General features: G+C 48.2%; 43 protein-coding genes and 6 pseudogenes (2 of these 49 running past the window's edge). 37 read left to right on the forward strand and 12 right to left on the reverse strand.

Annotated elements, in window-relative coordinates; genetic code table 11:
• The 10 genes from PUR_RS07590 to PUR_RS07635 form a co-directional block, all read left to right on the forward strand.
• On the forward strand, positions 1–261 hold the final stretch of the coding sequence (locus PUR_RS07590) for a DUF5050 domain-containing protein (RefSeq protein WP_179034716.1). The gene continues 1665 nt to the left of window position 1, outside the view; only the last 261 of its 1926 coding nucleotides appear in the window; its start codon lies beyond the left edge, outside the window; its stop codon occupies positions 259–261.
• 84 nt (positions 262–345) lie between these two features.
• Positions 346–1380 carry an IS630 family transposase gene (locus PUR_RS07595; protein WP_179034717.1) on the forward strand — a complete coding sequence of 345 codons (1035 nt, stop codon included), beginning with the start codon at positions 346–348 and terminating at the stop codon, positions 1378–1380.
• 436 nt (positions 1381–1816) lie between these two features.
• Positions 1817–3184, forward strand: coding sequence for an FAD-dependent oxidoreductase (locus tag PUR_RS07600; RefSeq protein ID WP_179034718.1), 1368 nt, complete (start codon positions 1817–1819; stop codon positions 3182–3184).
• Positions 3174–4121, forward strand: coding sequence for a carbohydrate ABC transporter permease (locus PUR_RS07605; protein WP_179034719.1), 948 nt, complete (start codon positions 3174–3176; stop codon positions 4119–4121). Before PUR_RS07600 ends, PUR_RS07605 begins: the two co-directional genes overlap by 11 nt.
• Before the next feature lie 52 nt (positions 4122–4173).
• The gene (locus tag PUR_RS07610; RefSeq protein WP_179034720.1) at positions 4174–5010 is read left to right on the forward strand and encodes a carbohydrate ABC transporter permease; all 837 of its coding nucleotides are present in this window, start codon (positions 4174–4176) and stop codon (positions 5008–5010) included.
• Between the two features lie 141 nt (positions 5011–5151).
• Positions 5152–6507, forward strand: coding sequence for an ABC transporter substrate-binding protein (locus tag PUR_RS07615; protein WP_179034721.1), 1356 nt, complete (start codon positions 5152–5154; stop codon positions 6505–6507).
• 176 nt (positions 6508–6683) lie between these two features.
• The gene (locus PUR_RS07620; RefSeq protein WP_179034722.1) at positions 6684–8432 is read left to right on the forward strand and encodes a sensor histidine kinase; all 1749 of its coding nucleotides are present in this window, start codon (positions 6684–6686) and stop codon (positions 8430–8432) included.
• The gene (locus PUR_RS07625; RefSeq protein WP_179034723.1) at positions 8407–9984 is read left to right on the forward strand and encodes a response regulator transcription factor; all 1578 of its coding nucleotides are present in this window, start codon (positions 8407–8409) and stop codon (positions 9982–9984) included. The genes PUR_RS07620 and PUR_RS07625 overlap by 26 nt, the downstream gene beginning before the upstream one ends.
• A 34-nt stretch (positions 9985–10018) precedes the next feature.
• Positions 10019–12112: a 3-keto-disaccharide hydrolase gene (locus tag PUR_RS07630; protein WP_179034724.1), complete on the forward strand. Its 2094-nt coding sequence runs from the start codon at positions 10019–10021 to the stop codon at positions 12110–12112.
• A 173-nt stretch (positions 12113–12285) separates the two neighbouring features.
• A complete protein-coding gene (locus PUR_RS07635) occupies positions 12286–13044 on the forward strand; it encodes a hypothetical protein (protein WP_179034725.1) in 759 nt (252 codons plus the stop codon).
• 549 nt (positions 13045–13593) lie between these two features.
• Here the strand turns inward: PUR_RS07635 and PUR_RS07640 are convergent.
• Positions 13594–14388: an oxidoreductase gene (locus PUR_RS07640; protein WP_179034726.1), complete on the reverse strand. Its 795-nt coding sequence runs from the start codon at positions 14386–14388 to the stop codon at positions 13594–13596.
• A gap of 41 nt (positions 14389–14429) precedes the next feature.
• Positions 14430–15860, reverse strand: a complete 1431-nt coding sequence (locus tag PUR_RS07645) for an aldehyde dehydrogenase family protein (protein WP_179034727.1) — start codon at positions 15858–15860, stop codon at positions 14430–14432.
• 245 nt (positions 15861–16105) lie between these two features.
• Between PUR_RS07645 and PUR_RS07650 the strand changes: the two genes are divergently transcribed.
• Positions 16106–16762, forward strand: coding sequence for a TetR/AcrR family transcriptional regulator (locus PUR_RS07650; RefSeq protein WP_232101756.1), 657 nt, complete (start codon positions 16106–16108; stop codon positions 16760–16762).
• A gap of 173 nt (positions 16763–16935) precedes the next feature.
• Here PUR_RS07650 and PUR_RS07655 read toward each other — a convergent pair whose 3' ends face one another.
• Complete coding sequence (locus tag PUR_RS07655) at positions 16936–17202, reverse strand: Rossmann-fold NAD(P)-binding domain-containing protein (protein WP_232101757.1); 267 nt, start codon at positions 17200–17202, stop codon at positions 16936–16938.
• Positions 17203–17368: 166 nt separating this feature from the next.
• The gene (locus PUR_RS07660; protein WP_179037801.1) at positions 17369–18169 is read right to left on the reverse strand and encodes an SDR family NAD(P)-dependent oxidoreductase; all 801 of its coding nucleotides are present in this window, start codon (positions 18167–18169) and stop codon (positions 17369–17371) included.
• Between the two features lie 250 nt (positions 18170–18419).
• Between PUR_RS07660 and PUR_RS07665 the strand changes: the two are divergent.
• The 4 genes and pseudogenes from PUR_RS07665 to PUR_RS07680 form a co-directional block, all read left to right on the forward strand.
• Positions 18420–18579, forward strand: a pseudogene (locus tag PUR_RS07665) (23S rRNA (adenine(2503)-C(8))-methyltransferase ClbB); the annotation flags it as partial.
• Positions 18580–18721: 142 nt separating this feature from the next.
• Positions 18722–19834, forward strand: a complete 1113-nt coding sequence (tnpB, locus tag PUR_RS07670; RefSeq protein WP_179034730.1) for an IS200/IS605 family element RNA-guided endonuclease TnpB — start codon at positions 18722–18724, stop codon at positions 19832–19834.
• 318 nt (positions 19835–20152) lie between these two features.
• Positions 20153–20854, forward strand: a complete 702-nt coding sequence (gene sigK, locus PUR_RS07675; protein WP_124696917.1) for an RNA polymerase sporulation sigma factor SigK — start codon at positions 20153–20155, stop codon at positions 20852–20854.
• Positions 20855–21264: 410 nt separating this feature from the next.
• Positions 21265–22110, forward strand: a complete 846-nt coding sequence (locus tag PUR_RS07680; protein ID WP_179034731.1) for an AraC family transcriptional regulator — start codon at positions 21265–21267, stop codon at positions 22108–22110.
• A gap of 408 nt (positions 22111–22518) precedes the next feature.
• On the opposite strand, the gene PUR_RS07685 is transcribed toward PUR_RS07680, so the two are convergent.
• From PUR_RS07685 to PUR_RS07700, 5 genes and pseudogenes are all read right to left on the reverse strand, one after another.
• A complete protein-coding gene (locus tag PUR_RS07685; protein WP_179034732.1) occupies positions 22519–24804 on the reverse strand; it encodes a glycoside hydrolase family 127 protein in 2286 nt (761 codons plus the stop codon).
• A gap of 200 nt (positions 24805–25004) precedes the next feature.
• Positions 25005–25271 (reverse strand): hypothetical protein, encoded by a 267-nt coding sequence (locus PUR_RS07690; protein WP_179037802.1) that lies wholly within the window; start codon positions 25269–25271, stop codon positions 25005–25007.
• Between the two features lie 5 nt (positions 25272–25276).
• A pseudogene (locus PUR_RS25985) lies at positions 25277–25408 on the reverse strand (alpha-galactosidase); the annotation flags it as partial.
• A 105-nt stretch (positions 25409–25513) separates the two neighbouring features.
• Positions 25514–25843, reverse strand: a complete 330-nt coding sequence (locus PUR_RS07695; RefSeq protein WP_179034733.1) for a cupin domain-containing protein — start codon at positions 25841–25843, stop codon at positions 25514–25516.
• A gap of 43 nt (positions 25844–25886) precedes the next feature.
• Positions 25887–26810 carry an ArsR/SmtB family transcription factor gene (locus PUR_RS07700; protein ID WP_179034734.1) on the reverse strand — a complete coding sequence of 308 codons (924 nt, stop codon included), beginning with the start codon at positions 26808–26810 and terminating at the stop codon, positions 25887–25889.
• A 186-nt stretch (positions 26811–26996) separates the two neighbouring features.
• Between PUR_RS07700 and PUR_RS07705 the strand changes: the two genes are divergently transcribed.
• The 13 genes and pseudogenes from PUR_RS07705 (at position 26997) to darG (ending at position 39583) form a co-directional block, all read left to right on the forward strand.
• Positions 26997–28499 (forward strand): alpha-N-arabinofuranosidase, encoded by a 1503-nt coding sequence (locus tag PUR_RS07705; RefSeq protein ID WP_179034735.1) that lies wholly within the window; start codon positions 26997–26999, stop codon positions 28497–28499.
• A gap of 5 nt (positions 28500–28504) precedes the next feature.
• Positions 28505–28786, forward strand: coding sequence for a DUF6171 family protein (locus PUR_RS07710; protein WP_179034736.1), 282 nt, complete (start codon positions 28505–28507; stop codon positions 28784–28786).
• A gap of 271 nt (positions 28787–29057) precedes the next feature.
• A complete protein-coding gene (locus tag PUR_RS07715; RefSeq protein WP_179034737.1) occupies positions 29058–30167 on the forward strand; it encodes a GntR family transcriptional regulator in 1110 nt (369 codons plus the stop codon).
• A gap of 280 nt (positions 30168–30447) precedes the next feature.
• Positions 30448–31137 carry an L-ribulose-5-phosphate 4-epimerase gene (gene araD / locus PUR_RS07720; RefSeq protein ID WP_179034738.1) on the forward strand — a complete coding sequence of 230 codons (690 nt, stop codon included), beginning with the start codon at positions 30448–30450 and terminating at the stop codon, positions 31135–31137.
• Positions 31138–31164: 27 nt separating this feature from the next.
• Positions 31165–32832: a ribulokinase gene (locus PUR_RS07725; RefSeq protein ID WP_179034739.1), complete on the forward strand. Its 1668-nt coding sequence runs from the start codon at positions 31165–31167 to the stop codon at positions 32830–32832.
• Positions 32833–32877: 45 nt separating this feature from the next.
• Positions 32878–34368: an L-arabinose isomerase gene (gene araA / locus PUR_RS07730; RefSeq protein ID WP_179034740.1), complete on the forward strand. Its 1491-nt coding sequence runs from the start codon at positions 32878–32880 to the stop codon at positions 34366–34368.
• A gap of 29 nt (positions 34369–34397) precedes the next feature.
• A complete protein-coding gene (locus PUR_RS07735; protein WP_179034741.1) occupies positions 34398–35564 on the forward strand; it encodes a sn-glycerol-1-phosphate dehydrogenase in 1167 nt (388 codons plus the stop codon).
• Positions 35521–35772: pseudogene (locus PUR_RS07740) on the forward strand (DUF2264 C-terminal domain-containing protein); the annotation flags it as partial. The gene PUR_RS07735 and the pseudogene PUR_RS07740, both read left to right, overlap by 44 nt.
• Before the next feature lie 13 nt (positions 35773–35785).
• Positions 35786–35899, forward strand: a pseudogene (locus PUR_RS07745) (sigma factor-like helix-turn-helix DNA-binding protein); the annotation flags it as partial.
• Between the two features lie 275 nt (positions 35900–36174).
• On the forward strand, positions 36175–36882 hold the full coding sequence (locus tag PUR_RS07750; RefSeq protein WP_179034742.1) for a DNA alkylation repair protein: 708 nt from the start codon (positions 36175–36177) through the stop codon (positions 36880–36882).
• Positions 36883–37065: 183 nt separating this feature from the next.
• Positions 37066–37293, forward strand: a pseudogene (locus tag PUR_RS07755) (sigma factor); the annotation flags it as partial.
• 607 nt (positions 37294–37900) lie between these two features.
• Positions 37901–38536, forward strand: a complete 636-nt coding sequence (gene darT, locus PUR_RS07760; RefSeq protein ID WP_179034743.1) for a type II toxin-antitoxin system toxin DNA ADP-ribosyl transferase DarT — start codon at positions 37901–37903, stop codon at positions 38534–38536.
• Positions 38537–38548: 12 nt separating this feature from the next.
• Positions 38549–39583, forward strand: coding sequence for a type II toxin-antitoxin system antitoxin DNA ADP-ribosyl glycohydrolase DarG (darG, locus tag PUR_RS07765; RefSeq protein WP_179034744.1), 1035 nt, complete (start codon positions 38549–38551; stop codon positions 39581–39583).
• 55 nt (positions 39584–39638) lie between these two features.
• Here darG and PUR_RS07770 read toward each other — a convergent pair whose 3' ends face one another.
• The 3 genes from PUR_RS07770 to PUR_RS07780 are packed head-to-tail and all read right to left on the reverse strand — an operon-like array spanning position 39639 to position 43198.
• Positions 39639–40562: a tyrosine-type recombinase/integrase gene (locus PUR_RS07770; protein ID WP_179034745.1), complete on the reverse strand. Its 924-nt coding sequence runs from the start codon at positions 40560–40562 to the stop codon at positions 39639–39641.
• A gap of 13 nt (positions 40563–40575) precedes the next feature.
• The gene (locus PUR_RS07775; protein ID WP_179034746.1) at positions 40576–41670 is read right to left on the reverse strand and encodes a tyrosine-type recombinase/integrase; all 1095 of its coding nucleotides are present in this window, start codon (positions 41668–41670) and stop codon (positions 40576–40578) included.
• A gap of 4 nt (positions 41671–41674) precedes the next feature.
• Complete coding sequence (locus PUR_RS07780) at positions 41675–43198, reverse strand: tyrosine-type recombinase/integrase (protein WP_179034747.1); 1524 nt, start codon at positions 43196–43198, stop codon at positions 41675–41677.
• Positions 43199–43871: 673 nt separating this feature from the next.
• Between PUR_RS07780 and PUR_RS25990 the strand changes: the two are divergent.
• The 9 genes and pseudogenes from PUR_RS25990 to PUR_RS07820 all read left to right on the forward strand — a co-directional run.
• Positions 43872–44052 (forward strand): annotated as a pseudogene (locus tag PUR_RS25990) (hypothetical protein).
• Positions 44045–44623 carry an ATPase gene (locus tag PUR_RS07785; RefSeq protein WP_179034748.1) on the forward strand — a complete coding sequence of 193 codons (579 nt, stop codon included), beginning with the start codon at positions 44045–44047 and terminating at the stop codon, positions 44621–44623. Before PUR_RS25990 ends, PUR_RS07785 begins: the two are co-directional and overlap by 8 nt.
• 232 nt (positions 44624–44855) lie before the next feature.
• Positions 44856–45806, forward strand: coding sequence for a helix-turn-helix transcriptional regulator (locus PUR_RS07790; protein WP_179034749.1), 951 nt, complete (start codon positions 44856–44858; stop codon positions 45804–45806).
• 60 nt (positions 45807–45866) lie between these two features.
• Positions 45867–48776: a PD-(D/E)XK nuclease family protein gene (locus tag PUR_RS07795; protein WP_179034750.1), complete on the forward strand. Its 2910-nt coding sequence runs from the start codon at positions 45867–45869 to the stop codon at positions 48774–48776.
• Positions 48769–52017, forward strand: coding sequence for a UvrD-helicase domain-containing protein (locus PUR_RS07800; RefSeq protein WP_179034751.1), 3249 nt, complete (start codon positions 48769–48771; stop codon positions 52015–52017). Before PUR_RS07795 ends, PUR_RS07800 begins: the two co-directional genes overlap by 8 nt.
• A 72-nt stretch (positions 52018–52089) precedes the next feature.
• Entirely contained in the window at positions 52090–52782 is a 693-nt protein-coding gene (locus tag PUR_RS07805) for a hypothetical protein (protein ID WP_179034752.1), read from the forward strand.
• Positions 52783–52837: 55 nt separating this feature from the next.
• Complete coding sequence (locus PUR_RS07810) at positions 52838–53362, forward strand: hypothetical protein (protein ID WP_179034753.1); 525 nt, start codon at positions 52838–52840, stop codon at positions 53360–53362.
• Positions 53363–54275: 913 nt separating this feature from the next.
• Positions 54276–57344: an anti-phage-associated DUF499 domain-containing protein gene (locus PUR_RS07815; RefSeq protein ID WP_179034754.1), complete on the forward strand. Its 3069-nt coding sequence runs from the start codon at positions 54276–54278 to the stop codon at positions 57342–57344.
• A protein-coding gene (locus tag PUR_RS07820; RefSeq protein WP_179034755.1) for an anti-phage-associated DUF3780 domain-containing protein crosses the window boundary here: on the forward strand, positions 57341–57671 show its 5' portion. 257 nt of this gene lie beyond the right edge of the window; only the first 331 of its 588 coding nucleotides appear in the window; its start codon is at positions 57341–57343; its stop codon lies off the right edge, out of view. The genes PUR_RS07815 and PUR_RS07820 overlap by 4 nt, the downstream gene beginning before the upstream one ends.

The raw sequence follows: 57671 nt of genomic DNA on the forward strand, positions 1-57671 counted from the left end.
TTAACGATGAAAATGCTACTTGATTTGGTCAATGTGGAGAACTATTACATAACAGGAACGACCAATGAGGGTGCCGGTCATGCTTGGAATATCGTTGTGGTAGATGGTGCCTACTATCACTTGGATGCAACATGGGATGACCCTGTCCCTGACGAACCGGGCTATATAGGATATGATTATTTTCTGCTCACGGATGAGCAGATGGCTCAGAATCATGTGTGGGATAGAGAAACGGTCAAAGGCTTTTTTACAAAAGAATAAATCTATATAAATTGAACTCGTAATATTAAGGACCGCCAGAATCGGGTAAAAGGTAAGAAAGAACCTGAAAAGGCGGAGATTTAAATGACTACAGAACAAGAGATCGGAAAACTGACAGAAGCCATGAAGGAAACGGAAAGTACCCGGATGTATGAAAGATATTTGGCGATAAGGCTGCATCTAGAGGGCCGGACCCTCACCGAAATTGCCGATATTTTGGGCAGATCCTTTCCGGCCATCAGCGGATACTGGAAGAACTACCGTAAGAACGGACTGCAAGGTCTTGAATTGGGTGAATATCCGGGTGGTTCCAAGCGACTTTCGAATGAGCAAGAGGAACGGCTGAAGCAAGTCATCGCTGAGAAACGCCCTGTCGATGTTGGCTTTGAAGCGAAGTATACCTGGACGTTAAAACTCATTCGTGCCTGGATTCTTCGGGAGTATAGCGAAGACTACACGCTCAAAGGCGTCTCCAAAATGCTGAACCGCCTTGGCTTCAGCTACACGAAGGCCACCTATACTTTGGCAAAGGCCAATCCAGAGGAGCAAGAGCAGTTTCGCCAAGTCACGCTACCTGAGCTCAAAGACCAGTTAGATCAAGGAAAAGTGGATCATCTGCTGTTTGAAGACGAATCGGCTATTCGGGCCTATCTAGCCTTACAGTACAATTGGTTTCCGAGAGGACAACAGCGAAAAATCAAGACGTATGGCCAGCATCAGGGTGCCAAGCTGTTTGCAGCGATCGATTACGAAACCGGCCATGTCCTTCACCGGGAAGAAGAAAAACTGGATGCGAAAGCGTTCCAACGCTTCTTGACCGATATTTTACAGACGTATTCCGGCAAGGTCGTGGTTGTACTGGATAATGCCCACATTCATCATGCCGATGAAATTCAGCCTTTTCTCAGGGAGCACGCCCGATTGCAGTTGGTTTATTTACCCAAGTACAGCCCGGAACTCAATCCCACGGAAGGTTTGTGGAAATGGCTAAAGCACGATGTCGTGAACAATGTGTTTTTCCAAAAGTTCTACGTCATTCGTTCCCATGTGGCCGCTTTTATGAAAAGCATCAACCGAACTCCTCAAGCCGTAATTGACCGCTTACTTCTTCAGGTATAAAGATTTTCAGTTCAACTTATATAACTACTAAAAGTAGAATCCAGAAATCTCATCACCTTAAAAAGATGAGCCGATGATTTTTGCCAGCTTGGTCTTGTATCCAGAGATCGTGATATGAACTTTGTTCAGGAAGCGTTTGGTTTACCCCTAATAACGATTTAGCTGACCCACCGTAACTCCATAAGGAGATACGATGGGTTTGTTTTTATTATGGGGCTGACCTTGGGAAATAAAAGTTGCCATACCCATACATGCTCCCTCGCAGGTAGTTGATGCCTGCTTTTTTTGCGCCTTTAGCTCCCCCAAGGTCAAAAAAATACACGTCAACCGGTATGAGTCCTATACCGTATTTTTGACCGCTGGTTGCTATAATGAGGTCGAATAGAAGCGGCGGAACGCTTGCTAATCGGGAATCCGCCGGGAAAGCGAGGCTCGCATGGATAGCTACAGAATGAAGAGCAGGGAAATCCCGCTGAATACATCCTATGAGGTAATCGTCGTCGGGGGCGGACCGGCAGGCTGCACCGCCGCGGCGTCAGCCGCGCGGGAAGGGGCGAAGACGCTGCTGATCGAGGCCACCGGAAGTCTCGGCGGGATGGGGACGTCGGGGTTGGTCCCGGCGTGGTGCCCGTTCTCGGATAAGGAGAAAATGGTCTACCGCGGGCTGGCGGAGAAGGTGTTCGAAACGCTGAAGGCGCAAATGCCCCATGTGAAGCCGGAGGCGCTTGATTGGGTGCCGATCGAGCCGGAAAAGCTGAAGGTTGTCTACGACGATCTGGTGACGGAGGCGGGTGCCGACGTGCTGTTCCTAACGTCGCTGGCCGAGGTGGAGACGGACGGACAGGGAAACGTGACGGCGATTGTCGCCTTGAACAAGGGCGGGCTGCAGGCGTTCCGGGCGCCGGTGTATATCGATTGCACGGGCGACGGGGATGTCGCCGCCTGGGCGGGAGCGGAGTACCGGAAAGGCGACAGCGCCACCGGCGATCTCCAGCCGGCCACTCATTGCTTCGTCCTCGGCAATGTCGACGATTACGCGTATCTGAACGGGCCGCTTCTCCATAAAGAGAACCCGCGGAGCCCGATCCACGAAGCGTTTGCATCAGGCCGATACCCGGATGTGCCGGACACCCACCTCTGCAACAATCTGATCGCGCCGCGCGCCGTCGGCTTCAACGCCGGGCATCTGTGGCAGGTGGACAATACGGATGCCCATTCCGTATCCAAGGCGCTGATTCGGGGGCGGAAGATGGCTGCCGCCTACCGCGACATGCTGGCCGAGATCCAGCCGGCCTCTTTTGGCAATGCTTACGTCGCCAGCACCGGCACGCTGATGGGCACACGCGAATCGCGGCGCATCATCGGGGATTACGTGCTGACGGTCGATGACTACGTCTCCCGCCGGAGCTTCGAGGATGAGATTTGCCGTAACAGCTATTTTATCGATGTGCACGGCACCGAGAAGGAGGAGAAGAGCGAGGCGGGCTCGGCGCAGACGATTACGCTGTATGGGCCGGGCGAATCGCACGGCATTCCCTACCGCTGCCTGACGCCGCGCGGGCTGCGCAATGTGCTTGTGGCCGGGCGGTCCATCTCCTGCGAGCGCCGGGTGCTCGGCAGCGTCCGCGTCATGCCGGTCTGCCTCGCGATGGGTGAAGCCGCCGGATTGGCCGCATCCCTCGCCGCCTCGGCGGACGGCGATGTGCATGCGGTCGACGTCGGCCGGCTGCGGCAGCGTCTGCGGGAAGAAGGGGCCTATCTGCCGGAGATGACCGCCGCCGGGAACAGGGGAGATGCGAGATGAGCCACCACGCAACCGTACAGAAGCAGCTCGCAGCTACGGAAAAAGAACGTACTGGACCCGCCGGCGGCGCGAACAGCTGGCCGGCTGGCTGTTCATTGCGCCCGAGGTGATCGGCATGCTTGTCCTCGCTGTATTTCCGCTCATTTTCAGCCTGGGCCTCAGTCTGACCGAGTGGAACCTCGTCGGCGGCCTGTCCGCCATCAAGTTTATTGGACTCGATAATTTTACCGAGCTGTTCCGGGACGATCGGTTCCTTAAGGCGCTGAAGAACAACATCGGCTTCACCGCCGGCACCGTGCCGGCCACGATGCTGCTGGGCGTCGTTTTAGCCGCGATCATCCACAAGAAATTGTACATTAAGGATTATTTCAAGGTGGCGTTCTTCGTTCCTTATATTTGCTCAACGGTCGCGGTTTCAGCGGTGTGGTCGGCGCTCTATCATCCGTCCAAGGGACCGCTCAACCAGCTGCTGATCCAGCTTGGCGTCGCCGATCCGCCGCGCTGGCTGGTGGACACGAGCTGGTCGCTGGCCGCAATCATGGTGATCTATATCTGGCAGCTGCTCGGCTACCAGATCATCATTTTTCTGGCGGGGATGGCCAATATCCCTGATGAGCTCTACGAGGCCGCGACGATCGACGGCGCGACAGGCATCCAGCAGTTTCGGCGGATCACGCTGCCGATGCTCGGGCCGACGACTTTTTTTCTGGCGATAACCAGCATCATCTCTTCGTTCAAGGTGTTCGACATGATCAAGTTCCTGACAAACGGCGGACCCAATTACTCCAGTACGGTCATCGTATACCAGATTTATGAAGAAGGATTCCAGCATTTCCGGATGGGTTACGCTTCGGCCATGTCCTGGATACTGTTCCTGATCATCATGCTCGTGACTTCGCTGACCTGGATTACGCAGAGCCGGAAGGTGCATTATTAAGTTTCGAAATTAAGTTTCGAAATAAAGTTTCGAAGAAAGGACATAAGCACAAATGACGATACGAAAAATCAAGCTTGGGTCTATCGTGCTAACGGTGCTGTTCGGCGCTCTCTCACTTTTCTTCCTGCTGCCGCTGGTCTGGATGATGTCCGCCGCCGCCAAGACGGAAAAAGAAGTCTGGACGTTTCCGATTCAGTGGATTCCTGAGGATTGGCATTTTGTCGAAAATTTCAAGACGGTCTGGATGGGGGACGTCTCCTTCGGCCTTTTCTATATGAACTCGGTCAAAATCGCACTGATCTCCACGCTCGCAACGCTCATCGTCTCCGCCATGGCCGGCTATGCGCTGTCCAAGCTGAAATTTACGGGAAAAGGTCTCGTCTTCAGCGCCATGATGGCTTTTATGATGATCCCGGAGCAGGCGACGCTCGTTCCCCGCTATATCATGATCAAGGAAATGGGACTGTACGATACGCACGCTTCGCTCATTCTCATGGGCATGTTCTCCAGTTATTTCACCTTTTTGCTCCGGCAGTTCATGATCGGGGTGCATAACGATTTATTGGAAGCGGCCGAACTGGACGGCGCCGGATTCTACCGCATTTTCTGGAGCGTTATGCTCCCCTTGAGCCGTCCCATTCTCGCCACCGTCGGCATCATCAAATTCATCTGGACCTGGAATGACTATCAGGGACCGCTGATCATGCTGAATTCAACCAATCTGTATACAATTCCGCTCGGCATGCAGTTCTTCAAAGAGGAGTTCGGAACGACGATTTCGGTGATGATGATGGCTTCGCTCGCGGCCATTATTCCGCTGCTCGTGCTGTTCCTGGTGCTGCAGAAGCAGGTGATCAAGGGCATTTCCATCGGTGGGGTCAAGGGCTAAAAGCGACCAGCCTGACCGGCGGAGCTTGCCATAGCCGCAAAGTCAAAAATGTCTACGCCCGGACCGCAAGACTGTACACGGTGCCCGCGGCGGCGGGGTAGTATAATTAAATTGCATCAACCAACTGAAGGGGGAAATGGTATGAAGAAGCCTGCATTATGGTTGGCCGGCCTGCTGCTGACGTTCTCGGTCACCGCATGTTCCGGAAGCGGGAATGCTCCGGCCGCAAGCGATAAAGGAGCCGCCGATCCGACCGCGGCAACCCAGACGAATACACCCGGGGAGAAAGAAAAGATCAAATTTTACACCTTTAAATCCAATAAACCGGAGGAGCCGACGTACCAGGCGGTTCAAGCCTACAACCAGTCGCAGGATAAAGTTGAGGTGGAATATGTTTCGCTTGTTCAGAACAGCGACAGCACAGAGTTTCTGAAAAAGCTGGACGTTCTCGTTGCCGGCGGTGAAGTTGTAGACGCTTTCATGACCGGGAATGAGGAAGAATTGATGGAACGGGCTTCGCGCGGAGTTGTGGAACCGCTTAACTCGTATTTTGAGACCGAGGGCGTCAAGCCGGAGGATGAATATTTCAAGGTACTCAAGCTCGATGGGAAAGTCTACGGGCTGATGGGTTCCGCAACGCAGTGGTTTACGGTCTTCAACAAGAAGCATCTGGATGAGGCCGGACTTAAGCTTCCGGAGATGGGCTGGACCTGGGATGACTTCCGCGATTATGCCAAAAAGCTGACGACAAAGGATCATTTCGGGACTTATTTCCACACCTGGGGCGAATACGCGAACATCATCGCGTACACCGAGCATCCGAATCCGCAGCTGAACGCCGACCTGAAGCCGATCTTCGACGATCCGTCCTTTAGTTATTTCTTCAATCTCCGCCGCGCTATGGAGAAGGAAGACAAGAGCGTCGAGCCTTATGCGGATGTGCTGGCTTCGAACTATCATGTGCTGCAGCAGTTTTTCGCCGGTAAAGCCAGCATGCTGGCCGTTCCGAGCTACGCCGTCCGGGCGGGTCTCAATCTGGAAAAATTCCCGCATGACTTTCAGATGGTGTACGCACCGCTCCCCCGTTCCGTTGATGCAACCGATGTCGGCATGACGAACATTTCCGGCGGAGGTCTGGCGGTTGGCGCCAAGTCTGCGCACAAGCAGGCGGCTTATGATTTCATCCGCTGGATGACCAAGGAAGCTTACAAGTATACGCAGGAAATTCCGGCGCTGAAAAAGGTCGACGGCAAGGCGCTGCTGGAACAATTTTTTAGCGAGAACAAAAACTTGATCGATACCGACTCGCTCGCCAAAACGCTGTTCGACAGCCGCAACAAAATGCCGGAGGGCACCTTCACCGTTCCTTACGGCAGCCAGCTGAAGACGATTGTTGAAAATTCCTTCGCCAGCTATATGCTCGACAATCGCAAATTCGATGATGTCAAGGCGGAAATGACGGCGGAAGTCGATAAGGTAGTCGCTGCCAACAAGTAAACGGCCTTTGATAGATAAACCATCGGTTCCCCGCAAAATAATCGCAGGTAACTTAGAAGGCAATCTCGCCTTAACGCATTATTTTGCGGGACGATTTTAACCGGATTGTCATAAAGGCCAGCAAACAGGGTTTATAATAACTATATAACGATACTCTGGGAGAAGGATGGCCCGCAATGCAATGGATGAACCGTTTCTCCTATCACCGGAGGCTGCAATTCTCATTCCTGGCCCTGATTCTGCTGCCTTTTGCCGCCGTGACCTTTTGGTCTTATCAATCCGTTCGTCAGAACGTAAGCGACAAAATCCTTCGAACCAATGAAGAAACAATCACCGTCATCGCCAATCAGATCGAAAAAACAATCGACAGCATTTCCTTCGCATCCCTCTATCTCTCCGAAACATATGATCCCGAAGTCCTGAACAGTCTGCGCTACTTGACGAACGCCGAGAGCTTCGGTAATTACCAATCTTACTTCCACCAGGCCAAATTGAAATCGATAGGCGGCATTCTGACGATACAGGCGCTCGACGCGGACCTTGAAATTATGATCGTCAACCGGAACAACCGGATCATTATGGGCAATCTGGACCGCCCCGTCTTCTCGAAGGTGCCGGACCGTTTCCTGCAGGAGAGCGGCAGGCTGAATCCGGAAGAAGGGACGGTGCTTCAGTGGTTTCCCTACCGGGAAAGCACTTCAGTACCGGAGTATTACTATGCCGCCCGTTTCATCTTCGATCCCCGGAATCATGAGAAGCTGGGTACCCTGTTCATCGGCATTCCCCGCCATTATTTTGAGAATTTGCTGGATACGGGCAACCCGTCCGTCGTCTTATCGCTGGTTGATTCGGCGGGGGAAACAATCGCCGTACGTCGGGGAAGCGAGGCGGCAGACGGGAACAATCCGCTTCGCAGCGAGGTGCGGATCGCAAGAACGGGCTGGCTTCTGGCTTGCGAGCTTCCCCGCAGCTCAATCGACAGCCATATCAAGCGGGAGTTTCTGGTGTCCATTTCAGTGGTTGGTGTGTTTTTTCTGGCTTTTATTGTGCTGTCCATATTCTGGGCAGGGTATATAAACAAGCCGATCAGTCTGCTGCGTGCCAGCGTCAAGCAGTACGTCGGCGGCAATCGCGAAGTGCGGATTCCGGTCAAGGGCAAGGACGAGGTGGCGATGCTGTCGGCCGCTTTTAATCAGATGCTGGAGGACATCAACCAGCTTCTGCACCAGGTGGAAAGCGAGCAGGAAGAGAAGCGGAGACTTGAGCTTAGGGCGCTGTCTGCGCAGATCCGGCCACATTTTCTGCTTAATACGCTGAATTCGATCAAGGTCAATCTGTTAATGTCCGGCGACACGGTCCACGGGGCGATGATCGACGCGCTAATGAAGCTGCAGCGGGCCTACGTCCATGCCGATCGGCCGATTCAGCTTGCCGAAGAGTGCTCCATTCTCGGCAGCTATGTGCAGGTCATGCAGATCCGCAACCGGCTGAATATTGCCTTTCACTACCGGCTGGAGAAGGGAACGGAAGAACTGGAGCTGCCGAGGCTGCTGTTGCAGCCTGTCGTCGAGAACGCGATCGGCCACGGCTTCTCGGCCCGTCCCGAACATCCCCGCATCGAGCTGGAGTCGCGCCTAAGCGGCGGCATGCTCGAAATTGCGATCTCCGACAACGGCCGGGGAATGGCCGAAGAGGCGATCCATCGGCTGGGCCGCCGCCTGTCGGGCGCGGAGCCCGAGCAGCCGCAGCCGGAGAAGGGCGTGGGGCTGATCAACACGGCGCGCCGATTGCAGGTGTTGTACGGCTACCGGTCGCGGCTGACGGCGGCCGCGAACCCGGACGGCGGCATGATCTTTACATTCTATATTCCGGTAACGGGCGGCAAGGAGGTTTCTTCCCATGATGACGGTCATGTTGATCGATGACGATGTGCCTATGCTGGACTATGTGAAGCATTTACTGGGCCAGCTTGATTTCGAGCTTGAACTGGCCGCCGCGGCTTCCGGCAGCGAGCAAGCGCTGGAGCTGTTTCATGACTGCCTGCCCGATCTGGCCATTGTCGATATCGGACTGCCCGGCATGGACGGACTGGAGCTGGCCGAAGCGTTCCGGATGATGAAGCCGGAGGTGCGGCTCATTTTTCTGACCTGTTATGAAGATTTTCATTATTCCAAACGGGCGATTCAGCTGGAGGCCGACGATTATCTTATTAAGGATGAACTCACGCCGCAGCAGCTCCGGGACAGCGTCGGCAAGGCGATGGACCGCTTCCGGAGGCGCCGGGAGCTGCTGGAGCGCTACTCGTTCCAGCAGGCGATCGAGCGCAACCGGGAGGTGCTGAAGCAGAATTTCCTGAAGCAGCTGCTCTCCGAAGGCGGGGAATGGGACAATATTTTGCTGTTCGGCGAACGGCTCGGCATTTCCTGGAAACTGCCCTATCTCCGCCATGGTTTTTTGCATATCGACGCCGCCTCCGTCGTTGGCCGTTACCGGTACAAGGACATGCCGCTCCTGCATTTTGCCGTCGGCAATATCGCAGCCGAGCTGTCCTCCGGTCCAGTATCGATCACGGCGCTGATGGACGGAGAGGCGGATATTTATTTGCTGTGGAACGTCGAAGACCGGGACATCTCCGAAGGCGAGCTGATCCGGTACATGACATCTGTCCGGGAGAAGGCGGAGCAGTATATGAAGGTCCGCGTGCTCGGCTTCTACGCGGCGGAGGCGGTCCCGGTCCGGCAGTTCGTCGAGACCTACAAGAAGCTGGCGGAATACCGCGACCACAGCTTCTACGGCCAAGGCCTGCCGGTCATGATGCTGAAGCCGGACCGTACTTTCCTGCAGGCGGCCGAATCGAAGCCGGAGAAAGAGAAGGCGATGCTGTCGCTGGCGCTCGAGGAAGACAACGCCGCCTGGATTGATCTGGCCGTGAGCAAGCTGCTGCAGCACGCCGAAGCGGAGCATTGGGCGCCAAGGCTGCTGAAAGAAGCTTACGCCGATTGTGTCCGCAAGATGGCGTCGGAGACGCACGGAACGGCAGAGGAAGCGTTCTTCTTCCACTTAAGCCGGTCCCTCCGGGCGGAGGAAGCGGCGCATCTGACGAAGCGGGAGCTGTGGAACTTGTGGCGGCATCAGGCGCTGACGCCGATAAGCGACCTGGAGAAGGACATCCGGCTTCAGGCGATCGACGATTTTCTCCGGGAGCATGTCGACCGGATGATTACCTCGGTAGATATGGCGGAGCATCTGCACCTGAACCCCAGCTATTTCTCGCGCTATTTCAAGCGGCTGGCCGGGATGAAATTTACGGATTACGTCAATAGCTACAAAATCTCCATCGCCATTTCCATGCTTCGCCGGGAGAACGAGACCGTCGAGAATGTGGCTTATACGCTCGGTTTCTCGGACCGGGCTTATTTCTCCAAGGTTTTTAAGAAGTACAGCGGCAAGAGCCCCAGCGAGTTCAAGAATGCTTAAGAAGCGGGGCTAGAACAATTATGGGGGAGTATTTATGAAAGCGGTTACTTTGAGAAAAATATTACTGCTTCCGCTTATGGCCGCCCTGTTATTTGGTCCGGTCGGCCTCATGCCGGCGGACCGGGCGTCGGCGGCGGGCACGACATATTATGTGGATGCGGCGGTAGGAAGCGACACGAATGGCGGCACGAGCACGGACAGTCCCTGGAAGTCACTGGCCAAGGTCAACTCGGTCGTATTCGATCCCGGTGACCGGATTTTGCTTAAAGCCGGTTCGGTCTGGAACGATACCTATCTGGACCTGAAGGGCTCGGGCGTGGAAGGCAGCCCGATCGTGGTCGACCGGTACGGAACCGGCTCCAAACCGCTGATTAACTTTGGCAATACGGCGGTAGGCGGCGAAGGATTCGGCGTCCGGCTCAAGAATGTGTCGTACTGGGAAATCAACAATCTGGAAATTACGAGCGGGCAGTACGCGACCGATATGCGTCGAAGCGGCATTCTTGTCGTCGGCGAAGGCGCGGGCGCCGGTGCGTTCAAGCATATTTATATTAAAGGAAACGACATCCATGACGTATTCGGCACCGACCGGAGGACTGGCGGCATCAATTTTCACGCGCGCGGCGGCAATACTGATCCCGAGAGCACCTGGGACGATGTGCTGATTGAGGACAATACGGTGATCAATGTGGCGGATACCGGCATCCAGGTGATGACGGACGCTTTTGCCAATACTTCCTGGACCCATAAATTCAATGCTTTCACCCGTTTGATTATTCGCGGCAATTATGTGGAGAAAATTCACCGGGACGGCATTCTGGTCCGCGCCAGCGTCTCTCCGCTGATTGAGTACAACACGACGAATGAGATCGGGGTCAGCTGCGATGTGAACACGTCGGTGGTCAAGTATCTGGATAACATCGGTTTCGTCGCCGCCCAGTGGGCGTATTACACCACCGGGGCTGTCTTTCAGCATAACGAAGCGTTCAACACCCGGGTTCTTCAGGGAGACGGTCAGGCTTGGGACTTCGACATCAGGGTCAGCGACAGTATCTATCAATATAACTTCAGCCATCACAACGAAGGCGGAGCCCTGCTCGTTATGGACAGTACGAACAATAATATTTTTCGCTACAATATCAGCCAGAATGACTACGACGCCTTCGGCACGTTCCATTTGAGACCGGGCGGCGGCAATCTGCACATCTACAACAATGTCATCTACCGCGACAACGGAATTACGTCGAGTCTGACCCAATCAAGCACGAGCGGGATGGCGAATTACACCAACAATATTTTCTATAACGCCGCCGGGGGGACGTATTCGAACAGCAATTACATGAAATACAGCCACAACCTGTTCTACGGCGCAAACTCGAACGTGCCGAACGACCCGGACAAGGTTGTCGCCGATCCGCAGTTCCTGAACGGCGGCGGCGCGTCCGGCATCGACACTGCATCGGCGTACAAACTGGCCGAAGGCTCGCCGGCCATCAATGCCGGGGCCGTTATATGGGGCAACGGCAGCTCCGACTTCTTCGGCAATCCGCTGTATAGCGGAACGCCTGACATCGGCGTATACGAAGCCCCGGGAACGGGGGGACCTCCGGCGGCGCTGCTTGAGGATGATTTCGAAGACGGAGCGGCGGATGGCTGGACCACTGTCGGAGGAAGCTGGAACATTGGGAACGAGGGGTCGCTGGTCTATGCCCAGAATGGCCTTTATGGGGAATCGATCGCTTTCGCCGGCGAAGCCTCCTGGACCGACTACATCCTTGAAGCGGATGTGAAGGTGAAGAAGCTTGGCGGCAATGGCGGCATTCTATTCCGCTATCAGGATGCGAACAATTTCTATATGTTCCGGTTGAACGACACGGGCAGCACCGCCGATCTGTACAAGAAGACGGGGGGCACTCTCCAGATGCTGGCGAGCGTGCCGATTACCGTAAATCCGAATCAGGTATACAGGCTGAAGGTGACGGTTCAGGGATCGTCCATTACCGGGTCCGTCGACGGCACCGATCTCATCTCCTGGACCGGCAGCGGAGCGGAACTCGCTTCCGGCAAAATCGGCCTGCGCGTGCACTCCGGCATGGCGTCGTTCGACAATGTGCGGGTGACCGAGTAGCGGCCATTTGGCCGGCTGAGTTGGTCGTCCGCCGCGGTCACGCGTCCGGCAAGTAAGCGGGTGTACTAGCACGCGTTACGGCTAAAGCATGGAATGATTGCCTGTAGTACCGTTAATAACGCCGCTTGCTTTCCCTGGATTAAGGCTTGCCGACGTACAAGGAGGGATGCACGATGACCGTCGATAAGACGGCGAGGGGCGAAAGCCGCAAACGCCGTCTGCGTTTGGGGGCGGGAAGACGGCTCCGGCCGCTGGCGGCGCTGCCGCTGCTGCTTGTGCTGCTGGCGCTGCTGGTGCCTGTCGCCTGCTCGTCACACGGGCCGCCTGGCGAAGCCAGCGTTTCCGAAGTCGGCGGCGGTGCGGCGGTGCCCGATCCGTTTACCGCCGTTGCCTGGGTGAACGGCGAACCGATCGCGTACGGCGAATTCCGGACCCGCATGCTGGAGCTGCGGGGAGAGGTCATTGCCGAGACGGCGAAGGGGGGGGCCGATCCGGCGGCCAAGGGCTTCTGGACCTCCGGCGCCGGAGGCCGGACGCCGCTTGATCTGCTGAAAGAGAAGACGCTGAACCTTCTGGTCCGGGTCAAGGTTCAGCAGATTGCCGCGAAGGAAGCCGGAATCGCCGGAGACATCGGATACAAGGCGTTCTTGTCGCGGCTGGATGCAGAGAATCGGACGCGGAGCAGCCGGCTCCGGCGCGGCGAACCAATCTATGGTCCTAAGCAGTATACGGAAAAAGCCTATTACCGGTACAATCTGGCCAATCTGGAGCTGGCGCTGCGGCAGCGGCTTTCCAAGGAAGACGGTGACCGTTCCGGCAAGCCGCTGAACGATGAGCGGTACGAGGCGTGGCTGAACCGGGAGGCGGCGAACGCCGAGATTCGGGTTAATTCTTCCGTATACGATAAGTTGTCGGTGGAGACTGCTCCATGAGTTTTATAAGACGAAACTATAAGAGAGGGAAAGCAGCTTGTCATTGACAGGCTGCTTTTTCTTTCTCACCAAAGAACATTCAGAACTCGTGTTAAATATTTTAACATTGAAATAAAAAATATTGCCAATATTCTGCTCCGGATGTATGGTGGACTCGGTTCCGTCCACACCACTCACCCTTGTCCATTGGGAGACGGGCAGGAGCTTCTGTACAGCCTGCAAATCGGGGACGAACAACGTCACCAAAAAGTCCGGAGTAAATTGGCGGAGATTGTTCAGTGGGACGGACTTTTCCCTGAAGCAGTAAACGGGCATACGGGAAAAGTGGAATCACGGCATTGGTTTTCCTGGCCGGGTGCGTTTATTTCTTCTGTATTCTTGCATTCAATGTCAATGAATGACTATGGTTAAGCATTAAACAGACCGTAACGGCTCGTAAGTCATTGTTATAAGAACCCCCCAGTTTGACTGGGGGTTAAGGAAAGCTTATAGCTATGAGTAGAAAATCCTTTGAACCCGATGATAACAAAGTTACCGACCTGGTATCCTTTAATCAAGATTCATAAACCTCGAAATTTCGTCATCCAAGTCATTAATATAAAAATCGGTAGATACACGTAAAAGACGCAATGGAGGGTACTCTTCATCAGCAATCGTTAGAATGGCTTGGGCTGCTTTCGACGGGTCTCCAGGCTGATTGCCACTGGATTCCCGAACATATTTCAATAATAAACCCACAGTGTTTTTATATTCTTCACTTGGCGTAACATGCTCCATGGATGACCCTGCCCAATCCGTACGGAATCCACCCGGTTCGATTAACGTTACCTTTATCCCTAACGGATCAACTTCCTTGGCCAATACCTCGGAGAACCCTTCCACGGCCCATTTTGCAGCTTGGTACGGGCCCAAACCAGGGGCGCCTGATCGTCCGCCAATCGAAGAAAACTGAAAAATGTGGCCCGATCTTTGTTCGCGTAAAACAGGCAATGCTGCTTTCGTAACTTGCACGACTCCCCAAAAGTTCGTCTCGATTTGAGAACGAAAATCTTCCATAGTAGTCTCTTCGATAGCTGAGATATTTGCATACCCTGCATTGTTAACCAATACATCCAGTCTGCCAAATGTAGTTGCAGCCGCTTGAACAGCTGCTTCTGCCTGCAGCATGTTGGTTACATCTAATTCCATCGTATGGATTTGCTCTCCGTAACGATCTACAAGGTCTTCGAGCTGCTCAGGTTTGCGTGCAGTAGCGACCAATTGATCACCTTGAGCTAGAACAGCTTCAGCTAGACTGCGGCCGAAGCCGCGTGAACTACCGGTTATAAGCCATACTTTAGACATCGCGTATCCTCCATATATCAATTTTAGAACACTGTGTTTGATTATTTGGCCGAGTCATAGCCTGTTATGGTTTTCGTCTCCAAACATTCCTCCAGCCCATGTAATCCGTATTCTCTGCCGATACCCGATTGCTTGAATCCCCCGAACGGAGCCTTCATTTCAAAACCTGCCCCGTTAATGAGCACAACACCAGCAGCAATTTGGGCTGCCACTTCATTGGCTTTCTCAATGTCCGAGGAACTCACGTAGGCACCGAGACCATAATCTGTATTGTTAGCCATCTCAATGGCTTCATCTTCCGTCTCGTAAGATAAAATCGATAAGACGGGACCGAAGATTTCTTCCTTGGCGATCGTCATATCTTCTGTCACCTGAGCGAAAACCGTTGGTCTAACAAAATATCCTTGTTCCAAACCCTCTGGATGCCCCACACCTCCGATGACCAGTTCAGCACCCTCTTCAATACCAGACTGAATATATCGCTGAACCTGATTGTATTGCTTCTCTGTTACGATTGGACCAAGTTCTGTGCCTTCTTCCCAGGGATTGCCGACTTTGATGCGTTCCACAGTTTCTTTAGCTATCTGTTTCACTTCGTCCAACCGATGCTTGGGGACCAAGAGGCGGGTCCCTGCAACGCAAGCTTGCCCATTATTGTTATAACACTGTCTTACAGCGGTCGGGATTGCCACGGAAAAATCGGCGTCATCTAAGATGATGTTCGGCGATTTGCCGCCCAGTTCCAGCGTGACCCGCTTCATGGAATCTACAGCACCTCTCCTAATTTCTTTCCCTGTTCGAGTGGAACCAGTGAAGGTGATCATTGCAATATCCGGATTGCGGGTCAATTCGGATCCAACCGTTTGGCCAAGTCCATGAACTACATTGATCACACCAGCTGGAATATCAGCCTCATGGAAACATTCAGTGATCAGCTGTGCCTGAATCGCGCTTAGTTCACTTGGCTTGATCACCACTGGACAGCCGGCAGCTATGGCAGAAGCAAGCTTTGCAGTAATCTGAGAATAGGTTGCATTCCAGGGAGTAATAATTCCAATGACTCCAATTGGCTCTGCTACTACTTTCGCTTTCCCGATATACTTCACGAAATCGAATGCCTCAAGCGCTTCTTTCGTGTCCAAAAAATTCGTAGCTGCCAGTTTAACTCGGCCAATGGCAGCGGGCTTCGGAGCACCGTATTCATTGATGTTAGCCTCCATCATTACTTCTAATTTTCTCATAACTGCGTCATGTAGTCTTTGCAGCATTTGACTGCGCTCTTCCACTGAAGTTCGTGAGAAAGTCTTGAAGGCTTTCTTTGCTGCCGAGATTGCTCGTTTGGCATCCTCTTCGTTCCCTAAAGTGACACGTCCGATGATTTCCCTAGTTGAAGGATTAATAAGTTCTTGTACCTCTGTGCCGTATGGCTTTACAAATTCCCCGTTAATATAAACTTGATTAATTGTTCTCATTTAAATAACTCCTTTGAATTCATTTAGGATTTACTATTCTTTTCTTGGGAATTGTCTTTTTTCATACCCGATCTATTGGCCCATTCTTTGACGCCCCCCTTCGAGCTCTTGCTAAAAAGAATGATAACACACAACGAAAACGAAGTAAACAAAATATATATAAATTGTCTATATAGTATTATTTGTTTATATTTTATTGAAACCGTGTATAATAGAAGCAACGGGTAAGGGGGAGCGTAATGTCAATGGAGAATCAGCAAGATAAAGCAAAAAACAAGCTGCTGAAAAAACTGATTCCGTCCCTCATGAAGGACGGGTTTCAACAAATGAGGATGGACGATATTGCTAAGTTTATGGATGTTAGCAGAGCAACGATGTACAAGAATTTTTCTTCAAAAGAAGAAATCATCGAGGGTGTCGTTCGCATTTTTGTTGACTATATAGAACGGCTAGAGGATCGTACCAATGAGGATGACGATCGATCGTTCGGGGGTTGGTTTCAGCAATTGTTTGAACAATCGGTAACGTTAGTTGGCAAAATATCTGATGTGTTTCTGAAGGATTTACAAATGGTATTTCCGGAAATGTACGATGTTTTGAAGTCTGCGTTGAATAAGAAGGAACAGCAGACCCTTAAGTTTTATCAAGATGGGAAGAACAAGGGGATTTTTAATCCGATTAACGAGAAGTTCATTTTACTTCAAGACGATATTTTGCTCCGGGAAATCATGAATGTGAAGTATTTGCTTTATAACCAAATGACCATTCAACAAGTCCTCAATGATTATTATCATTTTAAAAAAATTCAATTGTTCAAACCGGAAAAGATGTCCTTAGTGGACGACTTACGGATTCACCCCGTCATTGAACATATTGTCGAGAAATTCAATCGTGCTTTATAAATCAGAATATATAAAAGTCTCAAAGTCTTGTTCATTTGGAACGAGGCTTCTTTTTATTGGGAAAATTGAGTAAAGAAGAGACCACTGACCGAACGGAAGCACCATAAATCGTGGCGTCATTTCCGTCAGCGGTCTAAACAAAGGGGTTCGGTAAACCCTATGCTTCAGCCTGTTTAGTCTGTTTCTGTCGGAAAATCAGCAGAACGACTTACTTCAGCCCATGTATCCACTTCTTCAGCGCGCGATCTTGAGGATTTCTCTGCAGCTTCAACAGCCCCGGCACCGAGAAGTAGACGAAGCGGTGGCTCTTCCAAGTTAACGATATCCATGATGATCTTGGCTGCCCGTGCCGGGTCTCCTGGTTGTTTACCTTCCGTGGCAAGGCGGAACTGGTGCATTTGACCAACGGTTTGAAGGTAATCTTCACTTACCTCCGCCATGTTCATAGATGCCCCTTGTCAGTCAGTTCGAAATGCCCCCGGCTCAATAATTGTGACCTTGACACCGAAGGGCTTGACTTCATTGCTTAATACATTCAACTCCATTTGATTTAATTTGTGCTTTGCACATGTAATTCGTATTTTGCTAATTTAGTGTGTTGGGTTCTTAGAATGCTCCTCGAATCAAACCACCATCAACGCGAATGGTTGCCCCACTTACATATTCTGCATATTCGCTGCAAAGATAGGCTACAGCCGCTGCAATTTCATCAGGGTAGCCGAAGCGTCCCCGGTCATTAGGAATAAGCTCGTTAACCGCATTAGACATAATCTCATCCCAGGTTTGGCCCCAACCTCGAGAAGGTCCAATGTGCTCAACCAAGTCCTTAACCGCATCCACAAGGATTGCTCCTGGCGCAACTACGTTGGAAGTAATTCGCGTGCCCTTCAACTCACGTGCCAAAGATACAGCAAGATTATGGCGGGCAGCCAGGGTTGCGTTGTATTGAGGGTGGGTATTCATTGGTTGCAGAGCAAGTCCCCCACCGATCGTAATGACACGACCCCAGTTCTGTTCACGCATTTTTGGAACCAAACGTTGAATCATACGCACACCAGAAATGACGTTAACGTTATAGGTATCAGCCCATTCGTCGGCTGTAGCTTCCATCCAGGAGAAATGACGATAGAAGCCAGCGTTGTTGACGAGAATGTCTACTGGACCATCGGCCAACGCAGCAGCAGCTACTGCATCTGCTCCTTCATCAGTAGTTAGATCACCGAGTGCAATCGTCGCAGTTCCACCATTGGACTTGATGGACTCTGCTACAGCGCGAGTGCGCTCTTCATCGCGTCCATGTACAATAACGGTTGCTCCTTCAGCTCCCAGCATTTTTACCATTGCCCTTCCAAGACCATTGCTCGAACCTGTAATAAGTGCCCGTTTGCCTTTTAAATTCAATTCCATGTCCATTTGCCTTCTTTCTTCGCGTGAAATCAATATCAATATAATTACGCCATGGCATTTAACGCTTGTTGAACAGGATCCTGTGAATTGCCCATACTACTTTGATTAAAACAGTGCAACGATAGGATTCGGCTTTCTTTAACTTCATTAACCACTCCTTCATCTTAACCTGATCAGATTATATCACTGGAATAAAACAGAGTAAACAATAAGTATATAAAATGTCTATTTTGAATAAAGTTTATACATTTCGACCGAAGTTACGCCAGACAGCTATCGGCAATCTGATCCTAATCAGATTAAAGCGTTTGTTCGGATCTTGAATTCAAAAGGGTATCAGCGTCACGGTCCGAACTCAATTCGGATCGGACATTAACGCGGCATGCGGCCAGCTATACCGCTCCGAATAATCGATGTCGGAAATAAGTTTATCTTAAATAAGCCGAGAAGACCCTTCCTCTATAGGGAGGAGATGAATCGGTGGTTTTTTTGGTTGATAGCGAACATATGTGCTATAATGGAAATATCCTACATAAAAGGAGGCTCTGTGGCATGTTGGTACATAAAGCTTACAAATATCGTATCTATCCCGATCCAAAGCAACGGCAACTCATCCATCAAATGTTTGGCTGTTGCCGTTTTGTCTTCAATCATTTCTTAGTCAAATGGAACGAAACCTATGCAGCAACAGGGAAAGGGTTGTCCTATAATACCTGTGCCACACAGCTTCCTGCACTCAAACAGCAATTTGATTGGTTGCAGTCGGTTGATAGCATTGCTTTGCAATCGGCGGTGCGGAACGTGGCAGACAGCTTTGAACGTTTCTTCAAGAAACAAAATCAGGCCCCGCGTTTCAAAAGCCGAAAGCATCCTGTGCAAAGCTACACCACCAAATACACAAATGATAACATTGCTATCGATGGAAACCGGCTTAAACTTCCGAAGCTTGGCTGGCTTCGCTTTGCCAACTCCAGAGCGTGTGAAGGTCACATTCTTTCAGCTACCCTGCGGCGCAATGCGGCAGGCAAGTATTTTGTATCCATCCTCTGCGAAGTGGAAATGAATCCTCTCCCGCAGATCGATAAGGAGATTGGCGTTGACCTTGGACTCAAGAAATTTGCGGTCTGCTCTGATGGGCTGCGGGTTGCCAATCCCAAAGTGTTTCGCAAATATGAACAAAAACTTGCATTTTGGCAACGCCGCATGGCTCGCCGTAACCAAGGGGGCTCCAATTGGGAGAAAGCCAAACAGAAGGTTGCCCAAATCCATGAAAAGATCGCGAGCAGCCGTCGTGATTTTTTGCATCAACTCACCACAAAGCTGATTCGTGAAAACCAAACGATCAGCATCGAAAATCTGAGAGTGGCGAACATGCTCAAAAATCACCGGCTGGCCAAATCCATCGCCGATGCGTCCTGGAGTGAATTTGCCCGTCAGCTTTCGTATAAAGCGGAATGGTATGGACGTACGGTGAAGACTGCCGACACGTTCGCCCCCACGAGCCAAAGGTGTCATGTATGCGGCTATATCCATTCCGAAGTAAAGAAATTGTCTGTGCGGCAATGGGAATGTCCATCGTGCCATACCCTTCATGATCGAGATGAAAATGCCGCACAGAACATCAAAAGCCTTGCTGTTTTAACGTCAACCCCTTCTTTCCTTTAGATATTTTGCTAAGGCAAAAATCTTAAAACTCTGGGAAAATCAGTACAGATTTTCCTTAGGAAAACTGCGGGAACCGCAGGGATCGCTTGGTATACGATTTTTCGAGAGAAAATATCGATATGAATTCCCCTCAGTAGAAGGGATTACCCAAGAATCTCCCACTTCAAGTGTTAGCTAAGTGGGGGAGTGTTCAATTCGTGCTTCTATTTTTCGCGGTACATGCACTTCTAGGCATTCACCCACATACAATGAAGTGACCGTGAACCCGTAAGAATGACTGACCGGTTTCATTGTACATGTGCGGGAGGTGTCGCCAAAGTGCCCGGATTTCTTAGCACCATTGCACTGTTGATCAAGGAACTGTCGCTGCTGGTATCTTATGTAAGGAACAATGCGTTTCCCCAACCTTTGACCGAGCAGGAAGAAAGCAAATACTTAGGAATGATGGCCGAGGGTGATGCCAAGGCACGGAATTTGCTGATTGAACATAACTTGCGGCTGGTTGCGCATATCGTTAAAAAATTCGACAATACCGGCGAAGACATGGAGGATTTAATCTCCATCGGGACGATCGGGCTCATCAAGGCCATAGAAAGCTACCGCCCCAACAAGGGAACCAAATTGGCTACGTTTGCAGCTCGCTGCATCGAGAATGAAATCCTGATGCACCTCCGCTCGCTCAAAAAAACACGCAAGGACGTGTCGCTGCACGACCCCATCGGTACGGATAAAGAAGGCAACGAAATTACCTTGATTGATATCCTCGGCTCGGAAACGGACGATGTGATTAAAGAGGTTGATCTGAAGATCGAGAAGAGCAAGATCTACCGCAATCTTGATATTTTGGATGACCGGGAAAAAGAGGTGGTGGTCGGCCGTTTTGGCTTGGACACTGGGGGAGAGGAGCGGACACAGCGGGAGATCGCCAAGGAACTGGGGATCAGCCGCAGCTATGTATCGCGGATTGAGAAGCGTGCGCTGATGAAGCTGTACCATGAGTTTTATAAGGCGAAACGTTAGAAAATTGACATAGAATCGTTGTGTAGCTGGTCTCAAGTCATGCAATTAGTAAGTCGAAAAACTTGGAAATATTGGAACTGGTACCCTCTATGTAGACACGGTTATAAAAAGCCGAAAAAAACTGCATAGGGGTTTTTTTATGTCAAAAAAGGGTTCAACCCATCTTAAGCATTCATAGGATTTTAAGTAAGTCTTCGAGAAACACCTTCAAGAAGGCATATCCATCGACATTCTTGCTGCTAATATCAACTAGAGCCTAGATGGATTCTGTGTCAAAAAGGGAGAGGTTTGAAGATAGGTGTTTTTCTGCTTATCAGAAAAGTCCATGCCAAACTTGGATTTTAACTAATATTTTTGCTAAACTGTTCTCGTTTGGAGTGTTAAAAAGTCTAGGGAGCAGGGAATCATTTATGATATTTTACCGATTCAGAGTGGATGTGCCGGTCATGATGGTAATGACAGGGAAGTTTGTATCGCCAAATTCCCAATGGAAGCATATGCCCCGGACTTTACTGGAATATGAACTGTTTATTCAGACCCGGGGCACCTTGTATATCTCCCGCGATTCGGAACGTATAGCCTTGAAGGAGGGAGAATTCCTGCTCATGCCTCCCCGCACCCAACAGAGCGGTTACCAGCCATCCGATTGCAGCTTCTATTGGCTGCATTTCTCCGTACAAGCTTGCGAAACGATTAGGGACGATGACTTTGATCATGTGTATGAGCCCGGTGTGATTGTCATTCCCCAGAAGGGGGTGCTTCGCAGCCCGGAGAAGCTTATTGTGATGCTGAAGCAATTGCAGGATTCCATTCGCAGCTACAGAGAGGAATCCTTAAACAATTACCTGAGTACCGGCATTTTGTGCGAGTTGTATAATCAGATGTTCTTTTTTCACAATCCATCCGGAAAACAAACGAAACAGCAGCTATTCAACGACATTGTGGATTACATCAAGTGGAACCGTCATGAAAATTTGAAAGCCAATCAGGTAGCCCAGCACTTCGGATATAACGCCAAACACCTCTCCAGTTTATTTTCTTCAATAGCGGGGATTTCTGTGAAACAGTTTATGCTGCAGGACAAGATGGAGGTTGCCAAGTATCTGCTGTCCGATACCAATCAAAAAATCATCGATATTGCCATGCAGCTTGCTTTTCCTGACAGCCAATCCTTCACCAAAGCGTTCAAAAAAATTACGGGACTCACACCGACAGATTATCGGAATGCCTATGCCAACCGGCTGCTTAATTCTTAAAAAGGCTATCCCTTCACTCTGGAAGAAGATGTGGTATTCGACCGAACAGCTCCTCAGAGGTATGGATTGTGAAAACATAGTCAAAAGTTTAAAGCCGGGTGAGTATTGGGAAGAAACGGCGAGATTTTATATAAAAGAATAATAGAATGCCATACAAGAGAGCGGTTCGAGTGTCGAGAAGAAGGCGAATATGAGCAGCTTCTATTTTTTTCAGGAAGAGGGGGGACGAATCGTAATCACAAGTGTATGCTGGATGTCCAATTGGGCAGGCATTGTGAACGGCAAAACCGAGCAAAGAGGGCTTCCCATTTCATTCTCCAACCGAGCGTGCCCCACAATACGAAATACCCGCTGTGCGATTCTCAAACGAATTGCACAGCGGCAGGTGTTCAGCCAAAGCTGGGGAGCTTACAGCTTTATGGTCCGTAAAATGCCATATATGCCTTTAAAGCGGCCGCTGGCAGTGACAAACTTGACCACAATAGATTCTTGACCTTCGGCAATCATATCGGCAGGAACTTCCAATACTTTGTCGTAAAATTCCCGTTTTCTGGACTCGCCGGGGCTTCCTTCCGTCGCCAGCAGGTGATTGTTTACCCAAATCTCGCAAGTTCTGTCGTTTTCCAGATGGTTAAAGGTGACCAATAGTCCGTTCTTTTGTCCGGGCAGTACCTTCATTTCATAACTGAACCAGCCGCCCGTCTCCGTTCTTCTTCCATTGAGGCCTTCATAGCTGCCGGCATTCGTACGTTCGCCTTTAATGCGGTGCTCCAGCTCGTATTGGTCATTGCCCACTTGCACATGGTCAAGGGTAATTTCTTTAAGCCGCTGCTCCTGATGGATCTTCTCAAGGTGTTCCCGCAGTTCAGGCGAACCTGCCTCAATGAATTTCCAATAGATGCCGTATCTTTCGCTATGCTGTTTGTAGTGAGGCGTGAAAACCAGATGTTCATCTTCGTCTGTATTTCGAAGGACAAAATCCAACTTATCGTTTACCCTGACGAAGTTCTGATCGAGGCTGTTGAACCACTCCTGTACGCTCATCCCGGCGGGAATAATAAAATCTTTGACCAGCATCTGCCGGGTTGCCACCGAGACGTTAACGCCGGTAGTGGATTCGACCATACCCGCTGTGCCTAGCGCGGCGCTCAGTACCACCGGACCGTACTTGAAGCCGACGACATTCGGCGCGTCATGCAAGGAGAAGCAGACAGCCTTCACCAGGATTCCGAGCTGCAAGGTGTCGCCATTTTTCCAGACTTGTTCAACAAGAGCATAGCCATTCTTAACTTCTGGCTGAACGGCTTGGCCGTTAAGCGTAATTGTGATTTCACCAGCAGCCCAATCCGGTACACGTAGAAACAGTGAGAAGCGCTGTCCCTGCGGATCGGTCGTTTCAATGGTAAATTGAGCCGTGTCGGTGTAAGGAAGATCCGTAGTTTGGGTGATGTGTACCCCCTGTTCCGACCAATTCAATTGGCTGCTGATATATTGGTTTACAAATAACTGCCGATCCAGTTGGAAATAGATGCTGTCATTCAATTTGGTGAAGCTTTCCATACCGGTTCCCGTGCAGCACCAAAAATGCTCAAAAGGCGAAGAGTATACTTTGAAATACCCCGTGGCCATCGGTTGAAAATACATTGTCATCCCTGTTTCCGGATGCTGAGACGAAAGGATGGCGTTGATATAAGCGGTTTCATAAAAATTAGAATATTTTACATCCCGCGTTAATTTGAACAATTCTTTCGTAAGCTTCAGCATGTTATAGCTGTTGCAGGTTTCGCAATTGATGTCGGTGCGTTTGGCGTCAAGAACATCAGGCTGGTCGAAATGCTCAGACTCGCTGTTGCCGCCTGTAATGTAGCTGTGGTGATAGACGACCATGTCCCAGAATTTCTCCGCGGCCTCAAGGTAAAAGACTTCGCTCTCGCCCAACGTCAGATAGCGGTTCAGAGCCCCTATAAATTTCGGGATCGTAGTATTGGCATGTCTGCCCTTTAGCACATCCTTGCCATCGCGTATCGCTTCAAACAGGCTGACCTCGTCGAAGATGTGGGCCGCGTCCAGGTGGCGCTTATTCTTGGTCAATTTATACAGGTCATAGAGACAATCGTTCATACCGCCATATTCCACTGCCAGTACCGTGGCCTGCAATTCTGAGGGCCATCTGGAGGTGCGATCCGCGACCCAATCTCCCAGCTTGTTCACTACATCATAAGCCTTGTGGATACCCGTTCCCTTATAAACGGCGATCAGGCCGGCGATAATCTTATGCATCGTATACCAGGGAACCCAGGCCGGCTTTCTGTTCTCCACATTATCAAACAGGGTCTCCGGGAATGCGGACAGATATCCGTTACCCAGTTGAGCGGCGGATAATTCATTTATCATATATTCCAGTTTGGCAGCCAGCTCGGGGGTTCTATTCTGTTCGTAAGCCTGCGCGAGTGCGACTAAAAAATGGCCTAATGTATGGCCTCTGATCTCTGTAGTTTCCCATCCCGGATAGACAGCGGCCTTGGCCGGCAATCCGGCGACCTCACGGAACCCCGCCAGCAGACGATCCGCGTCGTAGCTTAGCAGATACGCCATTTCTTTCTCAAAAGCATTCACATAATAAGCTCCGGTCAGTTGTACCTGGTTCATGCCAAAGTCCCGCAAGGCCGTTCTTATCGTCGAAATACTCTTCATTTTTATTAACCCCTCCGTGTAGGAATAACGTTCTCCGATAGGAGACTGTCACAATCTTATCCGCCGGACGCGTCGGGGTAAATAAGAGAAAGTCGGATTTTGTGTCAAAAAGGAAGGTGTTTGAATAAGGATAGCGGCATATTTGTAATAGGAGGCGCTGTTCAAAAGCTAAGCATTCCCGACCGGTTATCTCTCGCCTGCTAGAACCGGTACAGCCGGACGCCGTGCGGGGGGACGGTTGCCGTCAAGCATCCGTCCCGCACTACGGCAGGCTGCCGGCTCCAAAGTTCCATGCCTCCGGTCCAACCGGTGAAACCGATCTGCTCCGGCAGGATGGCATAGTCCAGAGGCGTCTCCCCCGTATTAAATAGCGCGGCGTAGCGCGTGCCGCCGGTTTCCAGTGTCGTCCAGACGATGGAGTCGCCTTCGTGAAGCGCTTCCCTAGCGCCGTAGCTGTCATGGTGCATGCGCAACCATATGCCTTGAGATACTCTGCCATATACTCCGCGTTGCCTCTGACTTCCGACTCCGTTACCGCCGCTCCGTAGCAATCCCAGCTGTTCCAGCCTCGGGGTGGCAGTGGTGCTGCATTTTTGTGGTTCATGTCAAAGCTCCTTCTCTAGATTAGATAGCAATTATTGCTCTTTGCAAACCTATAATAGAAAGGAATCAGGCAGAAATCTATAGTGATCTGGACAGATGAATAGCATTATATTGCGGTGATATAGGTGTCAGTCGAAAAATAGAATTCCCAAGGCTCCTCGGCATCGGGCGGATAATAATACCGGTGACTGCCGGGAATCTCCGTCAGGAAAGCCTTTCTTGGCCCGATGCGGTGTGTGAGGCCCTCCGACTCGAAAATGCCCTCTCCGGTAACTGTATATTGGAATAACAGAAGAGGACCGTCGTTGCGAAGTTGTCCCTCCCAGTAATAGGCTTCATTCAGGGCCTGTTCATGTCCCGCCGCGAACAACCCGCATAAAGATATCTCCTTATCTTCCGCAAAGCGGAAGCCGTAAGTACCCATGTTGGTAATCACAGACAATCTCTCCTCATATTCCCGGAAGTCCTCTTTTCGTTGGTTAGCGAGCATCCGGAGCCCTCTCAGAATAAAACAGTTCTGCCACAAGATGCTCATTGTAATTGCCGAATCCTTTGCCAAAAAGGGTAAGCCCGCCTTGATGCAGCGCATCCTCTTCTACGGACAGCCGGATCGTCCACTGCTTGCGCAGGATATCCACATCGCTTAGCTTCACATCAGACAGCTTGAGGCCGTCCATGTAAGTGCCCTCCTCCGTTATCCGCAATTGTTTCAGCAGCCCATATTGGTTGATGCTCTCCGGCCACCAATCGGGTGTGAATTTGCCCTTCCGGTCCCCGTAATCCCCGGGGCTGGTCCAGGTCCCGAGAAGGCATTCATTGAAAGTAAAGGTAATGTCGGACGGATAGTTGTTATTCGTCGCCGGTGCCTCCGAAGCAATTTCCATGGTGAGCATCAGTTCCTGGGGCTGCTGGCTCGACAACAGAAAATTGGGCGCTTTGTACTCAATAAAGCCTTTGCCGAACCAAAGAATAGCTGCGTTTGCGCGATCCTGATCCCAGAAATACCGGGGGTCGTCAAAGCTGCCGATGATTTTTCCCGTTGTTGCCAGGCCGCAGGTAGGCTCGATATGAAAATCGGAATATTGTCCGATAGGAATTTCGGTCCGGTAGCTTTTGCGTACCGACCCTCCGGTCGTCGGAAATATAATTTCCGCGGACGAAGCCGCCAGAGAGCATATTTTCTGCAAGCCGCTTTTTCCAGGTGCCATTTGGGTCGTCACAAGGTCAGCCTCTGCAAGCTTGCGGACATGCATCGTCATAATGGCGCTCGACAGATGCACGGCGGCTGCCAGCTCCTTGACGTTCATCGGGCGTTCGGCAAGCAGACGGAGAATGTGAAGACGCACCGGGCTGGCCAGCGCTTCGTATACGGGTAATGATTTTTCGGAAAGATCAAGTTTCATATCCTTTGCCGCCTTTTCATTATGATTAATAAATATATTACTCAAGTTTCGTTTTTTTAACAACTAAAAAGAAAGATTCATTAAGATATGTGCAATAAAATTGACGGGAGAGACCCAATATACATATAATTATTTATGAAAATATAAATTAATTAATAAATATATTAATTAAGGGGTGAACGCTTCATGGCTCTAAAGGGTGTGCTTAACGCTGATATCGGCAAAGGAACGATCAACCGCAATATTTACGGTCATTTCTCCGAGCATCTGGGAAGATGCATCTATGAAGGCATCTGGGTGGGAGAGGACTCGGCCATTCCGAACACGAACGGAATTCGTGACGATGTTGTGAAAGCGCTCAAACAGATCAAGATTCCGGTGCTTCGCTGGCCGGGTGGATGCTTTGCCGACGAATATCACTGGAAGGACGGGATCGGCCCGCGTGAAGACCGGAAGCGGATGATTAACACCCATTGGGGCGGCGTGGTCGAGAATAATCATTTCGGCACGCATGAATTTATGGAGCTGTGCAGACAACTTGAGTGTGAACCGTATATTAACGGCAACGTCGGGAGCGGCACCGTGCAGGAGATGTCCGAATGGGTGGAATACCTGACCTTTGAAGGCGTGTCGCCGATGTCGGAACTGCGTGCGAAGAACGGAAGTGAAGCACCGTGGGCGGTGACTTATTTTGGAGTGGGCAATGAGAACTGGGGCTGCGGCGGCAATATGCGTCCTGAATATTATGCGGATTTATACCGCCGTTATCAGACCTATGTGCGAAATTACGGAAATAACAAGATCCACCGGATCGCCTGCGGCCCCAATGTGGATGATTACAACTGGATGGAAGTTGTGATGCGCGAAGCGGGGCGTTACATGGATTCCATTACCCTCCACTACTACACTCTTCCGAAAGAGCGCTGGGAAGATAAAGGGAATGCAACGGGGTTCGATGAGTCGGAATGGTTCTCTACTCTGAAAAAAGCTCTGCGCATGGATGAGCTCATTACGCGGCACAGTGCGATCATGGACAAATACGACCCGGACAGACGGGTGGGCCTTATTGTGGATGAATGGGGCACCTGGTATAATGTGGAACCCGGCACCACTCCGGGTTTCTTGTACCAGCAGAATACGGTGCGCGACGCCTTGGTGGCGGGGCTGACGTTCCATATTTTCCACAAGCACAGCGGACGCGTTCGGATGGCTAATATTGCCCAGACCGTCAATGTGCTTCAGGCCGTCATTTTGACGGAAGGCGAGAAAATGGTGCTGACCCCAACTTATCATGTCTTCAATATGTACAAGGTTCATCAGGATGCGGTGCTGCTTGATCTGACACTTGAAAGCGGAAGCTATATTTATGAAGGCATTGAAATACCGGCTGTGTCCGCCACGGCTTCGAGGGATAGCGAAGGGAAAATTCATATCAGTCTGTGCAATTTGAATGACATCGAAGCTGCCGAAGCTTCACTGGACATTCGCGGGCTTGCGAGGGAAACGTTGACGGTTGAAGGCGAAGTCCTCACAGGCGATGCGATCGACGCCCACAATACCTTTGAGCTGCCGGATCGGGTACAACCGCAGCCGTTCACCGCGTTCAAGCTGGAAGGCGAAGTGTTATCCGCCGTTCTGCCGCCGATATCGGTAACCGTGCTGGAGCTTTCGTCACCGGGCCGGGTGTGACTCCAATGGCTGCCGAATCGTCATGCAAGGGCTGCAGGGAGGAATACAAGCTGACCGAAGCCCAAATGGAGCGAATCCTGAAGTCATCGATGTTCTCGCCTGACCAGTGCGTGCCGGATGAGGTCTATAATGAGCGGCTTCGGGCATGTCGAACTTGTCCAAAGCTGGAGGATGGTGTGACCTGCCGGGTATGCGGCTGCATCATCCCGGTCGTGGCAAGGCTCAGGGAACGGGGCTGTCCGCTGCCGGGCGGCGGGCTATGGCAAGCGGTGAATAAGGCCGTTTAAGGTCAAGAGGCCGTCAGAATATTTTATTCAGCATCACTTCCATAATCATTTCATGCCGTCTAATCGGATTCATGGTCTGCCTCAGCTTTCCGTACTTATTTTGTTTCTATATGTAACTCTTTCATCGGGACAGGGTCCATATCGGTTCTTCAGCCCACTCCAGCAATGAAATAGTCTTTAGCTATCAGTCCATCGGTTCGAACCTCATGTACTTACAAGTTAATTGTGATATAATAACTTGTATTATTCCAATGATGCCCCGAGGTGGACAATGACGGAGAAAGCAATACCGAAATATATGCAGCTGAAGCGGGAACTGCTGTCCTGGATCGAATCCGGGCAGCTGAAGCCGGATGAAAAAGCGCCTTCCGAGCATGAAATCGCCGGAAGGTTCGGCATGAGCAGGCAGACTGTTCGACAGGCGCTGGGCGAACTGGAGAAGGAAGGCCTATTGTACCGGGTTCAGGGAAAGGGAACGTTTATCGCCCGGCAGCCCGCGCGCCAGCTTCAGCAGCGCGGCTGCCTGATTGGCATGATGACCACTCATATCTCCGATTATATATTTCCGCATATTGTGCGGGGCGCGGAGGCCCGGCTAAGGGCCGGCGGGTACAGCCTGATGCTGTCCAGCACCGACAATGACAAGAAGAAAGAACGCGAAAATTTGGAGCAGCTGATCGGTCAACCGATCAGCGGGCTGATCATCGAACCGACTAAAAGTGCCGAAGGCAACCCGAATCTGCCCCTCTTCCTTTCGCTGGATGTTCACAATATCCCTTATATTATGATTAATGAGCGCTACCCCGAGCTTCATTGTCCCTGCCTCAAGGTGGATGACGAAGCAGGCGGCTTCATGGCGGCGGAGCACTTGATCGAGCTGGGGCACACGCGGATTGCCGGCTTCTTCAAGACGGATGACCTGCAGGGGGCGAACCGGCTGAAGGGATTCATCCGGGCGATGCACAAGCACCGTCTGCCGTTCGGAGACGGCACGGTAACGCATTACACGTCGGAAGAGAAGCAGACCGTGCCTTATGAAGCCGCTTTGGGTCTTCTTCAGGGCGGGGAGCGGCCCACCGCGTTCGTCTGTTACAACGACGAACTGGCGGTGCTGCTGCTGGAGGCGGCGCGGCAGAGGGGACTCAGCGTACCCGGTGATCTGTCGATTATCGGCTTCGACGACTCATCGCTGGCAACGGCGACAGAAGTAAAGCTGACAACACTGAGTCATCCGAAGACGCAAATGGGTATCGAGGCGGCGGAGATGCTGATCGGCATCATCGAGGGCCGAAACTCCGAGGCGCCTCTTGACATCATCTACAAGCCGGAGCTGATCTTAAGAGGATCGACAAAGGCGATAGGCAAGGGCGCCGCCGACTAGAAGTAAGCATGTCGAGTAAGACGGCTCCGAGGTACAGCAAGCCTAAAACGCATACTTACCGTACGATGCACCGTACCGGATTGGCTCTCATGCGCCGATCCGGTGCGGTGTTTTTTGCATGCATGAATGCACGCTGCATAGGAACCTTAATTATGAATTTATAATGTACGTACATTTGCATTTTTTTCATAAATCGTTATAGACCAAATGTACGTACAAGTGTATAATGGGGATACAAAGCAGGAACTTATAACCTCATTTCATAGGGAGGCTTGCGGAGATGTTGGAGCAATTGAAAGAAGAGGTGCTGGAGGCGAATCTCGAGCTGCCACGCTACAATCTGGTAACGTTTACATGGGGGAATGTCAGCGGGGTTGACCGGGAGCGGGGGTTGATCGTCATCAAGCCAAGCGGTGTGGAGTACGACAAGCTGAGCCGGGACGACATGGTTGTGGTAGACCTTGAAGGAAATACCGTGGAGGGCAAGTACAAGCCGTCTTCGGATACCGCGACTCATTTGGTGCTGTACAAGGCTTTTCCGAATATCGGCGGAGTTGTCCATACCCATTCCCCATTCGCGACGGCTTGGGCGCAGGCGGGAAGAGGTGTACCCGCGCTCGGCACGACGCATGGCGATTATTACTATGGCGAGGTGCCGTGCACCCGTCCGATGACGGAGGAAGAAATCAAAGGCGCTTACGAACTGGAAACCGGCAACGTGATTGTCGAAACCTTCGCAGAATTGAATCCGGATATGATTCCGGGTGTGCTCGTCCACTCCCATGCGCCGTTCAACTGGGGCAAGGACCCGGGCAAAGCGGTCCACAACGCGGTCGTGCTGGAGGAAGTAGCCAAAATGGCCATCCAAAGCTTTCAGCTTAACCCCGGCCTTCAGCCGATGAACGGGCATTTGCTAGACCGCCATTTCCTGCGCAAGCATGGAGCGGGCGCTTATTACGGACAGAACTGATCCCATTTCCCCAAAGGAGAATTTCAGATGAGCAAAAAATATGCAATCGGCGTCGACTACGGCACTCAATCCGGTCGCGCCGTGCTGGTCGATCTGGCGGACGGCCGCGAAGTGGCGGATCATGTGACGCCTTACCCCCATCATGTGATTGACGAGACGCTTCCGGGAACCGGCATGAAGCTTGAGTATGACTGGGCTCTGCAGCATCCCGCGGACTACATCGAAGTGCTGAAACGTTCGGTGCCTGAAGTAATCCGCGAGTCCGGCATTGACCCCGCCGAAGTAGTCGGCATCGGGATCGACTTTACGGCATGTACAATGCTGCCGGTCAATGAAGAAGGCGAGCCTCTCTGTCTGCTGCCGGAATACCGGGAGAATCCGCACAGCTGGACGAAGCTGTGGAAGCATCACGCGGGCCAGCCGGAGGCTGAAGAAATCAACCGCATCGCCAAGGAGCGCGGAGAGAAATGGCTGCCGCGCTACGGCGGTAAAATCTCATCCGAATGGATGATGGCTAAAGTATGGCAAATTCTGAATGAAGCGCCGGAGATTTACGATGCTGCAGATCAGTTCCTGGAAGCGACCGATTGGGTCATATCGCAAATGACCGGTAACATTGTCCGCAACAGCTGCACGGCCGGATATAAGGCAATCTGGCACAAAGAAGACGGTTATCCGGATAAAGAGTTCTTCAAAGCGCTAGACCCCCGGCTGGAGAATCTGACGGAAACGAAGCTGCGGGGCGAAATCGCGCCGCTGGGCACAAAAGCGGGAGGACTGACGCCGCAGACGGCTGAAATGATAGGGCTGAAGGCCGGAACGGCCGTCGCGGTCGGCAACGTGGACGCGCATGCCGCCGTGCCGGCGGTTGGTGTGGTGTCGCCTGGGAAGCTGGTCATGGCGATGGGAACCTCTATCTGCCACATGCTGCTCGGCGAGACGGAGCGGGAAGTGGAAGGTATGTGCGGCGTGGTAGAGGACGGGATCATTCCCGGATTCTACGGCTATGAGGCGGGACAGTCGGCGGTCGGCGATATTTTTGAGTGGTACGTGGAAGAAGCAGTTCCGGCTTATGTGAAAGAAGCAGCGGCCGAAGAGGGCGTAAACATTCATGTTTGGCTGGAGGGACGCGCCGCCGCCTACAAGCCGGGTCAGACGGGTCTGCTCGCTCTGGACTGGTGGAACGGCAACCGTTCCGTACTTGTCGATACGAACCTCACCGGCCTTCTGCTCGGCTGCACGCTGCTGACGAAGCCGGAAGAAATATACCGCACACTGCTTGAAGCGACCGCCTTCGGCACACGCAAAATCGTCGATGCTTTCCATCACGCCGGCGTAACCGTGGATGTGCTGTATGCCTGCGGCGGGCTTCCTCAGAAGAATCGGCTCCTGATGCAAATTTATGCCGATGTGACGAACCGCGAGATTAAGGTTGCGGCTTCCAAGCAGACACCGGCGCTGGGCGCGGCGATGTTCGCGGCGGTTGCGGCAGGTTCGGAACAGGGCGGATACGACACGATAATGGAAGCGGCAGCGAAAATGGCCCGCATTCGGGAGGAATCTTATAAGCCGATTCCAGAAAATGTGGCAATCTACGAGAAGCTGTATCAGGAGTACTCCCGGCTGCATGATTATTTCGGCCGCGGAGGGAACAACGTCATGAAAACTTTGAAAGCGATTAAGGAAGAGGCTTAATACCGAGCAACGGCAATTATCCATTTAATTTAGGAGGAACTTTAGATGCTAACCGTAAAACCGTATCAATTTTGGTTTGTGACAGGCAGTCAGCATTTGTATGGCCCGGAAACGATTGAGGAAGTGGCCGGACATTCGCGCGCGATCACGGATGGGCTCAACGCCGATTCCGGCATCCCATTTGAAATTATTTTCAAGCCCGTGCTGACAACTGCGGATGAAATCGTCAAGCTTGCCATTGCGGCGAACAGCGACGAGGCTTGCGCGGGGGTCATCACCTGGATGCACACCTTCTCTCCGGCCAAAATGTGGATCGCCGGCCTGTCCCAGCTCCGCAAACCGCTGCTGCATCTGGCCACTCAATATAACCGCGACATTCCGTGGGACAGCATCGACATGGATTTTATGAACACGAATCAATCCGCGCACGGCGACCGCGAATACGGCTTTATCGGCGCGCGGATGGGAATTGCCCGCAAGGTGGTAGTCGGATACTGGGAGGACGGGGAAGTCAGAGGCCGTGTCGGCAGTTGGATGAACACGGCGGTCGCCTTCAATGAGAGCCGCTCGCTGAAAGTGGCCCGCTTCGGCGATAACATGCGTTCCGTTGCCGTAACCGAAGGCGACAAGGTGGAAGCCCAGATCAAATTCGGCTGGACAGTGGACGGATACGGCGTTGGCGACCTGGTGGAGCGTGTCGACGCGGTTACGGAAGAGCAAATCGACGATCTGATGGAAGAATACGCTCGGCTGTATGATTTCGAGCAAGGAGGCGTGAATGAAGACGCCGTACGGAACTCGATCCGTTATCAGGCCCGCCTCGAGCTTGGACTAAAGTCGTTCCTGGAAAAGGGCGGATACACAGCTTTTATCACCACCTTTGAAGATCTGCACGGATTGAAACAGCTTCCGGGCCTTGCGGTCCAGCGTCTGATGGAGCAGGGCTATGGCTTTGCGGGCGAAGGTGACTGGAAGACGGCGGCGCTTGTCCGGCTCATGAAGATTATCGCCGGCAACGAGGGAACTTCTTTCATGGAGGACTATACGTATCATCTCGACCCTGCCAATGAGCTGGTGCTCGGCTCCCATATGCTGGAAGTCTGCCCGACCATCGCGGTTGATAAGCCGCGTCTTGAGGTGCATCCGCTCGGAATCGGCGGCAAGGAAGATCCGGCACGCATGGTGTTCAACGGCCGCTCGGGCTCCGCGCTCAACGCTTCGATCATCGACCTTGGTAACCGTTTCCGCCTGTTGGTCAATGAGGTGGAAGCGGTAGAGCCCAAGGAAGCCATGCCGAACCTGCCGGTAGCCCGTGTGCTCTTGAAGGTGGAGCCGAGCTTGAAGGAAGGCGTGGAAGCGTGGATTCTTGCCGGAGGCGCGCACCATACCGGATTTTCCTACGTAGTGACGACGGAGCAACTGATCGATTTTGCCGAGATGGCGGGCATTGAATGTGTAGTTATCGACAAGGACACGAACACGCGGGCTTTCCGCAGTGAGCTGCGCCTGAACGATATGGTCTGGAAATTGTCCTGATTTCAATTTGACAGAAAGGGAGGATGGACATGGCAGTATTATTGGAACGAATACGCGCGGCGGCAGAAGAGATGGGCGGAACGGCAGCGGCGCTGCCAGAGGTAATTTCGGTCGGGCGCGGCGCGCTGAACGCTGTGACGCCTTATGCCGCGGAGCAGGGCTGGCGCTCTCCGCTGCTTGTCGCCGACGGCAACACCTTCGCTGCAGCCGGCGAGTTCCTGGCGCAGCAGTTTGGCGGCGCCAGGATACCGGCCGGAGTCTCTCTGGTGACTCCGAACGCTCTGGGCGACGTCATCGCAGACGAAGCCTCTGTGGTGGAGGTGCTGCTGGCCATCCAGCAGCAAAAAGCCGACAGCGTCATTGTCGCCGGCTCCGGGACGCTGACCGACATCGCCAGATATGCCGCGTACACGGCCGGTCTTCCGTTCGTCTCCGTGCCAACTGCTCCCTCGGTGGACGGCTTCACCTCGAACGGCTCGCCGCTCATCATCCGCGGCAATAAAATTACCGTTCCCGCTGCCGGCCCGATTGCCATCTTCGCCGACACGGAGCTGCTGCGCAGCGCGCCTGCATCCATGATCGCAGCGGGCTTCGGCGACATGCTGGGCAAATATACGTCGCTGTTCGACTGGAAATTCGGAAGCCTCACCGCAGGCGAGCCTTATTCGCCAACCGTTGCCCGGCTGACGGAACAATCCCTGCTGGCCTGCGTCGGCCACGCGGAAGAAATCGGCGAACGGACCGAGGAGGGCATCCGGATTCTGACAGAAGCTCTCCTCCAGTCCGGTCTGGCGATTCTCCTGTTCGGCCAGTCACATTCTGCCTCCGGCGCGGAGCATCACCTGTCCCACTACTGGGAAATGGAGTATATCCGTACGGGCAGAAGACAGCTCCTGCACGGTGCCAAAGTCGGCGTGGCCTGCGCCGAAATATCGGCGCTTTATCACAAGCTTGAAGGACTGCCGGAGCTCCGGGAACATCCTGAGGGAGAACAGCTCCGCAGGTGCATCTCGGAAATTCCCGGACCGGATGAAATCCGCAGTCTGCTGCGCACCGTGCACGGCCCTTCTACGACCGTGGAACTGGGCGTGGACGATGAACTGCTGCGCCGGAGCCTGATGGAAGCGCACTTCATCCGCATAAACCGTCATACACTGTTGCGCTTTCGGAACGAACAAAGGCTCGGATATCAATGAGCATACCCTCACGCCTGCCAAATACGAAAGGTTCATGTATTCGACCGGCTTCAGCTTCAGCGTGCCCCTTTCCGAATGGGGACTCTCCCAAGGCGCGTTCGATTCCATGCTCGCGCTAAACGAGGGCGGAGACAACCTATACCGGGTCAGACGCCGGAATCTGGAGTCCGAGATTGTGGACAATGTGCTGCGCTCCGTCTGGAAGCCGTTGCTCATCATGCAATCTCGGTATGCTGGATGACCGGGAAAAAGAGGTAGTTGTCGGTCGTTTCGGTCTGGACACGGGAGGAGAGGAGCGAACGCAGCGGGAGATCGCCATGGAGCTGGGCATCTCGGACGCGGGAGAAGTCAAGTCCTTGCGTAACTTGGATATTTAAGTAAAGTAAAATCTGCGCGTAACAAGGTTAATAGAAAGTATATGACATGGGGCGTCTTGCTGCCGTTCTACGGCCAGGGATGCCTCGTTTTTTTGGATAAGAACCAGTAAGATCAGAAAGTCTGAAGGGATACTGAGCTTGCGACAGGGAAATCCGTACAGTACACTTTCTTTATCCAGTACTACTAATGATAACTTTGATGAGAGTACTTCGAAAAAAGGAAGTGTTAAACAATGGATGTAGAAATGGTTATGCAGGAGCTTGAAGCGCTCGGCAAGGAACGAACCAAGAAAATATACAGCTCGAATGGTGCGCAGGAACCGCTTTTTGGCGTGGCTACCGGCGCAATGAAGCCTATCTTCAAGAAAACTAAAATAAATCAGCCTCTAGCTGAGCAGCTTTACGCGACGGGGAATTACGACGCCATGTATTTTGCCGGGATCATTGCCGATCCCAATGCAATGACGGAAGCCGATTTTGACCGATGGATGGATGCGGCTTATTTTTATATGCTGTCTGATTATGTAGTTGCAGTAACCTTGGCAGAAGCGGATATTGCACAAGAGGTTGCCGATAAATGGATCGCGAGCGGTGAAGAGCTGAGAATGTCAGCGGGCTGGAGCTGTTACTGCTGGCTGCTCGGCAATCGACCGGACGATGAATTTTCCGAAAGCAAAATTGCCGATATGCTTGAGATGGTGAAAAATACGATTCATGATTCTCCAGAACGCACTAAATACGCAATGAACAACTTTTTATACACAGTGGCGGTATCCTATGTGCCTCTTCATGATAAAGCGTGTGAGACCGCAAGGACTGTAGGCCCAGTAGAAGTCAATAAGGATAAGGCAAAAAGCAAATTTCTTCACGCTTACGAAAATATTCAAAAGGCAGTCGACAAAGGGCAGGTTGGTTTTAAACGCAAGCATGTAAGATGTTGACCGTGACAAAAGCTTAAACCTACTCCTTAATTGAACTCGCCATTTCTTCGTTTAGAGGCCATGACCTTAATCATTTATACTTACCGATAACCTATTCTATGTTGTACATTCGCATCCTCGTAACTCACCGAACACAAAACAGCAAGCGCATCTAATCCAATGCGTGGGTGGAAGCTTGCTAGCATGCATGCAAAAGCTGCAACCACGCAAGAAATCACAGAATCGCATAAAAATTTGACATCGGTTCGTGTCCACAACCTCAAGAAATTCGACAACACCGGCGAAGACATGGAGGATCTCATCTCCATCGGGACGATCGGACTCATCAAGGCCATTGAAAGCTACCGCCCCAACAAGGGAACCCAATTGGCTACGTTTGCAGCCCGCTGCATCGAGAATGAAATTCTAATTACAATAGTGTTGCTTCTAATCATGGTTTATATTTATGAAGTCACATCAATGTATGTGGCTTTTTTTATGAAGTAAATCACATGAGAATTTGTAAATATTCAATTGCTAAAAGTTTAAAGTTGAACACAAATTCTAAATCGCTTACTATTAGGAATCAAAGTTTATTTGGTGAAGGTATGAGGTGAAGTGATTTGAAGGATAAAAAAAGCAACTTGGGTGATTCATTAAAATTTGTAATTAGTGAAGATATGATGAGAAGAATAACTAACTTGGATCAATGTAAACCAGTTGATTTTAGCGGGGCAAAGTTTGCTTTTACATTTGTTCCATCGGGACTGGGGTACATACATTATTGTGAAATGTGATGTGTGTAAACGTGAGCTACCTATTTCCGATGATTTTGATTAGGAGTTCAGCCTTTTAAATGACAGCAAAGAGGTATTACTTGTTTTTTGACTGGATTGCAAAAAATAAGTATAATAGATATTAAGCAAACGTATATTCTCATCTTGTTCGTGATTGAATATATACTATGGGCTAAGAGGAAAACTTGATCTTTTGTCGAATTAACATTTAAAAATGTGAATTTGACATGGAGTGTAGGATAATGGTCCCGAACCCAACATTAATTTATCATATTACGAGCGTTGAAAATCTACACTCGATACTGGGGAACAATGGTCTCTTCAGCATTAATAAGTTACAGAAGGATGGCAGCTCATTTGTTAATATTGCTTTTGAGCAAATCCAGTCCAGACGTTCGGAGAAGCAAGTACCTTTACCTCCATATGGTAATTTACATGATTATGTTCCTTTTTATTTTGCACCGCGATCTCCTATGTTGTACACAATTAATCAAGGGAATGTTCCGCAATATCAAGAGGGACAAAGCCAGATTATTTATCTTGTATCTACTATACAGCAAGTTATCTCTGATCAAATCCCATTCGTATTCACTGATGGACATGCAATCATTAATTATTCTGAATTCTATAATGACGCCGAGGATTTAAATCAAATTGACTGGGGCATAATGAACTCTCGATATTGGCATGATACTACAGATTATCCGGATAGGAAGCGAAAACGGCAGGCTGAGTTCTTAGCCTTCGAGTATTTTCCATTAGCTAGTATACTTGAAATCGGTGTAATCAACAGTAGTATTCATGAACAAACATCAAAGATCATTCAGGAAAAAGAAGTTTATATTCCCGTCAAAGTACGCCGAGATTGGTATTATTAAGGTGGTGAGAATGTGATTGAATATAAAAAAGGAAACTTGTTAGAAGCTGAGGCAGAGGCGCTGATAAATACAGTGAATTGTGTCGGGGTTATGGGGAAGGGGATAGCCTTACAATTTAAACAAGCCTTTCCCGGTAATTTTAAGGAATATGCAAAAGCATGTAAAAACAATTTAGTCATGCCTGGAAAAATGTTTGTGGTCCCTACAGGATACATGCTCAATCCTAAATATATAATTAACTTTCCAACAAAACGGCATTGGAAGGAAAAGTCCAAAATTGAGGATATAAAGTCAGGGCTTATCGATTTTATAGACACTATTAAAGAGAATGGAATCAAGTCGGTCGCAGTCCCACCTTTAGGTTGCGGTAATGGTGGATTGGACTGGAATCAAGTAAAACCATTAATAGAAGCATCAGCTCAAGAGGTGCCGGATGTCTTATTTATGGTTTACCCTCCCGAGGGTAGTCCGGAGCCGGACAAAATGCGTGTAGGAACTGAAAAACCAAAATTAACACGGGCTAGAGCTCTTCTCATAATGCTAATGAACTTGTATGCTGCCCCGGGATACAAATTATCTATGTTGGAGATTCAAAAGCTCGCCTATTTTCTACAAGAGTCAGGCGAAGATTTAAAGTTAAGATTTGTAAGTGCCCAATACGGTCCATATGCAGATAATCTAAATCATGTTCTTCAGCGACTCGAAGGGCATTTTATAAGAGGTTATGGAGACCGAAACAGAGATGCGCAGATCTATTTGTTGCCTGAAGTTGTTAAGGAGGCGGAAGCTTTTTTGAACTCAATAGAAGATGCCACCTCTGAGCAAAGACTTGAGAATACAAAAAGAATAATTGAAGGCTATGAAACGCCTTATGGACTTGAATTATTAGCTACAACCGATTGGATCATTAAACACTATCCTGATGCCAGAACAGATGTAAGCCGTGCAATTGACCATTTTAAAGCATGGAATGATCGAAAGAAGAAAGTATTTAAAGACTCTCATATCGAGATGGCGTGGAAACATCTAACTACTGCTTCAAATTAAATTTAAAAACGCAATATGAATGCCCTGTCCAAATTAACTTGGCAGGGCATTTTGCTTAATCCTCATCCAATATCAAACTATCCGAAATTGATAGATATTCCAGCGTAGTTCCTAATAATTCATGCCTCAGTTGTTGTTGAATTGCCCTCAAGTTAGCTCCACTTTTAAGCATTAGAAATCCAGTCGTTCTCCTGAGATCATGAGGAATTACCTTTCTTTCAATCCCAGCTTTTGTAGATATGGAACTGACTATAGATACCAACTTATGATGCGATAGTTTACGTTCTTTCCTCGAGAACACGAGTGGACTAAAGTCTTTTTCTATAGTCTCTTTGTAATGTTTGAAGTGCCTCAGTTCATTCGCTAAGAATCTAGGAATAGCGATTCCCTTAACACTGGTTTTTTGCCCTTTGTTTACTATCACCATGTTATTTTGAAAGTTGATCTGATCAAATGTAAGACAACATATTTCATTGTTTCTTAGACCTGTTGTAATGGCTGTCCAGAATAACAAATAATAATACTTGGAGAAGGGCTCCTCCAGAATAGCTATTTTGAGGATGTCTTTACACTCAACCTCTGACAAGTAATTAATATTAATATTTCGCTCATAATATTTGTTTTTATAATGCGCCATTGGATTGTGGCTTATCATATTCACTCTTTCAAGGAAGTTGAAAAACCCCTTCAGATAACTAATTTTATTGTAAATAGTTTTGTTCGAAAGCTTTGGATTAGATGATACAAGATATTGTACAAATTGATCAATGAACTTTTTGTTAATCGGTTCAAAATCTTTTGATTCAACATAATATGAAAATCTATCAAAATCCAGATGGCCTTCAAAACCTTGTTGCAATAGATATTCTTGAAGTGAAGCGAGAATCTTTATGGTTGCTAAATGCGCTGATTTTTTCAAACCTGAGTGATCATTCCAAGCTTTAAAATAAGTTGAGTCAAACACAATCTCAGTGACCATTCTATACTTCACCTCAATCAAATAAATTAGCTGCTAACGAACGGGCGAACGGATGTTTCTCGATTGCATTCAGTAGCATACTGTTAAATAACTGTAGATAAATAGTTGTTGTTTTTAATGATTTATGTCCGAGGAATTTTGAGATACTGACAATATCAACTCCTTCCTCTAAAGCAAACAATGCAAAAGAGTGCCGTAAAGAGTGAACGGATAAACGTTCTTTTTCTTTATCAGAAATAGTCTGTGCCATTGAAATTAACCCATCTAACATCTTCTGAACGGCACTATCACTAATCGGTTTATCTCCTTTACCAGTAGAAAATACATACAAGTCAGTGTAATTAGGACGATTCTTAAGTGCCGCGTATTTAAAACTGATATATTTTTTAAGTAATTCTAATGAAGTAGCAGTGATGTTTCGAGGGACTTTTTTAAGTTTGTTCCCCTTAACACGAACTTCAATATTCTTTGAGTTGTAGCAAATATCCTTGATCTGTAACTGAGTGAGCTCATTTAAGCGAATACCACTGCCAAGAAAAGTCCATAAGATAACGAAATTTCTTAATCCTTCGTTAGTTAGACGCGACAAAAGAACAATTTCTTCAACTTGTTCTTTTGTGAAAGCTTTTGGCAGATTTTCATCAAATCCAACTTTAACTACCAGGTTTTGTTTAATCTTTTTAATATCTATTTCAAAAAAACGTGTAAATGTAACAGTAAAGAAATCTCTTAAAAATGAAGCTTTTTTTGATCTCGTATTCTGAGCTTTAACTGTCTTTAAATAATCCAGCAATACTTTGGGACTCTCTTCGAATGAACGCAAAGAGGGGGCTTGCGTAAGTGAATTAATGAACGATACAAATTGATTCAATTCAGACCGATATGTTTTTTGGGTAGCTTGACTCTTCCGCGCGAATTCAGCGCTCTGTAAGTACCAATTAACAGCTTCATCGAACGTTACATCTTTCAGTTCTTTGGATTCCTTTGCGAAAATAAGATTACTTCTTTCTAATGCTTGTTTCATAGTATCTTGACTATTGGATGCGGCTAACTTTTGCAATTGGACCATTAAATCAACAACAGGTGAGCTACCTTCTACTTTGAACATAAGATCATCTCCATATAGAATCAATTTTTTGCATTGCATCATTGAGTTCTTGTTCCTGTCTATGGAGATACTTTGATGTAGTTTCGAGTCTGTCATGCCGAGCTAATCGTTTGACAACTTGAGGATGAACATTGTCTTTAAAGCTAAGTTTTGTGATAAATGTATGTCTAAACAAGTGAAGCCCTCCAGGGAATGCCCAGTCGGAAATCATTGCGAAACATTTGTATTTATCTAACATTTTTTTATAAAAGGCGCTTTTTGAAAGATCTCCTTTAAAAACGGATGCATTGTGTGTGCGAATTTTGTACAACGATTCTAGATAATGATGTAATTTTTCCGGCAAATGTAAAGGCACGGGTATCTCCTCTTTACCTTTACCGCGGATCTTGATTATGCTTGCTTTAAAATTAATATCATCCCAAATAAGACGCTCGGCTTCGCAGAATCGAAGGCCAAGATGAAGGAGAGATCCGAAAAATGCTGTATCATACTCAGGATCATCCGAGTATAAATCGATGGTTCTGAAAAAAGCGGAAAGTTGATTGTTACTGGGAATGGTCCGGTGCAAAAACCTTACTGCGTTAATTCCTCGTATTGATCCGATATTTTTTGAGATAATTCTGTTGCCGTAAAGGAACTTAAAAAACGTTGTTACACAGTAAAACTTATTGCTGGCGGTAATTTCGCTGAGAACACCTTTTAAATGGCAACGTTTCAAGTGATTTTGATATTCAAAAATGTGATCTCTCTCTATTAGCCAAACAGGAATCGAATATATAGTGAATTCATTGAAAGTAGCGTAATTATCGGCAAGCCATTTCATAAATAACATTACATTCCGATTAACTTCGCTTATATATTCTGGTGAATAATTTTCTTCAGCTTGAAGATGGTTGTTGAAGTTAATTAAGAATGGATGCAATTCTTGATCAGTTAGTTTTGGTTTAGATATTTTGACTACATTGAATTTTTGGCTTGGAAAATATAACTTTGCAATTTGGATATGGAATGATTTCTTTTTGTCTGAATGGATGTAATTCAAACAATACTGAAAATTTCTTTCTGTAATGTCCAAATCATTAAGCTGCCAAATCGGCTTTTTAATAAATGCGGCGATTTGCTTTTGAAATTCGATTGCTTCGGCATAGAAATCATAAAGTTTCATAGGAGTTTTAGATGTCTGGAATCGTTTTAAAAATATTTTGACTTTATCTAATAGAATGTTTGGCAAAATTTTGTTTTCCCATAACCAATCTGAGATGCTCCTTTTTGGAGAAGTTACATCTTGGGAATCACCCAGGTTATATAAAAACAATGTATCCATAACGTTCCTCACTTTGCTCTTACTAACGTCCCAAACGGCGTCAGTTGTAAGATGCTCATCGTGAGGATTTTTTATTCCATTTGTAAATTCTTCTGTAGAAGAAGCATTCCACAGAAGTAATTCTGTTCCTTTCCATAATTCGTTTTCTTGTAAGAAACTGCTGCTCATCAATTCATTAATCACGTTATTTGAATCTTGATCCATTAGTAAACCTCCTCATTTTGGACTTGTTCAAATTTCAAAAAGTTAGTAAACAGAGGTGAGAAAATGGCAAAGGTGGAACCCACCAAAATCACAGTGAAATATGGAGACAATCATCAAAAATCACTTTGGTCAGCAATCGATCTCTTGAAGGCTAAAGCAATAATTGAGACTTCTGATACGATAAAGGAAAGAAATAGTCCGGTTAACGTTTCGAAACATGTTTAGTTATTGGACTGTGCATTTGGTTTGTCTTTGACTTTGTTTTCGCAAGAGTCTTTATTGCAGATTGAACGTTCTGCTGAAAATGATCGCCCTTAATACAGTTGATTCGTTTTGGTGTTACAAGTCCCATAAACATTACCTCTTTCAAAAAGGCCTTAAAAAAACAAAAAAGGGACCCAAAATACCACAGTTAACTGTGGAAATTCGGATCCCTTTCGCCGCATGGCCAGAGACTTATATTCATTAACAGTTGAACTATTAAGAATTCAGCAGAGGAACTTTCCGCATCCCGAAGACTCAGGGGAAAATTCTGCCAGACACTGCCTATAATTAAAACTATAAAATAGATAAGGGCTTGATGTCAACTTATTGTTCCAGGCACTTCTATGCATATGTATAAGTGCAAATATCGATTATTAATGGTATTCGGAAAGAAATGGGGTGTTCAAGAATGGAAGCTAACAATGATTTAATGAAGCTCATTAAGTTAACGGGAGAGCGTGCAAAGCTGGACGCGAAGGCAAATGGAACGAACTTATGTTGTCTACAAAGACAAGACGGGCAAATTAGTGAAAGAACATTCTGATGGAATGAAAGAAATTCTAGCGGAAGGTAACCCTGGATATGCCTGAACCCAAGGCAACGATGTTTGTTTTTGCGGGTAATAATGGCAGCGGTAAAAGTACAATTCGAAATTTGATCATTGATCGAATAGAAGTCAGTGTCAATATTGATCCAGATGCCTTAGCTCGGCGGATCAATCCGACACAACCTGAAACGGCACGTGTATCCGCCGGGAAAGAAGCCATTCGGTTAGCTCGTGAGTGCATACACAATCACCGGGATTTTTCAGTTGAAACGACCTTGTCCGGTGGATACGCGATTCGCCTCATGAAGGAAGCCAAACTTAAGCAGTTTGAAATTACAATGTTTTATATTGGCCTTGGAGATCCGAATTTGAATATTGAGCGTGTTGCCAGCCGGGTTCGTAATGGAGGACATCATATTCCTACCAAGGACATTTTACATCGTCATCAATCCTCTATGCAGAATCTGCTTCCTCATTTAGATCTGCTGAATGACTTAATTGTTATAGATAACAGTGCATTAGATGGACAGATCGTTCTTGAATCCAATAATGGCAGATTGAAATATCAACATTCCAACTTACTGATTGGGTTACCCCTATTCGAAATCAGTTGAACCGCATATAACCTGATTCCTACCTGTGTTCATCGCACGGATGAATCAGGTTTTTTGTTTTTTATCGACAAACATACGTTCCCTGACAACTTATAGCGCCCTTGATTTGGTATACTGTGTAAAAAACCATCCATACATAGAATCTGACGGAAGTAATTGGATCTTATAGAAAATTATAGTGTGGAAACCTAATGATGATTGAGGAAACATTACTATAGTGAGGAGAACAACCATGCCTGAGAAAATTATACGTATCTTTAATATCATTAATGCGATCCAAGCGAATCCTGGTATATCCGCAACGGATCTAGCCTTTAAGTGTGATGTAGATGTAAGGACGATTTACCGTGATCTAAGGCTGCTGGATACTTTTGCTCCCATAACTAATACAGGCAAAGGAACTGGCTACCGGTTTATGGGCAAGTTCTTTATGTATCCACTTAATTTTTCAGAACAAGAAGCACTGGTATTCTCTCTTCTACCCTCAATGGTGGATGAAGACAAACTCCCTCCCGGATTCCATACAGCATACGATAAAGTGATGTCCACACACCACAAAGAAAAATCCAAGCAAAACAGTATCATTGAGGACATCACTAATATTATTCAGATGGGTACACCAGCTTACCGTAAAGAAAGCCCCAATTTTCTGCAACCGATTATTCAGGCTATTCTAGAGCAAAAAACGATTGAGACTGTTTATCATACCCAGTATCGGAATGAAACTACGGAGCGCAAAATTGATCCTTATTACCTAGTCCCACGTGATCAACGATTCTATTTAATCGGATTCTGCCATACCAAGCAGGACATTCGGACGTTTCGAATCAGCCGTTTTCTGAAAGTGGATCCTACGACTCAAACGTTCGACAAGAGTGAATTTAATATCAAAAAGTATCTCAAGAACACGTGGTCGATTGAACAGGGCGAAAAAAACATTACTTTTAAAGTACGGTTTAATGCTGAGGTTGCCAGGTACATTAAGGAGGAAGAATTGTTCGTTCATCCACGAATGAAGGATCTTAAAGACGGCAGTATGATTTTTGAGGTGACCGTAAATAACGAAAATGAGTTTATAAGGTGGATTCTGCAGTATGGACCTGCCGCTGAAATATTAGAGCCTGCTTCTGTACGTGAAACCTTAAAAGGCCAGTTGGCGCAATGGACAGAGATGTATAAATAAGATAAGCAGGAACTGATCATAATAACTCGAAATATACAAGGTAGGAAGGATGTGGGTCTCTTGAACTATAATTGGTTTGCGGATTTGTATGAAATATGCAATAACGATCCATTTTGTAGAAAGATCCTCCTTGTGGATCATTATGATCAGGGTGAACAATGGCTGACCCGGATAACAAAGGAACACGGACCTCTTCTAGGTGTGGTAACAGAAACGTTAAGGTCTCTCGTTGTGAAGCGGACAAAACCGGAACTGGTAAAACGAGGGCTTCGTCTTTTAAATAGTAAACAGACGTTCTGGGTTGTCCAGAATCTTATGGTTGATATGGCAGAGCGTCAAGATAAGTACATACCAGCCGAGATGATTACCCCTGGTATCGTTCAAAGCTTTCACCATGCGATTGAGGAACTCCGAGGGGCGGGTATTTGCGCTTCAGAGCTTTCTATTTCTGTTTTTGAACATGTGCAAAAAGGTCTCTACATCACTGAGCTGCTCACTTTATATGAGGACTGGTTAGAACAGAATCACTTTACTGATTTTGCAGGTCTGCTTGATTACATACCGGAAGCTAATAAAGCAGCAAATAACCATCTCTTCATCCATAGAGACATGGAGAAGTTCTCTTTTGTGGAGAAAGAAATGCTAAGGCGCATCGCCGGAGATAGACTTCTCATTCTTCCGCAAGATGGTTCTTTCCCATCATCCCCACAGAACGGAGATCATTTTGATGTTCGGTTGTACCATGCCACAGGAACTTTAGCTGAGGTTCGTGAAGCATTCCGACGTATCTGCAATCAGGATCATTCCTTCGATCAAGTAGAGATCGTTGTTTGTAATTATGAGGCTTATAGTGAAGCGATATATACGCTCAGCCAAGCTCTCGATATTCCTTGTACATTTTCAAAAGGTCTACCCGTCACTTATACAAAGGTTGGAAAGGCTTCGCTGGCTTATCTCGAATGGCTGGAATGCAACTACGATGTAGAGTGCTTACTTAAGGCTCTCCGACACGATTATATGTCATTTCATCATTTTGGAGACTCCGTAGATAAGGCTAATCTCATACTTGCTTTGGAGCAAAGCGGAATTGGATGGGGAAGACAACGTTATTCCATGTTAGAGGCTGCAGGTAATGCTGAGTTAAGGGGAAGACACACTGAAGCGATCAGGTTGTTAGACCGGGCTTTTAAAGGACTGTTTCAAAAACTGCCTGATTCGGGTCAAGTGACGTGGACTCCTTTGGTGATCTTGCACGCATTGATAGATTTTCTTGAAAAGTACACCGTTCCATCCAGTGATGCTGACTCACTTGTTGTCGCTGAACTGATCGATCAAATGAAGCTGCTGGAGGTTGTTTCTCCTCGTGCGCTGTCCAGCGAGAGCGCGCTGCGTTATGTGAAAGACATGGTAGAGGGTATTCGTATCTTTGGTGGCGGACCAGCTAGCGGAAAGCTACATATATCTTCTCTTCAAGATGGCGGCGTATCGGGAAGAAATCAGACGTACATCTTGGGCATGAGTAATGAGGCTTGGTCATTACAGCTCCGGCAGGATCCTGTATTACTGGATATGGAACGCAGGAGTTTGGAGGGGTTACTCCTATCTACTGAGCGGACAGAGCATATTATTCGTGAACGCGAGACCCGATTAGGGTTGCTTTCAGGACGAGTGACGCTAAGCTATTCCAGTTATGATCCGGCAGAACAGAAAGAAATCATTCCGGCTTTTGTGTTATTACAGGCTGCTAGAATCGTAACGGGCGATTCCCAGATGGATCTGACAGGACTAGGACAGGTACTCGGTAAACCGGTTGGCTATATGTCGAGTGACCCGATAAAAGAGCATCTGTTGGATGGGACGGATCGTTGGCTAGGACGGTTCTACACTGAGGGGAAACTGCAAGATGGACTTTCCACACTACGCCAATCCTTTCCATTCACCGCTAATTTGGATCAAGCAGAAATGCGAATTAGCGAGGGAACCCTATCAGAATATGAGGGAATGCTCTCGACGGATACATTTACGGTTAGTTATCTAAACAATCCTGAGACGTATCTTAGTGTGACGCAGCTCGAACGATATGCGGAATGTCCCAAGAGGTTTTTCTTTTCTCAAGTACTGAAACTTAGGGCAAAGGAGACTGCTGATTTCGATCGGTCCCGGTGGCTGGATGCGGCTAGCAAAGGCAGCTTGCTTCACAGTATCTTTTACCACTATCTGAAAGAGATGTCTGCAGGTTCAATAAATGAGGATAGGCTTAAACATGATGAATACAGACTTCAGGAAATCACAGAGCAGGTCATCCGTGAGTATGAAGCGATGGTGCCGCCGCCAACTCCACATATCTTTCATAAAGAATGTGATTCGGTGCGGCGTGATGTCGCCATTTTTTATCAAATGGAGCGGAAATCCGAGGGACGGCCACGTTTTTTTGAGCTCGAATTGACCCTAGACGGACAACCCATGAGTGTTAGACTGGACAATGGTATTGTGATCAGAATGAAGGGATTTGTGGACAGGGTAGATGAGATCAGACCACACAAGTACAAAATTTATGATTACAAGACTGGCAGCCCGGCGAAGTATGACGAGAACGAGTATTTCTCACAGGGTACGCAGCTGCAGCATGCGTTGTATGCTGTTGCGGTTGAACAGTGGCTTAAGGATAGCGGTATTGATACGGAGGCACGTGTTGTAGAGTCGGCCTATTATTTTCCAACGGAACGAGGCAAGGGAAACGAGGTATCCCGGGTTCAAAATAAGACTGCGGAGCTTTCGGAGCTGGTGGAACATCTATTAGCATCAATGGAGTCAGGAACGTTTGCTGCAACGACAGAGTCGAAACGATGCTCCTATTGCGATTACGGGGCGGTATGCAGGAATGAATCAGAACGTACAAAGGAAAAATGGGACTTAGCCCTAAATACTCCACTGCTTCACCATATCAAGGAGGTAGAGCGTTTTGGTTGATGATCAGACGGCCAGAGAGCGAATTCTAGAGGTACTAGACCGGACATTGATGGTGGAAGCAGGGGCAGGATCAGGGAAGACGACATCACTCGTTGGCCGGATGATTGCATTGATTAAGTCAGGGAGCGCCGGGGCCGAGCAGATTGCAGCCATTACTTTCACGCGGAAAGCAGCGGATGAACTGAAGAGCCGGTTCAGACTGGAGCTGGAGCGGCAGATCCGTAAGGCGATAGAGCCAGAGCAGGCACTGCTGCAGCAGGCTTTAAAGGAGATCGATCGGTGCTACATTGGCACGATTCATTCTTTTTGTGGCAGACTGCTTAGGGAGAGACCGATTGAGGCGAGACTGGATCCTATGTTCCGTGAAATTGAAGAAGATGAAGCGAACTTGCTGCGGGATCAATGCTGGGATGAGTATCTAGTGAGTTTGATCGAGAACGGTCAGGAAAATATTATGGCGGGCCTTGCGTCCCTGCAAGTGAATGTGGAGGATCTGCATCAGGTGTACAAACGGGTATGTGACTACACAGACGTACATATTGAGACGGTTGACTCTCCAAGACCTAACTTTGACCTTATTCGATGTTCTCTGCCCAAGATGATAGAAGAAGCAGGTCGTTATATTCCAACACAGAAACCAGAGCAAGGCTGGGATACGCTGCAGACACTGGTTCGTGATGGCAAGAGAATGTTGGATTTACATGGGCTTGATGATGATATGCGAATGCTGCAGCTCGCACTGATGTTCGATCGGAAAATCGATGCTACCTTGAAGAGGTGGACAGATACTGCTATGGCCAAGGAATATAAAGGTATGTTCCAGGAGTGGCAAAGCCGTGTCTTGTTTCCCTTTCTTTGTGCTTGGCGGGAGCATCTATATCCGCAGTTGATTGATTTTGTCAGACCAGCTGTTGATTATGGCTCACACAAGCGAAACGAACTAGGCGTTCTAGACTTTCAGGATCTACTGATGCGGGCAACAGCGTTACTCCGTGAGCATGAGCATGTACGGCGTTTTTTTGCTGCTCGTTATACACGTCTGTTCATAGATGAATTTCAGGACACGGATCCCATTCAGGCAGAGCTCATGTTTCTGCTGACAGGTGATGACCCAGGAGAAGCGAATTGGAGACGGATTACACCTAAACCGGGATCCTTATTTATTGTTGGAGATCCTAAACAGTCGATCTATCGGTTTCGCCGCGCGGATATTTCTACCTATAATTGGGTCAAGAACAAGATCAGTACCTGTGGTGAGGTCCTTCAGCTAAGTGCTAATTTTCGGTCTATTCACCATCTTGGTCAATTCACTAATGATGAATTTAATACCCGGTTTCCAGAGACTGAGTCTGAACATCAGGCGGCTTTTGTACATATGGATACACGAACAGCTAATCCGGAGAATGGTATACAGCATGGAGTCTACACGATGACTCATGCGAAAATGGCTGGAGGTCAGGCAGCGATTGCCGAAGCAGATGCAGATCGGGCCGCTCGTTATATTGCATGGGCTTGCAGTGGTCAATTGAAGATTCAGGAGAAGCAGCCGGGAAGTGACGGTGGTTTCCTTGTAAGGGACGCATCACCGAGTGATTTCCTGGTACTCCTGAAACGAAAAGATTTCTTACACATCTACGCTGCAAAGCTGGATCAATACGGAGTTCCCTCTGTTACGGCTGGGAGTTCGGCGATATACGAAGAAATAGATGCGCTTGCTGTGCTTGCAAGTTGTCTTAACGACCCCGGAGATCTGGTATCCCTGTTAGCTGTGCTGAAGGGTATGTTATTTTGTGTTAGTGATAATGCACTCTTCCATTATAAGATGGAGGGGTTCCCGATTAACTATACTACTTTACCGAATCAGGCAGAGGTCGGGGAAATAGCTTATCCAGTATATGAAGCGCTGGTACGACTCGCTGAATACACGGCTATGATTAGGAGGTTGCCGGCAATATCGGCACTGTTATATATAATAGAGGATCTAGGGATGATTCCTCTCGCAGCAGTTCGTCAGACCGGCCGGGCGCGTGCCGGAACATTGATCAAGCTGCTGCATCTGCTGCACAAGGACAGCCTAGTTGCAGCAAATTGGCCGGAACTGAGCTTGTATCTAATGCGGGTCGTAAAAGAAGCGAAGCTAGAGTGCGGAGATCTGTTCGCAGGTGAGCAGGATGCTGTTCGCATCATGAACCTTCATAAGGCCAAAGGGCTTGAGGCACCAGTGGTACTTTTAGCTTGTCCCTGCGGGGAGTCTGACCACGATGCCACAGAGCATGTGGACCGGATGGGGGATTCCTCTCGCGGATACTTCAGTATCACGCGGCGAAGAGGATATCAAGAGGATGTGATCGCCCATCCACCAGGGTGGGAGGGACTCGCCGAACGAGAGCGATTGTACATGAATGCTGAAAAGGAGCGGCTGCTGTATGTCGCCGCTACTCGCGCAAAGCAGCTTATGATCATTAGCCGATATCCGGACCGTCCAGCCATCGATCCCTGGAGCAGCTTCGATACTGGGATTCAGGAAGATAGAGAGCTGGATGATCTTGAGGTTATGACTGAGGTGCCTTCACGTTACGAAGGGGTACATGATGAAACGGCAGATGAAAATAATGGCCGTCAGTGGCGAAGCCGGCTGGCACAGCCGACGTACCAGACAGCATCGGTAACGAAACTAGTCAAGACCAGAGCTGTCCAGCCCCCTAGGCCGCTTGCGGGAAGAGGTATGGCATTCGGCAGCGTGGTTCATCGCTGCATTGAGCTGCTTGGGAGTGGCGCTGAATCCGAGCAGATGGAGCTGCACATCAGGATGATTGCCGAAGAAGAGGGTATGAATGAAGCATTGATCCCGGACGTGCATGCGATGCTGGAGGAAGTGGTGAATCATCCGCTGTGGCGACGTGCGCTGGTGGCGAAGCGGTGGATTCATGAGCTTCCGCTACGTACGGTGAGGACGGATCTAGAACTGGATCTGGAGAGCGAAGCTTCGACAGCAGGTTCAACAGCAAAGGCCCTGTATTTGAAAGGCGTTATTGACTTCCTCTTTGAAGAGGAGGACGGCTGGGTGATTATTGATTTTAAAACGGATGTGTATGAAGAAAGGCAGCAGGCAGCATTTGTGGAATTTTATCGGCCGCAGGTGGGGGCTTATCGGGAAGAGTTGGAGAGGGCGTTTGGGATGACGGTGAAAGAGATGGGGCTTTATTTTTTGCATGGGGGTGAGTATGTTGTTCTAGAGTAGTGCTACGGTTCATTCTTAGTTAACTAAATATGTATGCAGCAAAATCTGGAACCGAGAGAAGTGTCCATCAATATGAGTGAACATAAAGGGTATCCCCAACTTGAAAATGGTCGAGGTAGTCTCCGGGCAATTCAAGTCTGGGTGAATGATCATGGGACAGAGTCAGTTGATTTGGTGACTACGCAGCTATCCTTAAGAGGGAAACTAAAGTGGGTATCACCAATACGCAGTAATTCAATGGCGGAATACAGAGATGTGGGGTTTCTAGAAAGAGTTGGTGTTTCAGATAAACTCACTGTGCCTCTGGGCACCTTTTGGCCTTCTAGGGGACCACAGTGGGATGGTCTTGGCGTAACGGAAGCCGAAGAAGTTATTCTGGTGGAGGCAAAGGCTAACTTAAAGGAGCTGAAGTCCCCAGGGACCAAAGCGGGAGAACAATCTTTGGCGTTAATTAGGCAAACCCTAGACGAGGTGAAAGATGGTTTAGGGATAGGTGTACAGTTTGATTGGACAAAAACCTACTATCAGTATGCAAATCGAGTAGCACATTTGTATTATCTTCGTGAGTTAAACGGGATTAAGGCTTTCCTGATTAATGTATATTTTATAGGAGATCAGAGTGTAAAAGGACCATCTTCGGTTGCAGAATGGCAGATTGCTATTAGACGAATGAAGAAGATGCTCGGGCTGGATTATCCAAATATTTTGCAACCTTACATGTATGATTTGTTTATAGATGTTCAGACCATGAAGGGCATAACATGACTGGATAAGTATATAGCTTGTTTGTAACAATGAGAATGGGATGGGGGAGACAGAAATGTCAACAGTTCAATTATCTGAAGAAATGCTCAAATCTCATGGTTGGGCCTATTTGTTTGATTTATCACATTTGAAAGACTCCCAAGAAGATACAATAAATGAGCAAATCAGAAACATTTATTTTTCTGCGGTTAACGAATTATCCAAACAAAGATCCAAAAAAATAAAGAAAGGGCCCTTTGTTGTTTGGAACTGTATGAAGTGGCTCATTGGAGATAACAATCAACCAACTGATGGTTATGTACTATTCGTAACTCCTTTCTATCATAAAATTACTGGTAGAGATGTTGATCCTATTGTTGAGGAAATGTGGAAACATAAAGGCTATATTAGGGCTTCCTCAGCGATACCTATATTAGAAGGAGCTATTCCAGCTTGTTTGTATGAAGAGGGTGAGGTTACTCCTGTAGAGATGGATAAGAGGCTCTTATCCAAACTATCGGATATATTCGAAGAACATCAATACATGTTAAGCCAAATAAATCCCGGAATGGAGCTTCGGGCGAATCCGTACGAAAATTAATGGACTATAGTCTTAATAATGAAATATCCCCACTTGTAGATATGAATTACATATAGTAACTCCAATTTGTAATTCACCTCTTCGTAATACAGAGCCTGTCTTAGAAGCTTATGGAGTTGAAGTTTTTGTGGAGTTGAAATGAAATGTAATTTAGAATGATTCAAGAATTATTTTCATAAGCAGTATTACCAAATAGCTCACGGAAAGGTTATATTATAATTTGCGTCGAATTAAGGATATAAATAAGATACTATAGCAACACCTAGTAATTTTAATCTAACTTTAATGAGCCATTTCTTATAGTGAGATCTTAGATTATAAAGTTTATAAGTATTAAAAATAAAGGCTAATTTATAGAGGGTGAGATTTTGTTGAAATAACAACGAGAATAACAAACATTCACTCGTTTTGAGATAGATTTAACTCAAAGTGGAGCACATTTTGCTAGCACTTTAATAATAGATGAACTATGAGAGCTTTTGGCTTATGCAGGTGATGTCTCCGCTTCAAAAGATATTGAATCTTTTAATTATATATGGATTAGACTCGACTTTACTGTTATTTAGAGCGCAGATATTTATGGCGTAGAGATGAACAGGCACGGTCCTTACTGGGCGCTTTTGAATTTTAGAGTAAGGGGCCACCTGTTTTTTCGAGTGATTACGGATAGCTATTAAAGTCGAAGATTTATCATTACAATCAACTTGGAATTCTCCAAATAGGGTTCTGTCTTTACGGATGACCAGATGGGGCTGTAATAATTGACCATGGAGATGAGCAGAAAAGGGACCGCCATTGAGCGGTTGCGAGAAAAATCTAGCAAACATAAGAGTAACGCTATGCAATACCACGCCAAAACGATAATAATCCCGGCGTCCATGCTAGGTTAAAGAGAAAAGGAAGGAACTTATAAATGAGAACAATCAAATCAGCATGCCAATTACAACCCAAGGCCCTTGAAATAAATGTTGGTGATCAGATCGAGCAACTGGATCAGATCATTCATGACACAAATGGGCAGGATTATTTCAAGAAAACATTCATAACAGACGGAATGAAAATTCTTCTATCCAAAGGTATGGCACGTCTTGCTGGAAAGTCAAACGATACTGTGTTCCATCTTAAACAAGCCATGGGTGGTGGTAAGACACACTTGATGGTTGGATTTGGACTACTTGCAAAGGATTCGGCGCTTCGGGAGACAAAAATAGGCTCGATTCCATATCAGTCCGATTTTGATGCGGCAAAGATCGCCGCTTTTAATGGACGTAACAATCCTCATACATATTTCTGGGGAGAAATTGCCCGTCAGTTAGGTAAAGAGGGTCTTTTCAGGGAATATTGGGAATCCGGTGCAAAGGCTCCTGATGAGCAGTCATGGATAAAACTGTTCGAAGGTGAAGAGCCTATTCTTATACTTTTGGATGAAATGCCGCCATATTTCCATTATTACAGCACTCAAGTATTGGGGCATGGAACGATCGCAGACGTGATTACCAGAGCATTTTCTAACATGCTGACAGCAGCTCAGAAAAAGAAAAATGTTTGTATTGTCGTATCTGACCTGGAGGCCGCCTATGATACTGGCGGAAAGTTGATCCAACGTGCTCTTGATGATGCTACACAGGAGTTGGGACGTGCGGAGGTTTCGATTACTCCGGTTAACTTAGAATCTAATGAAATCTATCAAATTCTTCGCAAACGGCTCTTTCTCTCGTTGCCGGAAGAAAGCGAGATAGCAGAGATTGCCTCCGTTTATGCGTCAAGGTTGGCAGAAGCAGCAAAGGCCAAAACAGTTGAAAGAAGTGCTGAAGCATTAGCCAACGATATTGAGTCAACCTACCCATTTCATCCAAGCTTCAAGAGTATTGTTGCCCTGTTTAAGGAAAATGAAAAGTTTAAACAAACGCGTGGTTTGATGGAGTTGGTTTCACGTCTTTTAAAATCGGTTTGGGAAAGCAGCTATGACGTGTATCTGATTGGTGCTCAGCATTTTGATCTTTCCATTCATGATGTCCGCGAGAAGCTTGCTGATATCTCAGAAATGCGTGATGTGATTGCAAGAGACCTCTGGGATTCCACAGACAGCGCTCATGCGCAAATCATCGACATTAACAGCGGTAATCATTATGCAAAACAGGTTGGAACTTTGTTGCTAACAGCAAGTCTTTCAACCGCTGTCAATTCTGTAAAGGGTCTTACTCAAAGTGAGATGCTTGAATGCTTAATTGATCCCAATCATCAAGGAAGTGGGTTCCTAACCGTATTCAATGAGCTTCAAAAGTCAGCATGGTATTTACACCAGACCCAGGAAGGCCGTAACTATTTCAGTCACCAGGAGAACTTAACAAAAAAGCTGCAAGGCTATGCAGATAAAGCTCCGCAGAACAAGGTGGATGAATTGATCCGCCATCGTCTTGAAGAAATGTATAAGCCAGAAACTAGAGAAGCTTATGAAAAAGTATTGCCTTTGCCTGAAATGGACGAAGCAGCTGCTGTTCTAAAGACAGGACGGGCACTCTTGATTATTAGTCCTGATGGAAAGACCCCTCCAGGTATTGTTGCAAACTTTTTCAACGATTTGGTTAACAAAAATAACGTGTTAGTTTTGACTGGGGATAAGTCATCTATTGCCAGTATTGATAAGGCAGCTCGCCATGTCTATGCAGTAACAAAAGCGGATAAGGAAATTCCTGATTCACATCCGCAGCGAAAAGAACTAGATGAGAAGAAAGCTCAATATGAACAGGATTTCCAAACCACTGTTCTTTCTGTGTTCGATAAACTTATCTTCCCAGGAAATAATCGGGGGGAAGACGTACTTCGACCTAAAGTTCTTGATAGTACGTATCCATCCAACGAACCCTACAATGGGGAACGGCAGGTTGTAAAAACGCTGACTTCCGACCCCATTAAGTTATATACCCAGATCAGCGAAAACTTTGATGCCCTTCGTGCCAGAGCCGAGTCTTTGCTTTTCGGTTCTCAGGATGAGGCACGTAAGACTGACTTACTCGACAGAATGAAGCAGAAGACTCAAATGCCGTGGCTTCCAAGTCGTGGGTTTGACCAGTTAGCTATTGAAGCTTGCCAGCGCGGTGTATGGGAAGACCTAGGCAATGGCTATATTACGAAAAAGCCGAAACCCAAAATGACAGAGGTCATTATTAGTGAAGATACTTCACCGGATGACTCCGGTACGGTGCGTTTGAAGGTCGATGTGGTGAATGCAGGCAATAGTCCTCGAATCCATTTTGCTGAGGATAGCGAAGTTTCCGAAAGTAGTCCCGTACTAAGTGACAACTCACTCGCAACCAAAGCACTGCGCGTACAGTTTCTAGCCGTCGACCCCACTGGGAAGAACCTAACTGGTGCTCCTACAACATGGAAGAATCGCTTGACACTGCGCAATCGGTTTAATGAAGCTTCTCGAACAGTAGAGCTGTTTGTTGCACCAAGAGGTTTAATTAAGTACACCCTAGATGGGTCAGAAGCTCGAAACGGAACGGAATATTCAGGGCCCATCCAATTGGGAAATGAAGAAACGACAGTTTATGTCTTTGCAGAGTGTGAAAGCCTTGAGGAAAAGCGTACCTTTACCTTTTACAAATCCGGCTCCAAGGAAGTTCCCATTATGAAAGAGGCTCCTGCGATTTGGTCTAGCCCATCACCAAAACGCTTGGATAGTTCCTCAAAAACATATGAGGGATTGAAGATGGCCAAGGAGAAAAGCATTGAATTTGAACAGGTGACACTAATGGTGGGTTCTGCACCTAAGGTCATCCATTTATCCCTTGGTGAAATGAAGATCAGTGCAGGGTTTATTGAAAAGGAGCTGGCACATCTTCAAACCCTCCTTAGCCCTGACGCACCTGTTATTATGACATTTAAAAAAGCCTACACGCCAACTGGTTACGATTTAGAGCAATTTGCCAAGCAGCTAGGTATTGAGATAGGCAACGGAGAGGTAGAACAAAAATGAGCGGCACTACTGATTTTGGAGCACCAACAGAATTTGGAATGCACCATTTCTATGTGGACATTCCCGCGGCTCCACGTGATGCTATCTGTATTTATGAGGACTTTGGCTTCGATGGCGATGAAGCTCGCCGCGAAACAGTTGAATGCAGACTGATTCTTGCTCGAGAACTCTGGAACAAAATTCGGGATGAAGCCAGGCGAGACTTTAATGCACGCTTAAAGAACAAAAAGCAAAGTACTGGAAATTGGACAATCGGGAAAGTTAAGCTGGACCGCTTTCTGGGAAGGGAGTTGTGCGTCCTTGGCTGGGCGGCGGAGCATGCCTCGC

Origin of the sequence: Paenibacillus sp. URB8-2 (assembly GCF_013393385.1) — a bacterium.
Classification (GTDB): Bacteria; Bacillota; Bacilli; order Paenibacillales; family Paenibacillaceae; genus Paenibacillus_AQ.

Bases quoted from the DNA above. Each gene is read 5' to 3' on its own strand.
- PUR_RS07595 (WP_179034717.1), top strand. From the start codon at position 346: ATGACTACAGAACAAGAGATCGGAAAACTGACAGAAGCCATGAAGGAA.
- PUR_RS07600 (WP_179034718.1), top strand. From the start codon at position 1,817: ATGGATAGCTACAGAATGAAGAGCAGGGAAATCCCGCTGAATACATCC.
- PUR_RS07605 (WP_179034719.1), top strand. From the start codon at position 3,174: ATGCGAGATGAGCCACCACGCAACCGTACAGAAGCAGCTCGCAGCTAC.
- PUR_RS07610 (WP_179034720.1), top strand. From the start codon at position 4,174: ATGACGATACGAAAAATCAAGCTTGGGTCTATCGTGCTAACGGTGCTG.
- PUR_RS07615 (WP_179034721.1), top strand. From the start codon at position 5,152: ATGAAGAAGCCTGCATTATGGTTGGCCGGCCTGCTGCTGACGTTCTCG.
- PUR_RS07620 (WP_179034722.1), top strand. From the start codon at position 6,684: ATGCAATGGATGAACCGTTTCTCCTATCACCGGAGGCTGCAATTCTCA.
- PUR_RS07625 (WP_179034723.1), top strand. From the start codon at position 8,407: ATGATGACGGTCATGTTGATCGATGACGATGTGCCTATGCTGGACTAT.
- PUR_RS07630 (WP_179034724.1), top strand. From the start codon at position 10,019: ATGAAAGCGGTTACTTTGAGAAAAATATTACTGCTTCCGCTTATGGCC.
- PUR_RS07635 (WP_179034725.1), top strand. From the start codon at position 12,286: ATGACCGTCGATAAGACGGCGAGGGGCGAAAGCCGCAAACGCCGTCTG.
- PUR_RS07640 (WP_179034726.1), bottom strand. From the start codon at position 14,388: ATGTCTAAAGTATGGCTTATAACCGGTAGTTCACGCGGCTTCGGCCGC.
- PUR_RS07645 (WP_179034727.1), bottom strand. From the start codon at position 15,860: ATGAGAACAATTAATCAAGTTTATATTAACGGGGAATTTGTAAAGCCA.
- PUR_RS07650 (WP_232101756.1), top strand. From the start codon at position 16,106: ATGGAGAATCAGCAAGATAAAGCAAAAAACAAGCTGCTGAAAAAACTG.
- PUR_RS07655 (WP_232101757.1), bottom strand. From the start codon at position 17,202: ATGGCGGAGGTAAGTGAAGATTACCTTCAAACCGTTGGTCAAATGCAC.
- PUR_RS07660 (WP_179037801.1), bottom strand. From the start codon at position 18,169: ATGGAATTGAATTTAAAAGGCAAACGGGCACTTATTACAGGTTCGAGC.
- tnpB (WP_179034730.1), top strand. From the start codon at position 18,722: ATGTTGGTACATAAAGCTTACAAATATCGTATCTATCCCGATCCAAAG.
- PUR_RS07680 (WP_179034731.1), top strand. From the start codon at position 21,265: ATGATATTTTACCGATTCAGAGTGGATGTGCCGGTCATGATGGTAATG.
- PUR_RS07685 (WP_179034732.1), bottom strand. From the start codon at position 24,804: ATGAAGAGTATTTCGACGATAAGAACGGCCTTGCGGGACTTTGGCATG.
- PUR_RS07690 (WP_179037802.1), bottom strand. From the start codon at position 25,271: ATGCACCATGACAGCTACGGCGCTAGGGAAGCGCTTCACGAAGGCGAC.
- PUR_RS07700 (WP_179034734.1), bottom strand. From the start codon at position 26,810: ATGAAACTTGATCTTTCCGAAAAATCATTACCCGTATACGAAGCGCTG.
- PUR_RS07705 (WP_179034735.1), top strand. From the start codon at position 26,997: ATGGCTCTAAAGGGTGTGCTTAACGCTGATATCGGCAAAGGAACGATC.
- PUR_RS07710 (WP_179034736.1), top strand. From the start codon at position 28,505: ATGGCTGCCGAATCGTCATGCAAGGGCTGCAGGGAGGAATACAAGCTG.
- PUR_RS07715 (WP_179034737.1), top strand. From the start codon at position 29,058: ATGACGGAGAAAGCAATACCGAAATATATGCAGCTGAAGCGGGAACTG.
- araD (WP_179034738.1), top strand. From the start codon at position 30,448: ATGTTGGAGCAATTGAAAGAAGAGGTGCTGGAGGCGAATCTCGAGCTG.
- PUR_RS07725 (WP_179034739.1), top strand. From the start codon at position 31,165: ATGAGCAAAAAATATGCAATCGGCGTCGACTACGGCACTCAATCCGGT.
- araA (WP_179034740.1), top strand. From the start codon at position 32,878: ATGCTAACCGTAAAACCGTATCAATTTTGGTTTGTGACAGGCAGTCAG.
- PUR_RS07735 (WP_179034741.1), top strand. From the start codon at position 34,398: ATGGCAGTATTATTGGAACGAATACGCGCGGCGGCAGAAGAGATGGGC.
- PUR_RS07750 (WP_179034742.1), top strand. From the start codon at position 36,175: ATGGATGTAGAAATGGTTATGCAGGAGCTTGAAGCGCTCGGCAAGGAA.
- darT (WP_179034743.1), top strand. From the start codon at position 37,901: ATGGTCCCGAACCCAACATTAATTTATCATATTACGAGCGTTGAAAAT.
- PUR_RS07770 (WP_179034745.1), bottom strand. From the start codon at position 40,562: ATGGTCACTGAGATTGTGTTTGACTCAACTTATTTTAAAGCTTGGAAT.
- PUR_RS07775 (WP_179034746.1), bottom strand. From the start codon at position 41,670: ATGTTCAAAGTAGAAGGTAGCTCACCTGTTGTTGATTTAATGGTCCAA.
- PUR_RS07780 (WP_179034747.1), bottom strand. From the start codon at position 43,198: ATGGATCAAGATTCAAATAACGTGATTAATGAATTGATGAGCAGCAGT.
- PUR_RS07785 (WP_179034748.1), top strand. From the start codon at position 44,045: ATGCCTGAACCCAAGGCAACGATGTTTGTTTTTGCGGGTAATAATGGC.
- PUR_RS07790 (WP_179034749.1), top strand. From the start codon at position 44,856: ATGCCTGAGAAAATTATACGTATCTTTAATATCATTAATGCGATCCAA.
- PUR_RS07805 (WP_179034752.1), top strand. From the start codon at position 52,090: ATGAGTGAACATAAAGGGTATCCCCAACTTGAAAATGGTCGAGGTAGT.
- PUR_RS07810 (WP_179034753.1), top strand. From the start codon at position 52,838: ATGTCAACAGTTCAATTATCTGAAGAAATGCTCAAATCTCATGGTTGG.
- PUR_RS07815 (WP_179034754.1), top strand. From the start codon at position 54,276: ATGAGAACAATCAAATCAGCATGCCAATTACAACCCAAGGCCCTTGAA.